Source organism: Candidatus Ichthyocystis sparus, from assembly GCF_900078745.1.
Classification (GTDB): Bacteria; Pseudomonadota; Gammaproteobacteria; order Burkholderiales; family 2013Ark19i; genus Ichthyocystis; species Ichthyocystis sparus.
The window spans coordinates 115,344-156,825 of record NZ_FKII01000079.1; the positions used below are offsets into that span (position 1 = coordinate 115,344).

Consider the following 41,482-nt stretch of genomic DNA (forward strand, 5'->3'; position numbering starts at 1 on the left):
CGAATCTATTTTCGAAGCTATAACCGGTTTTTTTGTGTCAAGGTGGTGCGGACTTATTGATCGCCTTTTCGTTATGTCAGGCCCTGAAGAGGGATCATCTGCTCTTTGTGGGGGAGATTTTGTTAGTGCTTGTGCCAAGTCTGATACTTCTTCGTCATCAGTTTCAATATTTGATTCAGCTTCTGAAGGAATGAGAGTGCGAGTAGCACCTCATGGTGGTGATTCTGTAGATTTGTTTGGATTTGAAGTACCTCCTGGGGTTCAAGAAATGGTTAATGTTCTTACCCGTGAGGTTAGTGAATTGGCTAAACGTACTTACTCGTCTGTGGTAGCAGTTCCAGTGTCTCGTACCATGATGGAACTTTCATCTTCCGAACAATGTGCCTGGCTTATAACTAATATGACGCTCTATAAAACCAGCTTTCTGTACAGATTCTTTCTCGATTATTGTGGTGGACTTTGTTCTGAATTTATTTGCTCTCTTTTTAGAGTCATACCTGGGGATACTTATGGTCGTAGCTTGTTGTCATTAACGGGAAATAGCTTAAGAGGTTTTTGGTTGTCTCTGAGCGAGACTATTATGAGAATTGTACAAGATATTTTTGCATCGGAGTGGCAAGCACTAATTAGTCAGTTTTCTGTTATATCAGGCCCTGGAGAGGAATCATCATCTACTGTTCTTTGTGTGAGAGATTTTATTAATGCTCGTGATAAGGCTGGTGTTCCTAACTTGGCAACTTCGGGGTCTGGTTTATCGATAAGAGTAAGAGGAGCAGCAAGGAGAAGGGCGGTATCTCATGTTACTGAAGTAACTAGTGGTAGTTCTGTTCTTGGTTTTACTACTACTACTACTACTGCTTCTACTTCTACTTCTACTGCTACTTCTGCTTCTGCTTCTGCTGTTTCTCCTCCCCTAGAGTCGCCGCCGTTATTTTTTATGGAAGACGAAATTGGATTATCTTTTGGTGTTGTAGAGTCCGAAGTCTTAGTAGTTACTGAGGGGTCTGGTGAGGGTGTTATGTTTGTCGACGATGGTTCTTCGGTATCGGAGGGAGAATTAGTAGGTAGGACTTCTTTATCTGAGGAAGAGGCATTGGCTGTTGATTCTGCTCCTTCTACTTCTACTTCAGAAATGCTAGTGTTGGCTGGAGAGGAAGAAGTTGAAGTGTCTGTTGTTGTTATTGCTTCTTCGTCACCGGTATTGGCTAGAGAAGAAGAAGTTGAAGTGTCAGAAGTTGTATTGCCTATGGTCGGTGCTGCAGTTCCTGATTTGGGAGTTTTAGAAGGTGAATTATCTGAGTTGACAGTAGTGCCAGCAACTAGTGCTTTTTCAGTTACCACTTCTTCAGCTACTAGTTCTTCTGTTGTTGAGGTAGAAGAATATTCTACTACTATACCTACAATAGGTTCTCCTGCTCTTAGAATAGGTTCTTCTGGTGGTCGTCCCGTTGCACCTAAGAAATTATTTATGAGTATGTACCGTTCTGGTATGACTTCTTCTTCCGGTATGTCTTTTTCTTCCACGTCCTCCGGTAGTATTGTATCTTCTGGACCTCTATCTTCTGTACCCGTGGCGACGACGGGTAGCGTTTCACCATTAGCTACTACTACTGGTACTGCTCCTGGGGAGGTTGATATAGGAGAGAGGTTGGCATCGTTGCTGAATCGAGGTTTACCATCTCCACCACCTGTTAGTGAATCAGCTCCTACGGGAGGTGAAGCTTCTTCTTCAACTCGTGGAAGTGGTAGAGGTAGGAGGAAGAGGAAGAGGAGAAGTTAAGTGATTAGTATTGGTCTTATTTGTAGCACGGTATGTTGATTAAGTGGGTTGCTTGTGTTCATTTTATGTTGTGATTGAGATGTTGCTCATTGGCAATGATTTTGTAATGTGGTGTTGCATTGCAATAGGTTAGTATTGGATTGTTACTAGTACGTCTGCGTTGATATGGGTTTTGTCTAGTTTTTTGGCACTAATTGTGATTTATTTTACTATATGTATTGATATTAGTTGATGTATGTGTTCGGCTATTTTACATAGGTAAGTTTTGTTGTTAGCGTAACATTGAATTGTTTAGTTTTTGTGTGCGATGCGTAATAAGGAGAAGAATAAGCTCGTGCGAGTTGTTGTTCATGTTGACCTATATTTGATCTGCTTACTCCAAAGTCCTGCATTTTCCTGGTCATATGGGTAGCTGAGTAGTGTGAGGCGTTTTTTCTATGTGCCCTGCATTTTGCTGTATTTGAGGGTGAGTGCCTAGAGTATACGTCTAGGTTGTGCCTCTGATGTAAGCGTGGAGCGTTCTAGGGTATATGGTAATGATAACGGTGATAAAAAATCAACAATAATAGATGAAAAAGGAATTTGATTGTGAATCCTGTAACTGGAGTAGGTGGTGCTAGTCCTAGTGATGACGGTGCTGATCAAGCTGACAGTGGTGTCCTACAGCAGGTTCATACTTTACCTGGTGGTGGATTGGATGTAGCTACCTCCGTTACTGCTACCTCCACTATTGCTGCTGCTTCCTCTGTTGTTACTACTTCTAGTGTACTTGCTGCTTCTGCTACTACCTCCACTGTTGCTACTACCTCTGTGGGTAAGGGTAGCAGTGGCGGTAGGAGTGACAAGGGCAAGGGACCTGCTCCCAAGCGTCATGCTACTGGTTCTGTACTTACTACCACTTCTGTTCATTCTGCTACCGCCAGCGCAAATCCAGAATTATCTGTTACCACTTCTTCTGTAACTACTGCCGCTCATACTCCTGCCGATTTCAATTTTGATATCATTCTTAATAGCGTTATTGAAACCGCTCGTGCTCGTCGTGTTGCTGCTGCTGCTGCTGATGCTCGCGTTAGCTCCGCTGCTGCTGTTGCTGCTCGTGCTCATGATCGTGCTGACGCCATTCCCGATCCTGATCCAACCCGTGCCCGTGTCCGTGCTCGTGCTCGTGCCAGTGCTATGGATAAACACGCTCTCTATATTTCTGCTCGCGCTGCCGATGCTCACGCTGCTGTTGCCGCTGCCGATCTTGTTGTTTCTCGTGCCCGTGCTTTTGCTGCTAGTCTTATTGCTGCTCGAGATCGAGGTGCTGATATTCTAGTTCCTGGTCTAGGAGGTGCCGATTTCGATATTATTCTCAGTAGTGTTGTTGCCAGTGCTCGTGATTGCCACGCTACTGCTGATGTTGATGCTGCTCGCGCCAGCTCCGCTGCTGCTGCTGCTGCTCGCGCCGACTGTGCTGCTGTTGATGCTGCTCGTGCTCGTGATGTTGCTTTTGCTGACCCTTCTACCACAGATGCCGATCTTAGTGCCGTTCGTACCTGTGCTCTCCGTGACCGTAAGCGTGCCAACTCTGCGGATAGGTATTATCGCTTTCTTGCCACTCGCGCTGCCGATGCTCGCGCTGCCGCTGCCGCTGCCGATATTGTTGTTGCTCAAGCTCGTGCTTTTGCTGCCTGTCTTGTTGTTGCTCAAGATAGAGCTGCGGATAGTCTCGTTCCTAGTACAGGTCCCGATTCCGATCCCATTTCCAGTAGCTCTTGTACTGCCGATGTTGCCGGTTCTTCTACATCTTCATTGCTTACTTTTGTAGATTTGTTTGGGTTTGAAGTATCTCTTGAGTTTAGTGAAGTGGTTGACAAACTCATATCTGAGGTTTGCGCATTTGCTAAAAATATCATTTACCATTACATAACGAAAACAGTTTTAAATGTTCTCCGTAATCTTTCAAGTTCTGAACGGCGTGCTTGGTGTTTAACTAATGGGAAGCTTTATGAGCTCAAATTTGTGGCCAAGTGCTTTGCTGAATATTCTTCTAAGTTACTTCCTACTTTCATTAATGCTCTTTGCAGTGTCAAAGTATGGGATTCTTCTAGTCGTAGCTTGGTGCTATTAACGGGAAACAGGTTAGCAAATTTTTGGGCATCTTTGGACAGAGCTATTTTCAAAGCTGTAGCGGGTTTTTTTATGTCAAAGTGGTACGAAATTATTGATCGCTTTTCTGATCCGTCAGGCGCTGTAGAGGAATCATATGATCTTTGTGGAGGAGATTTTGTTAACGCTTGTTCTAGGGCTGGTACTTCTTCGTCATCAGTTTCAAGATTTGATTTGGCTTCTGAAGGAATGAGAGTGCGAGTAGCATCTCATGATGGTGGTTCTTTAGCTGGCGGTGGTTCTGTAGATTTGTTTGGATTTGAAGTATCTCCTGAGGTTGAAGGAATGGTTAAAGCTCTTATCAGTGAGGCTAGTGCATTGGCTAGACGTACTTACTCGTCTGTAGTGGCAGTTCCAGTGTCGTATGTCCTGAGAAGGCTTTCATTTTCTGAACAATGTGCTTGGCTTATAACTAATATGATGCTTTATAAAACTAGCTTTGTGTATAGATTCTTTCTCGATTATTGTGGGGGGCTTTGTTCTGAATTTATTTGCTCTCTTTTTAGAGTCATGCCTGGGGATGATTCTGATTGCAGATTGTTGTCATTGAAGGGAGATAGTTTAAGAGGTTTTTGGATATCTCTGAGTGAATATATTATGAGAATTGTACAAAATACTTTTGCATCGGAGTGGAGTTTACTAACTAGTAGGTTTTCTGTTCTATTAGGCCCTGGAGATGAATCATCTTCTACTGTTCTTTGTGTGGGAGATTTTATTAGTGCTCGTGATAAGACTGGTGTTCCTGCGTTGGCAATTTCAGCGGTGAGTAGAGCACGAGTAGTAGCACAGAGAGATGTATCTCACTTTGATGAAGTAGCTAGTGGTGGTTCTGTGGCTGCTGGTGTATCTATAAGTGCTACTTCTGTTCTTGATCCTCCTCCTCCTCCTCCTCTTCCTCTTCCTACTCCTACTTCTTCGGAGTCGCCGCCGTTATTTTTTACGGAAGAAGAAGCTGGATTATCGCTTGATGTTGTAGAGTCCGAAGTCTTAGTGATTACTGAGGGGTCTAATGACGATGTTATATTTATCGATGACCATTCTTCGGTATCGGAGGGAGAATTAGGAGGCAGGCCTTCTTCATCTTTATCTGATGAAGAGGCATTGGTTGTTGAAGTTTCTACTCCTTCTCCTTCTGAGATGCTAGTGTCTGCTGGAGAAGAAGAAGTTGAAGTGTCAGAAGTTGTATTGCCTATGGTCGGTGCTGCTGTTTCTGCTTTGGGAGTTTTGGAAGGTGAATCATCTAAGAGGACAGTAGTGCCAACAACTGGTGCTTCTTCAATTACTAGTTCTTCTGTTGTTGAGGTAGGAGGATCTTCTACTACTATGCCTACAATAGGTTCTCCTGCTCTTAGAATAGGCTCTTCTGGTGGTCACGTTGCACCTAAGAAATTATTTATGAGTATGTATCGTTCTGGTATGACTTCTTCTTCCGGTATGTCTTCTGCTTCGACGTCCTCCGGTAGTATTGTATCTTCTGGACCTCTATCTTCTGTACCCGTGGCGACGACGGGTAGCGTTTTACCATTAGCCGCTACTACGAGTACTGCTCCTGGGGAGGGTGATATAGGAGAGAGGTTGGCATCGTTGCTGAATCGAGGTTTACCATCTCCACCACCTGTTAGTGAATCAGCTCCTACGGGAGGTGAAGCTTCTTCTTCAACTCGTGGAAGTGGTAGAGGTGGGAGGAAGAGGAAGAGGAGAAGTTAAGTGGTTAGTATTGGTCTTATTTGTAGCACGGTATGTTGATTGAGTAGGTTGCTTGTGTTTATTTTATATTGTGAGTGATTTTTGAGATGTTGCTTATTGGTAGTGATTTTGTAATGTGGTGTTGCATTGCAATAGATTAGTATTGGATTGTTACTAGTACGCCTGCGTTGATATGGGTTTTGTGTAGATTTGTCTAGTTTTTTGGCACTGATTGTGATTTATTTTACTATATGTATTGATATTAGTTGATGTATGTGTTTGACTATTTTACATAGGTAAGTTTTGTTGTTAGCGTAACATTGAATTGTTTAGTTTTTGTGTGCGATGCGTAATAAGGAAGGAAAAGAATAAGCTCGTGTGAGTTGCTGTTCATGTTGATCTATATTTGATCCGCTTACTCCAAAGTCTCGCACTTCCCTGGTCATATGGGTAGTTGAGTAGTGTGAGGCGTTTTTCCTATGCACCCTGCATTTTACCGTATTTGAGGGTGAACGCCTAGGATATATGTCCAGGTTGTGCTTCTGATGTAAGAGTGGAGCGTGTTAGGATATATAATAACGATAACGGTGATAAAAAATCAACAATAATAAATGAAAAAGGAATTTGACTGTGAATCCTGTAACTGGAGTAGGTGGTGCTAGTCCTAGTGATGACGGTGCTGATCAAGCTGACAGTGGTGTCCTACAGCAGGTTCATACTTCTGGTGGTGGATTGGATGTAGCTACCTCCGTTACTGCTATCTCCACTATTGCTGCTGCTTCCTCTGTTGTTACTACTTCTAGTGTACTTGCTGCTTCTGCTACTACCTCCACTGTTGCTACTACCTCTGTGGGTAAGGGTAGCAGTGGCGGTAGGAGTGACAAGGGCAAGGGACCTGCCCCCAAGCGTTATGCTACTGGTTCTGTACTTACTACCACTTCTGTTCATTCTGCTCCCGCCAGCGCAAATCCAGAATTATCTGTTACCACTTCTTCTGTAACTACTGCCGTTCATACTACCACTGCCGATTTAGATTTTAATATCATTCTCGATAGCCTTATTGAAACCGCTCGTACTCGTCGCGCTGCTTCTGATGCTGCTGATGCTCGCGCCAGCTCTGCTGCTGCTGCTGCTATTTGTGCTCGTAATCGTGCTGACGCCATCCCCGATACTGATCCTAATCTAACCCGTGCCCGTGCTTGTGCCCTTGCCAGTGCCCATGCTATGGATAGACATGCTCTCTATACTTCTGCTAGCGCTGCTGATGCTCGCACTGCCGCTGCCGCTGCCGATCTTGTTGTTTCTCGTGCCCGTGCTTTTGCTGCCAATCTTATTGCTGCTCGAGATCAAGGTGCGGATAGTCTAGTTTCTGGTCTAGGAAGTGCCGATTTCGATGTTATTCTCAGTAGTGTTGTTGCCAGCGCTCGTGATTGCCACGCTGATGCTGATGTTGTTGCTGCTCGCGCCAGCGCTGCTGCTGCTGCTGCTGATATTGCTAACCGTGCTGCTGCTGATGCTGTTCGTGCTCGTGATGTTGCTGTTGATTGTGCTGACCCTTTTACCACAGATGCCGATCTTGGTGCCGTTCGTGCCTGCGCCCGCCGTGCCCGTAACCGTGCCAGCGCTGCGAACAGTTATTCTCGCTCTATTGCCGCTCGTGCTGCCGATGCTCGCGCTGCCGCTGCCGCTGCCGATATTGTTGTTGCTCAAGCTCGTGCTTTTGCTGCCTGTCTTGTTGTTGCTCAAGATCGAGCTGCTGATGATAGTCGCGTTCCTAGTCCGGGCCTCGATTCTGATCCCATTTCCAATAGCTCTTGTACTGCCGATGTTGCCGGTTCTTCTACATCTTCACTGCTTCCTGATTCCTCTCTTATGCCAACAGGTTTTGTAGATTTGTTTGGGTTTGCAGTATCTCTTGAGTTTAGTGAAGTGGTTGACAAACTCATATCTGAGATTTGTGCATTGGCTAAAAATGTCATTTACTATTACATAACGAAAACAGTTTTAAATGTTATCTGTAATCTTTCAAATTCTGAACGTCGTGCTTGGTGTTTAACTAATGGGAAGCTTTATGAGCTCAAATTTGTGTCCAAGTGCTTTGCTGAGTATTCTTCTAAGTTACTTCCTACTTTCATTAACGCTCTTTGCAGTGTCAAAGTATGGGATTCTTCTAGTCGTAGCTTGGTGCTATTAACGGGAAACAGGTTAGCAAATTTTTGGGCATCTTTGGACAGGGCTATTTTCAAAGCTGTAGTGGGTTTTTTTATGTCAAAATGGTACAAACTTATTGGGCGCTTTTCTGCTCCGTCAGGCTCTGTAGAGGAATCATATGATCTTTGTGGAGGAGATTTTGTTAATGCTTGTGCTAGGGCTGGTACTTCTTCTTCATCAGTTTCAAGATTTGATTTGGCTTCTGAAGTAATGAGAGCGCGAGTAGCATCTTATGATGGTGGTTCTGTAGATTTGTTTGGGTTTGCAGTATCTCCTGAGGTTGAAGGAATGGTTAATGTTCTTATCAGTGAGGTTAGTGTATTGGCTAGACGTACTTACTCGTCTGTAGTGGCAGTTCCAGTGTCGCGTGTCCTTAGAAGGCTTTCATTTTCTGAACAATGTGCTTGGCTCATAACTAATATGATGCTTTATAAAACTAGCTTTGCGTATAGATTCTTTCTCGATTATTGTGGTGGGCTTTGTTCTGAATTTATTTGCTCTCTTTTTAGAGTCATACCTGGGGATGATTCTGATCGCAGATTGTTGTCATTGACAGGAGATAGTTTAAGATGTTTTTGGATATCCCTGAGTGGTACTATTATGAGAGTTTTACAAGATATTTTTTTAGAGGAGTGGAGTGCACTAACTAGTCAGTTTTCTGTTCTATTAGGCCCTGGAGAGGAATCATCGTCTACTGTTCTCTGTGTGGGAGATTTTGTTAGTGCTCGTGATAATACTGGTGTTCCTGTGTTGGCAATTTCAGCTATGAGTAGATCACGAGTAGTAGCACGGAGAGATTTATCTCACTTTGCTGAAGTAGCTAGTGGTAGCTCTGTGGCTGCTGGTGTGTCTGTAGCTGGTGGTGTATCTGTAAGTGCTACTTCTGTTATTGATCCTCCTCCTCCTACTTCTTCGGAGTCACCGCCGTTATTTTTTACGGCAGAAGAATCTGGATTATCGCTTGATGTTGTAGAGTCCGAAGTCTTAGTGATTACTGAGGGGGCTAATGACGATGTTGTATTTATCGATGACCATTCTTCGGTATCGGAGGGAGAATTAGGAGGCAGGCCTTCTTCATCTTTATCTGATGAAGAGGCATTGGTTGTTGAGGTTTCTACTCCTTCTCCTTCTGAGATGCTAGTGTCGGCTGGAGAAGAAGAAGTTGAAGTGTCAGAAGTTGTATTGCCTATTGTTGGCGCTGCTGCTGATCTGGGAGTTTTAGAAGGTGAATCATCTGAGAGGACAGTAATGCCAACAACTGGTGCTTCTTTAGTTACTAGTTCTTCTGTTGTTGAGGTAGGAGGATCTTCTACTACTATGCCTAGAATAGGTTCCCCTGCTCTTAGAATAGGTTCTTCTGCTGGTCCTGTTGCACCTAAGAAATCATTTATGAGTAGATATAGAGCTGGTGTGACTTCTTCTTCCGGTATGTCTTCTGCTTCGATGTCCTCCAGTAGTATTGTATCTTCTGGACCTCTATCTTCTGTACCCGTGGCGATGACGGGTAGCGTTCCACCATTAGCTACTACTACTGGTACTGCTCCTGTGGAGGTTGATATAGGAGAGAGGTTGGCAGCGTTGCTAAATCGAGGTTTACCACCTTCACCACCACCTGCTAGTGAGTTAGCTCCTACGGGAGGTGAAGCTTCTTCTTCAACTCGTGGAAGTGGTAGAGGTGGGAGGAAGAGGAAGAGGAAGAGGAGAAGTTAAGTGGTTAGTATTGGTCTTTTTTATGTTGCACTATGTGTTGATTGAGTGAGTTGTTTGCGTTCATTTTATGTTGTGAGAGTTATTTTTGAGGTATTTCTTATTAGCAATATTTTTGTAGTAAAGTGTTGCATTGTAATAGCTTAGATTGTTTTGTGTCTGCGTTGAGGTTTTGTGTATATTTGTCAGGTTTTGTTACAGATTGTGATTTGTTTGACTATATAAGTATGACTAGTTGGTATATGTATTTTACTGTTTCCTACATGTGAGTTTTGTTGTTCAGCATAGTATTAAATTTGTGTCTTTGTGTGATGCGTAAGACATAATAAGCTCGTGTAGATTTACAATATTTGGTTTGTTTAGTTTCTTTCAGTTGGTGCGTTGTTTTTTCTATTGTGCTTGTGTTACCCCAAAGCTTTGCGCATTCCGGGGCATGCAGGTAGCAAGGTGTGTGTTCTTTCCACGCGCTCTGTGTTTTGTTGTAGTCGAGGGTAAGTGTCTAAAGTATCTGCTTATGTTGCGTTTCTGGTGCAAGGGTGGTGTGTATTAGGATGTAAATTGATAATGACGATAACGTAGATAAAAAATAAATAGCGAATGACAAAACTGACAGTAATGAACATGAATAAAAAGGAGGGAGTTTATTGTGAGCCCTGTAACTGGAGCTGGTAGTGCTAGTTCTGATCCTGAGGATAATGGTGGCACTTCTGATAAAATTGTAGGTGTTGCTTTGCAGCAGGTTCAGGGTTAGCCTGGCTCTGTAGGTAAGGGTAGTATGCTGGTAGGAGTAGTAAGGGCAATGGGACTGCTACTAAGCGTTGTGATGTTGGTGTTGTAGTTCCTGCTGCCATTCATTCTGTTTCTGTTGGTGCGAGTTCAGAATTATCTGATTCCACTCATTCTATAACTACAAATTATTGCTGTTTCGATGTTTGTACTTCGGATTGGTAAGAATTACGTAGAATGGAAGATAGTTTTTTACATGACCTTGAAGGAAAGGCCGCTACATTTTTTAGATCTCATATTCGAGAGTTCTCTTTATCATGTGTTGATTTTGTAATGTAATAACATATTTTTTCTGGTTACATGATGAATTGTTTTATATTTTAGAAGTAGATATAGGTAATCTTTTTAGGGATTATCTTGCTAAAGTTCATAGTATGGTTGTTTATTCTCATAATCTCTTTGCTGGAGAGATTAAGAAATTTAGTACTGAGGAAGTAGATAGATTTAGAGAATTATTTTTTGCTGATATAGTTGTTAAGCTCAAGGAATGTTTGTTACTTGTGTGGAGTTCAGAGATTTCCGAAGCTTTGGGAGCTCCGGGTGTTTCCGATTGTGTTTAGGCTGAAGCTAGTGTTGTTGTTACCATTCCCGATAACGATCCTGATAGTGTTTGCACTGCTAACTCTCGCGCTCGCCGCACTGCAGCTGACCGTACCCTACTGATTCCAATAGCATTCGTGCTTGTGTTGCCGCTGCCATTGCCGGTTCTCCTACATCTTCATTGTTTACTGATTCTTCCTCTGTTGTGCCACTAGGTTTTGCACATTTGTTCGGTTTTGTAGTGCCTTTTGAGCTTAGCGAAGTGGTTAGCAATTTCATGTATCAGATTTGTACATCGGCCAAAAATATTTACCCGCATGTGGTAAGATCTCCGGTGTCAAATGTTCTTCGTGAGCTTTCAAATTCTGAATTGCAATGTGCTGTGCTTAATTAATATGAAGCTTTATGAGACCAAATTTATGGCCAGGTGCGTTGCTGGGCATTCTTCTACGATCCTTCCTGAATTTATTAACCCTCTTGGCAGTGTAGGAGCATGAGATTCTTCTAGTCGTAGCTTGGTGCCATTAGCGGGAAGTAGATTAAGAGATTTTTGGGCATCTTTAGATCAAGGCATTTTAAGTTTTTTAAGGGATCTTTTTGTAAAGTGGACTATAGTTACTACGCGCTTTTCTGTTCCCTCTTTTTTTTCATTAGTCCCTGGAGAGGTATCATCTGCTCTTTGTGGAGGAAATTTTTTTGATGCTTGTGCTAAGGATGCTACTTCTTTGCCATCAGTTTCAAGATTTGCTTCAATTGCTGGAGGGATGATAGTGCAGGCAGCACCTCATGGTAGTGATTATGTAGATTTGTTTGGGTCTGAAGTACTTCCCGAGGTTAAGCATTGGGTAGATCTATTTACTCCTCTTTGGTAAGAATTCAGGTGTTGAATTCCATGAGCAGCCTTTCATATTCTGAAAAAACGTGCTTGGCTTACAAGCAACATGATTCTTTATAAAATTGGCTTTGTGGCTAGGTGCCTTGCCGATTATTATGATGAGCTTTGTCCTGATTTTATTTGCTCTCTTTTTAGTGTTAGATCTGGGGATGTTTCTGATCATAGCTTATTGTCATTAACGGGAAATAGTTTAAGAGATTTTTGGTTATCTTTGGGTAATGCTATTTTAGAAGCTGTGGAGGGTGTTTTTGTAGAAGAGTTGGATGAATTCATTAGGCAATTTTTTGTTCCATCAGAACCTGGAGAGGAATCATCATCCACTGTTGTTTGTGGGAGAGATTTTGTTAATGCTCGTCTGGTGCCCCTCCGTTGGCAATTTCAAGGACGAAGAGAGTAAGTAGCAGCACTGAGAGCTGTATCTCATGTTGCTGAAGTATCTAGTGGTAGTTCTGCTTCTGTGATTGCTAGTAGTTCTGTAGATGTTTCACCTGTTCCTGGAATAGCACCAGAATTATCGGGTGGATTACTAGATAGTACTTCTTTACCTTATTTAAGAAAGAGGTATTTGTTGTTGATCTTTCTACTCCTTCTTCTTCATAATCTCCAATGTTGGTTAGGAAAGAAGTTGGATTGTCTATGTTCGGTACCATTGCTGCTTTGGGAGTTTTAGGAGATGGATCATCTCCTTCTCCACTTGAGCGGATAGTGGTGCTAACAACTAATTCTTCTTTCGTTACTTCTGTTGAGGTAAAGTAATATCCTACAGTTATTAAGAAGTGGTCCTCTTGGTGGACCTAGGAAATTATTTATGAGTAGATGCAGTTATGATGGAGCTTCTTCTTCGGGTATGACTTCTTCTTCTATGCCATCCAGTAGCACTGTATCTGTTGAACCTTTATCTTCGACGTCTGTAGGTATGGGCAGTGTTTCATCGGTAGTAACTACTACTACTGCTTATACTTACCCTGGGGAGGAATATATAGGAGGGAGATTGACATCATTGGTGCGTGGTTTGCCACCTTCACTGCCACCTGCCAGCGAATCGGCTCCTACTGAAAGCGAAGCTTCTTCTTCAAGTTGGGAAAGTGTTGGGGGGCAGAAGGAAAAGGAAGAGGAGAATTTAAGTGATTGGTATTGTCCTATTTGTAGCACGTATGTTAATTGAGTGGGTTGCTTGTGTTTTTTATGTTGTGAGTGATTTGGATGTTGCTTGTTAACGATGATTTTGTAATGTAGTGTTGCATTGTAACAGATTAGTCTTAGATTGTTACTAGTGTGTCTGCGTTTGTATGGGTTTTGTCTATTTTTTTGGCACTGGTTGTGATTTATTTTGCTATATGTATGGGTGTTAGTTGAGGTATGTGTTTGGCTATTTTCCATAGGTGAGTTTTGTTGTTCAGCATAGTATTGAATTGTTTAGTTTTCGTGTGCGATGCATAATAAGGAATAAGCTCGTGTGTGTTGCTGTTCGTATGTTGACCTATATTTGGTCTGCTTGATTTCTTTCACTTGGTGTGCAGTTTTACGGTGTGTTTCCCTGTTTGCTCCAAGTCTTGCATTTCCCTGGTCATGTGGGTAGTTGTGTAGTGTAATGTTTTTCTTCTATGCGCTCTGTATTTTGCTGTAGTTGAGGGTGGTTGCCTAGAGTATATGTCTATGTTGTGCCTCTGATGTAAGCGGGGATTGTATTAGGATATATAATAATAACGATAATGATGATAAAAAATCAATAATAGCTATCAACAATAATAAATGAAAAAGGAATTTGATTGTGAATCCTATAACTGGAGCAAGTGGTGCTGGTCCTGATGATGATGATGATGATCAAGCTGACAGTGGTGGCTTGCAGCAGGTTCAGATTTTGCCTGGTAGCGGATTGGGTGTAGCTGCTGCTGTTGCTGCTGTGTCTACTGCTGCTGCTACTTCCTCGGTTGTTACTACTTCTATTGTGCTTACTTCTTCTACTGTGCTTACTACTTCTGCTACTACCTCCACTAGTAGTGCTACTACCTCTGTAGGTAAGGGTAGCAGTGGAGGTAGGAGTGACAAGGGCAAGGGGCCTGCCCCCAAGCGTTGTGCTGCTTCTGGTTCTGTGATTTCTGCTACTACTGTTCATCCTGATCCCGCTGACGCAAGTCCAGAATTATCTGACCCCACTTCTTCTGTAACTACTGCCGCTCGTACTTGTACTGTCTATTCAGATTTTAAGGCCATTCTCGATAGTGTTGTTGCCGCTGCTCGTAGTTGCCACGCTGTTTCTGATGTTGCTGATGCTCGCGCTAGCTCTACTGCTGCTGCTGCTGCTAGTGCTCATGTCAGTGTTGATGCTTCTATCCCTGATGCCGATCCTGATCCAGACCGTACCCGTGCCCTTGCCTGTGCTCGCGCTATGGATAAATGTGTTCGCGATGTTGCTGCTCGCGCTGCCGCTGCTCGCGCTGCCGCTGCCTCTGCCGACAGTGTTGTTGCTCTAGCTAGAGCTGTCGCTGCCGATCTAGTTGCTGCTCTAGCTCGGTCTGCAGATAGTCGAGTTTGCATTACATGCCCCAATTTCGGGATTATTATCAATAGTGTTGTTGCCTCCGCTCGTAGTTACCGCGCTGTTGCTGATGCTGCTTATGCCCGCGCCAACTCTGCTGCTGCTGCTGCTGCTCGTGCTACTGCTGATCTTGCCAACCTTGATGCCGCTGCTCGTGTTGGCGCTTCCGATACCGATAATGACGCTCGTGTCCGTGCCCGTCGTGCTCGTGCTCGTGCTCGTGATCGTTTTTGTGCTCGCGCTGCAGATATTCAAGATCGCGCTGCTGCTGCTCGCGCTGCAGCTGACTCTGCCGATCGTGTCGTTGCTCTAGCTCGTGCTTTTGCTGCCGATCATATTGTTGCTCAAGATCGAGCTGCAGATAGTCTCGTTCCTAGTCAAGGTCCCGATTCCGATCCCGTTTCCAATAGCGGCGCTCGTACCGCTGCTGTTGCTGGTTCCTCTATATCTTCATTGCTTCCTAATTCCTCTCTTATGCCACCAGGTTTTGTAGATTTGTTTGGGTTTGCAGTATCTCTTGAGTTTAGTGAAGTAGTTAACAGACTCATATCTGCGGTTAGTGCATTGGCTAAAAATATTATTTACCACTATATAACAAGAGCAGCGACAGATACTGTCCGTAATCTTTCAAGTTCTGAACGGAGTGCTTGGTATTTAACTAATGGGAAGCTTTGTGAGATCAAATTTGTGGCCAGGTGCTTTGCTGAGTATTCTTATAAGTTACTTCCTACTTTCATTAGCAATCTTTGCAGTGTCAAAGTATGGGATTCTTCTAGTCGTAGCTTGGTGCCATTAACGGGAAAAAGGTTAGCAGATTTTTGGTTATCGTTGGATAAAGCTATTTTAAAATCTGTAGTGGTTTTTTTTATGTCAAAGTGGTACGAACTTATTGGTCGCTTTCCTGATGCGTCAGGCACTGTAGGGAGATCATCTGGTCTTTGTGGAGAAGATTTTGTTAATGCTTGTGCTAGTGTTGGTACTTCTTCGTCATCAGTTTCAAGATTTTATTTAGCTTCTGAAGGAGTGAGAGCGCGAGTAGCATCTCATGATGGTGGTTCTTCAGCTGGTGATAATTCTGTAGATTTGTTTGGATTTGAAGTATCTCCTGAGGTTGAAGAAATGGTTAATGTTCTTACCTGTGAGGTTAGTGCATTGGCTAGACAGACTTACTCACGTGTAGTAGCAGTTCCAGTGTCGCGTGCCCTGGAAAGGCTTTCATTTTCTGAACAATATGCTTGGCTTATAACTAATATGATGGTTTACAAAACTGGCTTTGTTTATAAGTTCCTTCTCGATTATTGTGATGGACTTTGTTCTGAATTTATTTGCTCTCTTTTTAGAGTCATACCTGGGGATGCTTCTGGTCGTAGCTTTTTGCCATTGACGGGAGATAGTTTAAGAGGTTTTTGGGTGTCTCTGAGTGTGACTGTTATGAGAATTGTACAAGATATTTTTAGAACGAAGTGGGGGGAACTAATTAGTCAGTTTTCTGTTCTATTAGGCCCTGGAGAGGAGTCATCGTCTACTGTTCTTCGTGTGGGAGATTTTATTAGTGCTAGTGATAAGTCTGGTGTTCCTAACTTGGCAGCTTCAGGGATTAGAGTACGGGGAGCAGCGGGGAGAGGGTCAGTATCTCGTGTTGCTGAGGTAGTTAGTGGTAGTTATGTGGCTGCTGGTGTATCCGTAGCTGGTGGTAGTTGTTCTGTAGCAGCTGGTGATAATTCTGTAGTTGCTACTTCTGTTTTTGATATTCCTCCTCCTCCTCCTCCTCCTTATTTGGATCCGCCGCCGTTATTTTTTACGGCAGAAGAAACTGGATTACCGGTTGGTGTTGTATCGTCCGAAGTCTTAGTGGTTACTGAGGGGGATGTTGGGGATGTCATATTTGTCGACGATTATTCTTTAGTATCGGGAGAATTAGGAGATAGGACTCCCTTATCTGGGGAGGCATTGGCTATTGATTCTGCTCCTTCTACTTCAGAGATGCTAGTGTTGGCTGGAGAAGAAGTGGAAGTGTCAGAAGTTGGATTGCCTATTGTTGGCGCTGCTGCTGATCTGGGAGTTTTAGAAGGTGAATCATCTGAGAGGACAGTAATGCCAACAACTGGTGCTTCTTTAGTTACTAGTTCTTCTGTTGTTGAGGTAGGAGGATCTTCTACTACTATGCCTAGAATAGGTTCCCCTGCTCTTAGAATAGGTTCTTCTGCTGGTCCTGTTGCACCTAAGAAATCATTTATGAGTAGATATAGAGCTGGTGTGACTTCTTCTTCCGGTATGTCTTCTGCTTCGATGTCCTCCAGTAGTATTGTATCTTCTGGACCTCTATCTTCTGTACCCGTGGCGATGACGGGTAGCGTTCCACCATTAGCTACTACTACTGGTACTGCTCCTGTGGAGGTTGATATAGGAGAGAGGTTGGCAGCGTTGCTAAATCGAGGTTTACCACCTTCACCACCACCTGCTAGTGAGTTAGCTCCTACGGGAGGTGAAGCTTCTTCTTCAACTCGTGGAAGTGGTAGAGGTGGGAGGAAGAGGAAGAGGAAGAGGAGAAGTTAAGTGGTTAGTATTGGTCTTTTTTATGTTGCACTATGTGTTGATTGAGTGAGTTGTTTGCGTTCATTTTATGTTGTGAGAGTTATTTTTGAGGTATTTCTTATTAGCAATATTTTTGTAGTAAAGTGTTGCATTGTAATAGCTTAGATTGTTTTGTGTCTGCGTTGAGGTTTTGTGTATATTTGTCAGGTTTTGTTACAGATTGTGATTTGTTTGACGATATAAGTATGACTAGTTGGTATATGTATTTTACTGTTTCCTACATGTGAGTTTTGTTGTTCAGCATAGTATTAAATTTGTGTCTTTGTGTGATGCGTAAGACATAATAAACTCGTGTAGATTTACAATATTTGGTTTGTTTGGTTTCTTTCAGTTGGTGCGTTGTTTTTTCTATTGTGCTTGTGTTACCCCAAAGCTTTGCGCATTCCGTGGCATGCAGGTAGCAAGGTGTGTGTTCTTTCCACGCGCTCTGTGTTTTGTTGTAGTCGAGGGTAAGTGCCTAAAGTATCTGCTTATGTTGCGTTTCTGGTGCAAGGGTGGCGTGTATTAGGATGTAAATTGATAATGACGATAACGTAGATAAAAAATCAATAGCGACTGACAAAACTGACAGTGATGAACATGAATAAAAAGGAGGGAGTTTGTTGTGAGCCCTGTAACTGGAGCTGGTGCTGCTAGCTCTGATCCTGAGGGTAATGGTGGCACTTCTGATCAAACTGCAGGTATTGCTTTGCAGCAGGTTCAGATTTTGCCTGGTGGTGAATTTGGTGTAGCTACCGTTGCTGCTGTTTCTACTACTGCTACTACTTCCTCTGCTCTTACTACTTATGTTGCTGCTACCTTCACTGCTACTACTACTTCCACTAGTGCTATTGCCTCTGTGGGTAAGGGTGATAGTGGCGGTAGGAGTGACAAGGGCAAGGGACCTGCTTCCAAGCATTGTGCTACTGGCTCTATACTTACTGCCACTTCTGTTCATTCTGCTTCCGCCAGCTCAAATCCAGAATTGTCTGCTACCACTTCTTCTATAACTACTGCCGCTCGCACTGAAGATTTAGATTTTGGTATCATTCTCAATAGTGTTGTTGCCGCCGCTCGTAGTTATCACGCTGCTGCTAGAGTTGCTGATGCTCGCGTCAGCTCTGCTGCTGCTGCTGCTGCTCGTGCTCATGATCGTGCTGCCTCTACCACTGATCCTGATCCAGCCCGTGCCCGTGCTAGTGCTCGCTCTATGGATAGCTATGCTCGCTCTGTTGCCGCTCGTGCTGCCGACGCTCACGCTGCAGCTGCCGCTGCCGATTATGTTGTTGCTCAAGCTCGCGCTTTTGCTGCCAGTCTTGTTGTTGATCAAGATCGAGCTGCGGATAGTTCTGTTACTAGTCTAGATATCGATTTCGTTGTCATTCTCAATAGTGTTGTTACCACCGCTCGTAATTGCCACGCTGCTGCTGCTGCTGCTGCTGCTCGTGCCAACTTTGCTGCTGATGCTCGTGCCAACTTTGATGCCTCTGCTCGCGCTGCCGTTTTTACCCCAGATACCGATTCTAATGCCACCCGTGCTCGTGCCCGTGCTCGTGCTCGTTCTCGTGCTCGCGATGTTGCTGATCGTGTTGCCGCTGCTCGCGTTGCCGCTGCTCGCGCTGCCGCTGTCGCTGCCGATCATGTTGTTGCTCAAGCCCATGCTTTTGCTGCCGATCTTGGTATTGTTCAAGATCGAGCTGCTGATAGTTGCGTTCCTATTACAGGTCCCGATTCCGATCCCATTTCCAATAGTGCTGCTCGTGCTGCAGCTGTTGCTATTGCTGCGTCTTCACTGCGTCCTGATCCTTCTTTTCTTTTACCACCAGGTTGTGTAGATTTGTTTGGGTTTGTAGTGCATTCTGAGTTTAGAGAAGTGGTTAGCAAACTCATATCAGATGTTTGTGCATTGGCTGAAAGTTTTTACCTGTGTATGGTAGAAATTCCAGCGTCAGATGCTCTGCGTGGACTTTCAAATACTGTACGATGTGCTTGGTGCTTAATTAACAAGAAGTTTTATGAGGCCAAATTTGTGGCTAAGTGCTTTGCTGCGTGTTGTGCTAATCTCCTTCCCGAATTTATTAAACATCTTTGTAGTGTCAAAGTATGGGATTCTTCTAGTCGTTGCTTTTTTCCACTAATGGGAAACAGCTTAAGAGATTTTTGGACATTTTTAGATCAAGCCATTTTTAGAGCTGTTGGTAGTTTTTTTGTTGCAAAGTGGTCTGAACTTGCTATGAACTTTTCTGTTTCCTTTTTTTCCCAATTAGAACCTGGAGAAGGATTATCTGCTCTTTGTGGAGGAGATTTTGTTGATGCTTGTGCTAAGGCTGGTACTTCTTCGTCGTCATGTTTTGATTCAATTACTGGAGGAATGGGAGTGCATGTGTCACCTCATGGTGGTGATTCTGTGGATTTGTTTGGGCTTGAAGTGCTTCCTGAGGTTAAAGGAATGTTTGATATTCTTATCTGTGAGATTAGTACATTGGCTAGGCGTACTTACTCGTCTGTGATAAGAGCTCAAGTGATGGATGCCCTGAGTAGGCTTTCAGGGTATGAGCAGTGTGCTTGGCTTACAACTAATATGATGCTTTATAAAACTAGCTTTGTGGCTAATTGCCTTGCCGAGTATTATGGTAGTCTCTGTCCCGGTTTTATTTACTCTCTTTTTAGTGTCAGGCCAGGTGGTACTTCTGGCCGTGGCTTGTTGTCATTAATAGGAAAAGATTTAGGAAATTTTTGGTTACGTTTGAGTGATGCTATTGTAGAAGCTGTGGAAAGTATTTTTGTAGAAGATTGGGGTAGACTCACTAGTTTGTTTTCTGTTTCATTAGGACCTGTAGAGGGATCATCATCTACTGTTCTTTCTGGGGAAGATTTTATTAATGCCCGTAGGAGGGTTGGTCTTCCTGCTGTGGCAGTTTCAGGGATGAAAGGACGAGTAGCACAGATAGCGGTATCTCATGCTGATGAAGCAGCTAATGGCAGTTCTGCAGCTGGTTTATCTGGGGAAGAGGCACTGGTCGTTGATGTTTCTGCCCATCCTACTCCAGAGGTGTCAGCGTTGGCTAGAGAGGAAGTCGGATTGTCTATGGTCGGTACTTCTTCTCCTTTGGGAGTTTTAGGAGATGGATCGTCTTCTTCTACATCTGAGAGGATGGTGGTGCTCACAACTAGTGCTTCTTCCTTTACTTCCGTTGAGATAAAAGAATCTCCTACACTTCCTGTCAGTGCTTCTCTTTATGGACCTAAGAAATCATTTATGAGTAGGCATAGTGCTGGTGAGACTTCTTCCATTATGCTTTCTTCTATGTCATCCAGTAATAGTGTAGCTGCTGCTGGGTCTTTATCTTCGGCATCTGTAGGTATGGGCAGTGTTTCATCGGTAGTAACTACTACTACTACTACTACTACTGCTGCTGCTGCTGCTGCTTATACTTATTCTGGAGAGGGGGATATAGGGGTGAGATTGGCAGCATTGATGAACCGTGGTTTGCCACCTTCACCACCACCTGCTAGCGAATCAACTCCTACTGAAGACGAAGCTTCTTCTTCAAGTCGTGGAAGTGGTAGAGGTAGGAGGAAAAGGAAGAGGAAAAGTTAAGTGATGAGTGTTTGTATTGCACTTTTAAGTAGAGAGCTTGTGTTCATTTTATGCAATAGATCAGTCTAGTTTTTCAGCACCGGTTGTGATTTATTTTACTATATGTGTGGATGTTAGTTGGTATGTGTATTCGGCTATTTTCCATAGGTAGGTTTTATTATTAAGCATAATATAAAATTACTTATGCTTTGTGTTTTATGTGTGGTGCTTGGTACTCATGTGTGACGCGTAATGCGTAATAGTCTCGCGTATATTGCCGTTAGTATGTTGATATATATATATATATATATATATTTGGTATACCTGATATTTTATTTGTTGTGCAGTTTTGCGGTGTCTTTCCCTGTTTACTCCAAAGTCTTGCACCTTCCTGGTCGTGTAGGTGATTGTGTGGTGTAAGACTTTTCCTCTATGCACTCTGTGTTTTGTTGTAGTTGAGGCTGAGTTCCTAAAGCGTGTGCCTGTGGGTTGTGTCTCTGATATAAGCGGGGATTGTATTAGGGTATATAATAATAACGATGATGATGATAAAAAATCAACAATAACCATCAACAATAATAAATGAAAAAAGGAATTTGACTGTGAATCCTGTGACAGGAGTAAGTGTTGCTGGTCCTAGTGGTGATGATGATCAAGCTGACAGTGGTGACTTGCAGCAGGTTCAGGTTTTGCCTGGTGGTGTATTAGATGTAGTCACCACCGCTACTGCTGTCTCCACTATTGTTGCTACTTCCACTGTTGCTACTACCTCTGTGGGTAAGGGTAGCAGTGGCGGTAGGAGTGACAAGGGCAAGGGACCTGCTCCCAAGCGTTGTGCTGCTGGTTCTGTGGTTTCTGCCACTTCTGTTAATCCTACTCACGCTAGCACAAATCCAGAATTATCTGCCCCCACTTCTTCTGTAACTACTGCTGCTTGCACTCGCGCTGCCGATTTCGATATTATTCTCGATAGCGTTATTGAAGCCGCTCGTACTCGCCGCGCTGCTGCTGATGCTGCTGATTCTCGCGCCAGCGCTGCTGCTGCTGCTGCTGCTCGTGTTCATAATCGTGCTGACACCATCCCCAATACTTATCCTAATCCAACTCTTGCTCGTGCTAGTGCTTGCTCTATGGATAGCTGTGCTCGATCTGTTGCCGTTCATGCTGCCGACGCTGCCGCTGCCGCTGCCGCTGCCGACCGTGTTGTTGCTCTAGCTCGTGCTATCGCTGCCGGTCTAGTTGCTGCTCAAGATAGAGCTGCAGATAGTCGAGTTTCTATTGTATGTCCCGATTTCTGGATCATTATCGATAGTGTTGTTGCCTCCGCTCGTAGTTACCACGCTGTTGCTGATGCTGCTGATGCCAGCGCCAACTCTGCTGCCGTTGCTGCTGCTCGTGCTACTGATGCTTTTTTCAACTTTGATGCCGCTGCTCGTGCTGGCGCTTCCATTTCCGATACCGATAGTGCCGCCCTTGCTCGTAGTGCCCGTGCCCATGCTAGTGCCCGTACCCGTCTTTGTGCTCGCGCTGCAGATAGTAAAGATCGCGCTGTTGCTGCTCGCGCTGCTGCTGTCGCTGCCGATCGAGTTGTTGCTCTAGCTCGTGCTTTTGCTGCTGATCATATTGTTGCTCAAGATCGAGCTGCGGATAGTCGCGTTCCTAGTATAGGTACCGATTCCGATCCCATTTCCGATAGCGGCGCTTGTTCTTCTTTTATGCCACCAGGTTTTGTAGATTTGCTTGGGTTTGTAGTATCTATTGAGTTTAGTGAAATGGTTAACAAACTCATATCTGAGGTTTGTGCATTGGCTGAAAATATTATTTCCCATTATATAACAAGAGCAGTGTCAGATATTCTGCGTAATCTTTCAAGTTCTGAACGAAGTGCTTGGTGTTTAATTAATGGGAAGCTTTATGAGCTCAAATTTGTGGCCAAGTGCTTTGTTGAGTATTCTTCTCAGTTACTCTCTACTTTCATTAACAATCTTTGCGGTGTCAGAGTATGGGATTCTTCTAGTCGTAGCTTGGTGCTATTAACGGGAAACAGGTTAGCAGATTTTTGGTTATCCTTGGATGAAGCTATTTTAAAAGCTATAGCGGGTTTTTTTATGCCAAAGTGGTACGAACTTATTGGTCGCTCTTCTGCTTCGTCAGGCACTGTAGAGGGATTATCTGATCTTTGTGGAGGAGATTTTGTTAGTGCTTGTGCTAGGGCTGGTACTTCTTCGTCATCAGTTTCAATATTTGATTCGGCTTCTGAAGGAATGAGAGCGCGAGTAGCATCTCATGATGGTGATTCTTTAGCTAGTGTTGATTTTGTAGATTTGTTTGGATTTGAAGCACCTCCTGTGGAAGAAATGGTTAATGTTCTTATCTGTGAGGTTAGTGTATTGGCTAGACGTACTTACTCGTCTGTGGTAGCAGTTCCAGTGTCGAGTGCCCTAAGAGAGCTTTCATTTTCTGAACAATGCGCTTGGCTTATAACTAATATGATGCTTTACAAAACTAGCTTTGTGTATAACTTCTTTCTCGAGTATTGTGGTGGACTTTGTTCTGAATTTATTTGCTCTCTTTTTAGAGTCATACCTGAGGATGCTTCTGGTCGTAGCTTGTTGTCATTAACGGGAGATAGTTTAAGAGGTTTTTGGATGTCTCTGAGTGAGACTGTTATGAAGATTGTACAAGATATTTTTAAAGCGGAGTGGGAGGTACTAATTAGTCAGTTTTCTGTTCTATTAAGCCCTGGAGAGGAATCATCATCTTCTGTTCTTTGTGTGAGAGATTTTATTGATGCTCGTGATAAGGCTGGTATGCATGCTTTGACAGCTTCAAGGACTAGTTCTTCTGTTGTTGTTGAGGTAGAAGAATCTTCTACTACTATACCTACAATGGGTTCTCCTGCTCTTAGAATAGGTTCTTCTGGTGGTCCTGTTGCACCTAAGAAATTATTTATTAGTATGTATCGTTCTGGTGTGGCTTCTTCTTCCGGTATGTCTTCTTCTTCGACGTCCTCCGGTAGTATTGTATCTTCTGGACCTCTATCCTCTGTACCTGCGGTGACGACTGGTAGCGTTTCGCCATTAGCTATTACTACTGGTATTGCTCCTGGGGAGGGTGATATAGGAGAGAGATTGGCAGCATTGATGAATCGAGGTTTACCACCTTCACCACCACCTGCTAGTGAGTCAGCTCCTACGGGAGGTGAAGCTTCTTCTTCAACTCGTGGAAGTGGTAGAGGTAGGAGGAAAAGGAAGAGGAGAAGTTAAGTGATTAGTGTTTGTATTGCACTATATGTTGGTTGAGTAGGAGGATTGTGTTCGTTTTATGTTGTGAGTGATTTTTGAGATGTTGCTTGTTAACAGTATTTTTGTGGTGTAGTGCTACATTATTATTGTAATAGATAGACTGGTCCTAGATTGTTGGGGTTTGCTTGGCTACATAAATATGACATTTAGTTGGTATATACGGTATGTATTTGTCTGTCTTTCATAGGTAAGTTTTGTTATTAAACATGGTATTACGTAATGAACTAGCGTACTTTGACCTATAGCATTTGGTCTGCTTAGATTCTTTAAGCTGGTGTGCTGCTTTGTATACATACGCAGCTCTCTGTATTGTTGCAGTTGATGGTAAGTACGAAGTGTATGTACTCAAATAGTGTTTCTGGTGTAGGGGCGGTGTGTATTAGTTATGAGTTGAATAACTATGACAAAATAAAAAATTAACAACGACCATCAATAATAATAAATGAAAAATGGGGTTTGATGTGGGTCCTATGTCTGGGGTAGGTGGTGCTAGTTCTGATTCTGAGGTTATTGCTGATCAAGTTGGAGATGTTGCTTTGCAGCAGGTTCAAGTTCGTCTGGTGGTGGATTGGGTAGAGTTATGTGGATTGGGTAGAGTTATGTGGAATGGAACATAATTTTCTATGTACTGTTAGAGAAGTGGCTGCTACATTTTTTAGATCTCAGATTGGAGAACACGTTTCATCAGGTGGTGCTTTTGTATTAGAAGATATTTCTGTATTACGTGATAGTTCTTTTTCTGTTTTTGAAGTGGGTGCTACGAGAGGTTTTTAGGAGCATTACTTTGCGGAAGTTAATGGTAGAGTTGCTTCTTCTTTTCATTTATTTGGTGGAGAGATTGTGAGATTTAGTGATGAGGAAGCAAGTAAGTTTGTAGGATCGTTTTTTGCCGCTGCAGTTGCCAGGATCAGAGAATGCTTGTCGCTTGCGTGGAGTTCTGAATTTTCCCAAGCTTTGGATAAATTTCTGGGTGCTTCTGATCGTGTGCGAGCTGCCGTTGCCGCTGCTGATCGTGCTCATGTTAGTATTGCAACTCTTGTCTTCAATGACGATCTTGTTCGTGCTCGTGCTGCTGATTCTCGCGTCCGCGCTACCGCCGATCTTGCTGCTGACGTTGCTGTTTGCTGTTCCTACTTCTTCTGCAGCTACATTGACTCCTAGTCCTTATTTACTTGATCCAGAACCTGTTGGTTATGTAAGTTTGTTTGGGTTTGTAGTATCTCCTGAGCTTAGTGAAGTTGTTAATAGTCTCATGTCTGAGGCTTGTGTTTTTACTAGAAATAGTATTTGCCTGTATATGTCAAGAAGAGTGTCGAATTATAGTATTTCAAATTCTGAGCAACAGCTTGGTTTTTAAACACTAAGAAGTTTTATGAGGTTAAATGTGTGGCCAGATGTGTTGCTGAGTATTGTGCTAAATTACTTCCTAAATTTATTGACCATCTTTGCAGTATCAAGGTATGGGATTCTTCTGTTCGTTGCTTGTCGTCATTAATTGGAAGCAAGTTAGTAGATTTTTGGTCATCTTCGGATAAAGCCATTTTAAAGGCTATACTTAGTATTTTTATGGAAAAGTGGGACTTACTTGCCGCTCGTTTTTATGTTTCCTTTTTTGTTCTGTTATTTACTGAAGAGGAATCAACTACTCTTCGTGGGGGAAGATTTTGTTGGAGCTTGATTTAAGACCGGCACTTCTTAGTCATCATGTTTTGGTTCAGTTACTGGAGGAACAGGAGTGCAGGTGGTACCTCATAGTAGTGATTACGTATATTTGTTTGGGCTTAGAGTACTTCCCGCGGTTAAAGAAATGCTTAATATTCTTATTCATGAGATCAAGTGTATTAGTTAGATGTACTTACTCGTCTATGTATAGTAGAGGGGCAAGTGTTGAGTGCACTGGAGAGGCTTAGAGATTCTGAAAAGTATGCTTGTCTTACATCTAATGTGATGCTTTATAGAACTGGCTTTGTATCTAGGTGCCTTGCCGAGTACCATGCTGGGCTCTGTGCTGATTTTATTTGCTCTCTTTTTAGTGTCAAGTCCAGGGGATGTTTCTGGTCATGGGTTGTTGTCATTAGTAGGAAATAGTTTGAGGGATTTTTGATTATTATTGGATAATACTATTTTAAAAACTGTAGAGGATATTTTTGTAGCAGCGTGAAGTGTACTTACTAGTCGGTTTTCTGTTTCATTGGGATCTGGAGAGTAATCGTCATCTACTGTTCTTTGTGGGAGAGATTTTATTGGAGCTCATAGTGTTGTTGGTGTTCCTGTGTTGACAACTTCAGGAACGATGAGAGGGCGATTAGCTCGGATGGCGGTACCTTCTTCTCGTGTTGTTCAAGAATAGTTAGTGGTAGTTCTGCAGCTGATAGTGGTTCTGTAGTTGGTAGTAGTTCTGCTTTTGTAGCTGGAGGTAGTTCCGCTGGTACTCCTTTTGTCGTTACTCCTGTTGAGGCAAAAGAATCTCCTACAATTATTAGAAGTGGCCATCTTGGTGGACTTAATCCTCTTGGTAGACCTAAGAATATGAGTATGTGTATAGTGCTGGTGAGACTTTCTCCAGTATGCCTTCTTCTTCTATGCCATCCCAGTAGTAGTGTATCTGCTGGACCTTTGTCTTCGACGTCTGTAGGTATGGGTAGTGTTTCATCGGTAGTAACTACTACTACTGCTTATACTTATTCTGGGGAGTAGGATATGGGAGGTAGATTTACAGCATTGATGAACCGTGCTCTGCCACCTTCACCACCGCCTGTTAGCGAATCGGCTCCTAATGAAGGCGAAGCTTCTTCTTCAAGTCAGGTAAGTGTTGTTGGAGGCAGAAGGAAAAGGAAGAGGAAAAGTTCAATGATGAGAGCAGGTCTTGTTTATATTATATTGCAGGGTATGTCGGTTGAGTAGGAGGCTTGTGTTCGTTTTATGTTGAGAGAGGTGTGAGTGATTTGGGTGTTGCTTTTTAATGATGATTTTGTAATGTGGTGTTACATTGCGATAGGTTGGTCTAAGATTGTTATTAGTGTAACTGCGTTGGACGGGCTTTGTGCGGATTTGTCTAGTTTTTTAGCACTGGTTGTGATTTATTTTACTATATGCATCGATATTAGTTGGTATATGTATTTGGCTATTTTCCATGGGTAAGTTTTGTTGTTCAGCATAGTATTAAGATTGTCTAGTTTTGTGTGCGGTGCATTGATGCTTAATGAGGGATAAGCTCGTGTATGTCGCTGTTCGTATGTTGGTCTATATTTGATCTGCTTAATTTTTTCACTTGGTGTGCAGTTTTGCGTTGTGTTTCTCTGTTTGCTACAAAGTTTTGCACTTCCCTGGTCATGTTGGCAGTTGTGTAGTGTGTGGTATTTTTTCTACGCGCTCTGTGTTTTGCTGTAGTCGAGGGTGAGTGCCTGGAGTGTATGTCTAGGTTGTGCTTTTGATGTAAGCATGGAGCATCCTAAGGTATATAATAATAACGATAACAGTGATAAAAAATCGACAATAATAAATGAAAAAAGGAATTTGATTGTGAATCCTGTAACTGGAGTAGGTGGTGCTAGTCCTAGTGATGATGGTGCTGATCAAGCTGACAGTGGTGACTTGCAGCAGGTTCAGATTTTGCCTGGTAGTGTATTGGGTGTAGTCACCACCGTTGCTGCTGTCTCCACTATTGCTGCTACTTCCTCTGTTGTTACTACTTCTACTGTGCTTACTGCTTCTGCTACTACTTCCACTGTTGCTACTACCTCCGTGGGTAAGGGTAGCAGTGGCGGTAGGAGTGACAAGGGCAAGGGACCTGCTTCCAAGCGTCGTGCTGCTGCTTCTGTACTTACTACCACTCATCCTGTTCCAGCTAGTACAAATCCAGAATTATCTGGCCCCACTTCTTCTGTAACTACTGCTGTTTGCACTACCATTGCCCATTTAAACTTTGATGTCATTCTCGATAGTGTTATTGAAACCGCTCGTGTTCGCCTCGCTGCTGCTGATGATGCTGATGCTCGCGCCAGCTCTGCTGCTGCTGCTGCTGTTAGTGCTCATAGTCATGCTGACTCCATCCCTGATACTGATCCTGAGCTAACCCGTGCTCGTGCTCGTGCTCGTGCCAGTGCTCGTGCTATGGATAGACATGCTTGCGATGCTGCTGTTCGCGCTGCCGATGCTCGTGCTGCCGCTGCCGCTGCCAATCTTGTTGTTTCTCATGCTAGTGCTTTCGCTGTTTCTCATGCTAGTGCTTTCGCTGCTGATCTTGCTCAAGATCTAGTTGCGGATAGTCTAGTTCCTGGTCCAGGAAGTGCCGATTTCAATATTGTTCTCGATGGTGTTGTTGCCAACGCTCGTGATTGCCATGCCGCTGCTGTTGCTGCTGCTGCTCGCGCCAACTCTGCTGCTACTGCTGCTGCTCGCGCCAACTCTTCTGCTGATGCTGCTGCTCGTGCTCGTGATATTGCTGTCGCCGCTGACTCTCTTACCTCAGATACTGATTCTGATGCCGCTCGTGTTTGTGCCCGCCGTGCTCGTGCCCGTGCCCGCGCTGCGGGCAGCTACTTCCGCGCTCTTGCCACTCTTGCTGCCACTGCCCGCGATGCCGCTGTTGCTGCCGATGTTGTTGTTGCTCAAGCTCGTGCTTTTGCTGCCGGTCTTGTTGTTGCTCAAGATCTCGCTGCGGATAGTCGCGTTCCTAGTCCAGGCCCCGATTCCAATCCCATTTCCGATAGCCCTTGTACTACCGCTGTTGCTGGTTCTCCTACATCTTCATTGCTTCCTGATTCTTCTCTTATACCACCAGGTTTTGTAGATTTGTTTGGGTTTGTAGTATCTCTTAAGCTTAGTGATGTGGTTGACGATCTCATATCTGGGGTTTGTACATTGGCTAAAGATATTATTTCCTATTATATACTAAGAACAGTGTCAAATATTCTCCGTAATCTTTCAGTTTCTGAACGACGTGCTTGGTGTTTAACTAATGGGAAGTTTTATGAGCTCAAATTTGTGGCTAGGTGCTTTGCTGGGTATTCTACTGAACTACTCCCTACTTTCCTTAACTCTCTTCGCAGTGTCAGAACATGGGATTCTTCTAGTCGCAGCTTGGTGCTATTAACGGGGGACAGGTTAGCAGATTTTTGGGCATCTTTGGACAAAGCTATTTTCAAAGCTATAACTAGTTTTTTTATGTCAAGGTGGTGCGGACTTATTAATCGCTTTTCCGTTATGTCAGGCCCTGAAGAGGGATCATCTGCTCTTTGTGGAGGAGATTTTGTTAATGCTTGTGCTAGGTCTGATACTTCTTTGCCATTAGTTTCAAGATTTGATTCAGCTTCTGAAGGAATGAGAGTGCGAGTAGCATCTCAAGATGGTGGTTCTTTAGATGGTGGTGATTTTGTATATTTGTTTGGATTTGAAGTACCTCCTAGGGTTGAAGAAATGGTTAATGTTCTTATCTGTGAGGTTAGTGCATTGGCTAGGAGTACTTACTCGTCTGTGGTAGCAGTTCCAGTGTCTAGTAACATGAGAGGACTTTCATCTTCTGAACAATGTGCTTGTCTTATAACTAATATGATGCTCTATAAAACTAGCTTTATGCACAAATTCTTTCTCGATTATTGTGGTGGACTTTGTTCTGAATTTATTTGCTCCCTTTTTAGTGTAATACCTGGGGACGCTTCTGGTCGCAGATTGTTGTCATTAACGGGAAATAGATTAAGAGGTTTTTGGGTGTCTCTGAGCGGGACTATTATGAGAGTTTTGCAAGATATTTTTGCAGCGGAGTGGAGTTTACTAACTAATCGGTTTTCTGTTCTATCATGCCCTGAGGAATCATCATCTACTGTTCTTTGTGTGGGAGATTTTATTAGTGCTCATGGTAAGGTTGGTGTTCCTAACGTGTCAGCTTCAGGGTCTGGTTTATTGATAAGAGTAAGAGGAGCAGCAGCAAGGGGAAGGGCATTATCTCATGTTACTGAAGTAGCTAGTGGTAGTTCTACTTCTACTTCTTCTACTTCTTCTACTTCTTCTACTTCTTCTACTTCTTCTACTTCTACTTCTATTTCTTCTTCTGCTTCTTCTCCTGCTTCTTCTCCTGCTTCTTCTCCTGCTTCTGCTTCTTCTCCTGCTTCTGCTTCTTCTACTTCTTCTTCTTCTCCTGCTTCTGCTCCTCCAGAGTTGCCGCCGTTATTTATCATGGGAGACGAAATTGGATTGTCTATGGTTGGTGCTGTAGATTCCGAAATTTTAGTAACTACAGAGGGGTCTGGTGATGGAGTTGTACTTATCGATGACCATTCTTCGCAATCTGAGGAAGAGGCATTGGTTGTTGATGTTTCTGCTCCTTCTACTTCAGAAATGCTAGTGTTGGCTGAAGAAGAAGGAGTTGAAGTGTCAGAAGTAGGATTGCCTATGGTAGGTGCTTCTGTTTCTGATTTGGGAGTTTTAGAAGGTGAATCATCTGAGGGGAGAGTAATGCCAACAACTAGTGCTTCTTCAGTTACTAGTTCTTCTGTTATTGAGGTAGAAGGATCTTCTACTATACCTAGAATAGTTTCTTCTGCTGGTCCCGTTGCACCTAAGAAATTATTTATGAAAATGTATAGTGCCGGTATGTCTTCTTCTTCGATGTCCTCCGGTAGTATTGTATCTTCTGGGCCTTTATCTTCTTTACCTGTGGCGACGGGTATCGGTTCAACATTAGCTACTACTACTGGTACTGCCTCTGGAGGGGGTGATATAGGGGATAGATTGGCAGCATTGCTGAATCGAGGTTTACCACCTTCACCACCACCTGCTAGTGAGTCGGTTCCTACGGGAGGTGTAGCTTCTTCTTCAACTCGTGGAAGTGGTAGAGGTAGGAGGAAAAGGAAGAGGAGAAATTAAGTGATTAGCATTTATATTGCACTATATGTTGGTTGAGTAGGAGGCTTGTGTTCGTTTTATGTTGAGAGTGATTTTTGAGATGTTGCTTATTAGCGATAATTTTGTAATGTGAGATTGTCACCGGTCTATCTGCGTGGGATTTATTTTACCATAGGTATGTATGTTAGTTGGTATATGCATTTGGCTATTTTACATGGGTAAAATTTGTCGTCCAACATAACACTAAATTCGTAGTTTTGTGTGTGGCGCGTAAGACAGAATAAGCCTGTGTATGTTGTTGGTTTATATCTGATCTGATTAATTTCCTTCATTTGGTGTGTTGTTTTGCTGTTTGCTCCAAGCTTCGTGCTTTCCTGGTTGTGTGGGTAATGTTGTAGTGTGTTTTTTCTACTCGTTTCGTGTTTTGTTGTAGTTGAGGGTAAGTACCTCATATTGTGTTTCTTATGCAAGAGTGGTGTTCATTAGGATGTAAATTAATAATGTCGATGCTGGTTCTGATCCTAGAGACAGTGGTGATGATGCTGTTCAAGCTGCCAGTCGTGACTTGCAGCAGGTTAAAGATTCTACTGGTGACGGATTGGTAGCTACCACCGTTGCTGCTGTTTCCACTATTACTACTACTTCTCTGCTGTTGCTGTTTCTACTACGCTTACTGCTTCTGCTATTACCTCCACTGGTGCTATTACCTCTGTGGATAAGGGCGGTAGTAGCGGTAGGAGAGTGGCTGGTTCTGTGCTTATTGATACTTCTGTTCATCCTACTCACGCTAGCGCAAATACAGAATTGTCTGTTACTATTTCTTCTGTAACTACTGCCGCTCGCGCTCGCACTGACGATTTAGATTTTGGTATCATCCTCGATAGTGTTGTCGCCGCCGCTCGTAGTTGCCACGCTGCTGCTAGAGTTGCTGATGTTAGCGCCAGCTCTGCTGGTGCTGTTCGTGCTCATGCTGTCTCTATTCCTGATCCTTATTAACATGAAGTTTTATGAGCTCAAATTTGTGGCCAGGTGCTTTGTTGAGTATTCTTCTCAGTTACTCCCTACTTTCGTTAACAATCTTTGCGGTGTCAGAGTGTGGGATTCTTCTAGTCGTAGCTTAGTGTTATTAACGGGGAACGGGTTAGCAGATTTTTGGTTATCTTTGGATAAAGCTATTTTCAAAGCTGTAGCGGGTTTTTTTATGTCAAAGTGGTACGAACTTGCTATGAACTTTTCTGTTTCCTTTTTTTCCCAATTAGAACCTGGAGAAGGATTATCTGCTCTTTGTGGAGGAGATTTTGTTGATGCTTGTGCTAAGGCTGGTACTTCTTCGTCGTCATGTTTTGATTCAATTACTGGAGGAATGGGAGTGCATGTGTCACCTCATGGTGGTGATTCTGTGGATTTGTTTGGGCTTGAAGTGCTTCCTGAGGTTAGAGGAATGTTTGATGTTCTTATCTGTGAGATTAGTACATTGGCTAGGCGTACTTACTCTTCTGTGATAAGAGCTCAAGTGATGGATGCCCTGAGTAGGCTTTCAGGGTATGAGCAGTGTGCTTGGCTTACAACTAATACGATGCTTTATAAAACTAGCTTTGTGGCTAATTGCCTTGCCGAGTATTATGATAGTCTTTGTCCCGGATTTATTTACTCTCTTTTTAGCGTCAGACCAGGCTGTACTTCTGGCCGTGGCTTGTTGTCATTAATAGGAAAAGATTTAGGAAATTTTGGGTTACATTTGAGTGGCGCTATTGTAAGAGCTGTAAAAGGTATTTTTGTAGCAGATTGGGGTAGATTTACTAGTTTGTTTTCTGTTTCATTAGGACCTGGAGAGGGATCATCATCTACTACTGTTGGAGATTTTATTAATGCTTGTAGGAGGGTTGGTCTTCCTGCTTTGGCAATTTCAGGGACGAGAGGACGAGTAGCACAGATATCGGTATCCCAATGCTGATGAAGTGCTAGTGGCAGTTCCGCAGCTGGTTTATCTGTGGAAGAGGCACTGGTCGTTGATGCTTCTGCTCATTCTACTTCAGAGGTGCCAATGTTGGCTAGAGAAGAAGTTGGATTGTCTATGGTCGGTACTTCTTCTCCTTTAGGAGTTTTAGGAGATGGATTATCTTCTTCTACATCTGAGAGGATGGTGGTGCTCACAACTAGTGTTTCTTCCTTTACTTCCGCTGGGATAAAAGAATTTCCTACATTTCCTGTAAGTGCTTCTCTTTATGGAACTAAGAAATCATTTATGAGTAGTCATAGTGCTGATGAGATTTCCTCCATTATGCCTTCTTCTTCTATGTCATCCAGTAGTAATGTAGCTGCTGGGTCGTTATCTTCGGCATCTGTGGATATAGGTAGTGTTTCATCTGTAGTAACTACTACTATTTATACTTATTCTGGGGAGGGGGATATAGGGGTGAGATTGGCAGCATTGATGAACTGTGGTTTGTCACCTTCACTACTACCTGCTAGCGAATCAACTCCTACTGAAGGCGAAGCTTCCTCTTCAAATCGAGGAAGTGTTGGAGGCAGAAGGAAAAGGAAGAGGAAAAGTTAAGTGATGAGTGTTTGTTTTTTGGGTAGAGGGCTTGCGTTCATTTTATGTTGTGGGTGATGTGAGTGATTTTTGAGCGTTGCTTGTTGGCGATGATTTTGTAACAAGATGTTGCATTGCCGTAGATTAGTCTCAGATTGTTACTAATATGTACGTGTTTTGTGTGGATTTGTCTAGTTTTTCAGCGCCGATTATGATTTATTTTACTATATGTGTGGATGTTAGTTGGTATGTGTATTAGGATATTTTCCATGGGTAAGTTTTGTTGTTCAGCATAGACTTGGTGTGCAGTTTTGTGGCATGGCATGTTTCGCGCCTGTTTACTCCAAAGTCTTGCATCTCCCCGGTCATGCAGGTAGTCGTGTAAGGTGCTTTTTCTACGCGCCATGTACTTTGATGTAGCTGAGGACGAGTGCCTAGAGTACGCACCTAGGCTGTGTCTTTGGCGTAAGCGTGGAGCGTGTTAGAACGTACGATGATAATGATAAAAGTGATAAAAATCAACAATAATAAATGAAAAAAGGAATTTGATTGTGAATCCTGTAACTGGAGTAGGTGGTGCTAGTCCTAGTGATGATGGTGCTGATCAAGCTGACAGTGGTGTCTTACAGCAGGTTCAGATTTTGCCTGGTAGTGGATTGGATGTAGCTACCCCCGTTACTGCTGTCTCTACTATTGCTGCTATTTCCTCGGTTATTACCGCTTCTACTGTTCTTACTGCTTCTGCTACTACTTCTACTGTCGCTACTACCTCCACTGTTGCTACTACCTCTGTGGGTAAGGGTAGTAGTGGCGGTAGGAGTGACAAGGGCAAGGGACCTGCTCCCAAGAGTCATGCTGCTGCTTCTGTACTTACTACCACTCATCCTGTTTCCGCTGGCGCAAACCTAGAATTATCTGGTCCCACTTCTTCTGTAACTACTGCTGCTTGCACTCGCACTGCCGATTTCAATTTTGATATCATTCTCGATAGCGTTATTGAAACAGCTCGTACTCGCCGCGCTGCTGCCGATGCTGCTGATGCTCGCGCCAGCTCTGCTGCTGCTGCTGCTGTTCGTGTTCATAATCGTGCTGACGCCATCCCCGGTACTGATCCTGATCTAACCCTTGCTCGTGCCAGTGCTTGCGCTATGGATAGCTGTGCTCGATCTACTGCCGTTTATGCTGCCGACGCTAACGCTGCTGCTGCTGCTGCCGATCGTGTTGTTGCTTTAGCCCGTGCTGTCGCTGCCGATCTAGTTGCTGCTCAAGATCGAGCTGCAGATAGTCGAGTTTTTATTGTATGTCCCGATTTCGGTATCATTATCGATAGTGTTGTTGCCTCCGCTCGTAGTTGCCACGCCGTTGCTGATGCTGCTGATGCCAGCGCCAAATCTGCTGCCTTTGCTGCTGCTCGTGCTACTGATGCTCTTTACAACTTTGATGCCGCTGCTCGTGCTGGCGCTCCCATTTCCGATACCGATAATGCTGCCCGTGCCCGCAGTGCTCGCGCCCGTGTCCGTGCTCGTCTTTGTGCTCGCGCTGCAGATAGTAAATATTGCGCTGTTGCTGCTCGCGCTGCAGCTGACGCTGCCGATCGTGTTGTTGTTCTAGCTCGCACTTTTGCTGCCGATCATGTTGTTTCTCAAGATCGAGCTGCTGATAGTCGGGTTCCTAGTCAAGGTCCCGATTCCGATCCCATTTCCAATAGCGGCGCTCGTTCTTCTTTTGTACCACCAGGTTTTGTAGATTTGTTTGGGTTTGTAGTATCTCTTGAGTTTAGTGAAGTGGTTAGCAAGCTCATATCTGCGGTTAGTGCATTGGCTAAAGATATTATTTACAATTATATAACAAGATCAGTGTCAGATATTCTGCGTAATCTTTCAAGTTCTGAACGAAGTGCTTGGTGTTTAACTAATGGGAAGCTTTATGAGATCAAATTTGTGGCCAGGTGCTTTGTTGAGTATTCTTCTCAGTTACTCCCTACTTTCGTTAACAATCTTTGCGGTGTCAGAGTATGGGATTCTTCTAGTCGTAGCTTAGTGCTATTAACGGGGAACGGGTTAGCAGATTTTTGGTTATCTTTGGATAAAGCTATTTTCAAAGCTGTAGCGGGTTTTTTTATGTCAAAGTGGTACGAACTTATTGGTCGCTTTTCTGCTCCGTCAGACACTGTAGAGGGATCATCTGATCTTTGTGGAGGAGATTTTGTTAATGCTTGTGCTAGGGCTGGTACTTCTTCGTCATCAGTTTCAAGATTTGATTCAGCTTCTGAAGGAATGAGAGCGCGAGTAGCATCTCATGATGGTGGTTCTTTAGATGGTGGTAATTTTGTAGATTTGTTTGGATTTGAAGTATCTCCTAGGGTTGAAGAAATGGTTAATATTCTTATCTGTGAGGTTAGTGCGTTGGCTAGGCGTACTTACTCGTCTGTGGTAGCAGTTCCAGTGTCTAGTAACATGAGAGGACTTTCATCTTCTGAACAATGTGCTTGGCTTATAACTAATATGATGCTTTACAAAACTAGCTTTGTGTATAAGTTCTTTCTCGATTATTGCGGTGGACTTTGTTCTGAATTTATTTGCTCTCTTTTTAGAGTTATACCTGGGGATGCTTCTGTTCGTAGCTTGTTGCCATTGACGGGAGATAATTTAAGAGGTTTTTGGGTGTCTCTGAGTGCGACTATTATGGGAATTGTACAAGATATTTTTGCAGCGGAGTGGGAGACACTAATTAGTCAGTTTTCTGTTCTATTAGGCCCTGGAGAGGAATCATCGTCTGCTGTTCTTTGTGTGGGAGATTTTATTAGTGCTCGTGATAAGGCTGGTGTTCCCGACTTGGCAGCTTCAGGGATGAGAGTACGAGGAACAGCGAGGAGAAGTGCAGTATCTCATGTTACTGAAGTAACTAGTGGTAGTTCTGTGGCTGGTGTTGTATCTGTAGCTGGTGGCAGTTGTTCTGTAGCAGCTGGTGATAGTTCTGTAGTTACTATTGATGTTCCTCCTCCTCCTCCTCCTCCTCCTACTACTACTACTACTACTACTACTTCTTCTTCTTCTTTGGAGCCGCTGCCGTTATTTGTTATGGGAGACGAAGTTGTATTGTTTACGGTTGATGTTGTAGAGTCCGAAGTCTTAGTAGCTACAGAGGGGTCTAGTGAGAATGTTATATTTATCGATGACCATTCTTCGTTATCGGAGGGAGAATTAGGAGTCAGGCTTTCTTCATCCTTATCTGAGGAAGAGGCATTGGCTGTTGAGGTTTCTGCTCCTTCTACTTCAGAGACGCTAGTGTTAGTTGAAGTGTCAGAAGTTGGATTGCCTATGGTAGGTGCTGCTGTTTCTGATTTGGGAGTTTTAGAAAGTGAATCATCTGAGCGAACAGTAGTGCCAACAACTAGTGCTTCTTCAGTTACTAGTTCTTCTGTTGTTGAGGTAGAAGAATCTTCTACTATGCCTAGAATAGATTCTCCTGCTCTTAGAATAGGTTCTTCTGCTGTTCCTGTTGCACCTAAGAAATTATTTATGAGTAGGTACAGAGCTGGTGTGACTTCTTCTTCCGGTATGTCTTTTTCTTCGACGTCCTCCTGTAGTATTGTATCTTCTGGGCCTTTATCTTCTTTACCTGTGGCGACGGGTAGTGTTTCGCCATTAGCTACTACTACTGGTACTGCTCCTGGTACTGCTCCTGGGGGGAGTGATATAGGAGAGAGATTGGCAGCATTGATGAATCGAGGTTTACCGCCTTCACCACCACCTGCTCGTGAGTCAGCTCCTACGGGAGGTGAAGCTTCTTCTTCAACTCGTAGAAGTGGTAGAGGTAGGGGAAAAGGAAGAGGAGAAATTAAGTGATTAGCGTTTGTATTGCACTATATGTTGTTCGAGTAGGAGACTTGTGTTCGTTTTATGTTGAGAGTGATGTGAGTGATTTGGGTGTTGCTTGTTAATGATGATTTTGTAATGTGGTGTTACATTGCGATAGGTTGGTCTGGGATTGTTATTGGTGTAACCGCGTTGGTACGGGTTTTGTGCAGATTTGTCTAGTTTTTAGCACTGGCTGTGATTTATTTTACTATATGTATCGATATTAGTTGGTATATATATTTGGCTATTTTCCATGGGTAAGTTTTATTGTTAAGCATAGCATTAGATTGTTTGGTCTTGTGTGCGATGCGTCGATGCTTAATAAGGAGTAAGCTCGTGCACATCGATGTCGTATGTTGACCTATATGATCTGCTTAGTTTCTTTCACTTGTCATGCAGTTTTACGGTGTTTTTCGATGTTTACTCCAGAGTCTTGCACTTTTCTGGCCGTGTGGGTATTTGTGTAGTGCGAGGTGTTTCTTCTATGCGCCATGTATTTTGCCGTAGTTGAGTGCCCAGAGTACGTGTCTGGGTTGAGTCTCTGATGTAAGCGTGGAGCGTGTTGGGATATGTAATAGCAACGATGGCAGTGATAAAAAATCAACAATAATAAATGAAAAAAGGAATTTGATTGTGAATCCTGTAACTGGAGTAGGTGGTGCTAGTCCTAGTGATGATAGTGCTGATCAAGCTGACAGTGGTGTCTTACAACAGGTTCATAATATTTTACCTGGTGGTGTATTGGATGTGGCTACTGCTGTTACTGCTGCCTCTATTGTTGTTGCTACTTCCTCTGTTGTTACTACTTCTACTGCTCTTACTGTTTCTGCCACTACTTCCACTGTTGCTACTACCTCTGTGGGTAAGGGTGGTAGTGGCGGTAGGAGTGACAAGGGCAAGGGACCTGCTCCCAAGCGTCATGCTGCTGGCTCTGTACCTACTACCACTTCTGTTCATCCTGTTCCCGCTAGCGCAAATCCAGAATTATCTGTTCCCACTTCTTCTGTAACTACTGCTGCTTGCACTACCACTGCCGATTTAAATTTTGATGTTATTCTCGATAGCCTTATTGAAACTGCCCGTACTCGCCGCGCTGCTGCTGATGCTGCTGATGCTCGCGCCAGCTCTGCTGCCGTTGCTGCTGTTCGTGCTCATAATCGTGCTGATGCCATTCCCGATACTGATCCTAATCTAACCCGTGCTCGTGCCCGTGCCAGTGCTCGTGGTATGGATAAATATGCTCGTGATGTTGCTGTTCGCGCTGCCGCCGCTGCCGCTTCTGCTGCCGCTGCCGATCATGTTGTTGCTCAAGCTCGTGTTTTTGCTACCGGTCTTGTTGTTGTTCAAGATCGAGTTTCGGATAGTACTGCTACTGCTCTAGGTGTTGATTTCGGGACCATCATAGATAGTGTTGTTGCCACCGCTCGTAATTGCCACGCTGCTGCTGCTGCTGCTGATGCTCGCGCCAACTCTGCTGCCACTTCTGCTGCTCTTGCTGCTGCTGCTCTTGCTGCTTCCGTCATCGATACCGATTCTGCTGCTGCCCGCCGTGCCCGTGCCAGTGTTATCAATGCGGATAGATATGCTCGTTTTACTGCCTCTGTTGCTGCCTCTGGCGCTGCTGATGCTCATGCTGCCGCTGCCGCTGCCGATCATGTTGTTGCTCAGGCTCGTGCTTTTGCTCCCGGTCGTGTTGTTGCTCAAGATAGAGTTGCTGATAGTACTGATTTTGATCTAGCCAGTAATACTCGCGATCTGGATAAATACCATGCTTGTGCTGCCGATGTTCGCTCTGCTGCTCCTCGTGCTGCCGATGCTCGTGCTGCCGCTGCCGTTGCCGATGCTCGTGCTGCCGCTGCCGATCATGTTGTTGCTCAGGCTCGTGCTTTTGCCGCCTATCTTTCGGATAGTAGCGTTACTACTCTAGGTGTTGATTTCGGGATCATCATCGATAGTATTGTTGCCACCGCTCGTAATTGCCACGCTGCTGCTGCTGTTGCTGATGCTCGCGCCAGCTATGCTGCTGCTGCTGCTCGTGCTGCCGCCATTCCTGATACTGATCCTGATCTAGCCCGTGCCCGCGATATTGATAAATATGCTCGCGATACTTCTGCTCGAGCTGCCGATGCTCGAGCTGCCGCTACTGCTGCCGATCATGTTGTTGCTCTGGCTTATGCTTTTGCTGCCGATCATGGTGTTGCTCAAGATCGACTTGCAGATAGATCTGCAGATAGTCGAGTTCCTATTACATGTCGCGATTTCGATATTATTCTCGATAGTGTTGTTACTTCCGCTCTTGCTTTTCACGATGCTGCTCGTGATGCTAACGCTCGCGCCAACTCTGCCGCCGCCGCCGTTGCTCGTTCCTCTGCTCATGCTGCCGCTCCCATTCCCGATACCGATAATGCCGCCCGTGCCCACCGTGCTCGTCCCCGTGCCCGTGCTAGTGCCCGTGCTAGTGCCCGTGCTAGTGCCCGTGCTAGTGCCCGTGCTAGTGCCCGTGCTAGTGCCCGTGCTAGTGCCCGTGCTCGTTTTTGTGCTCGCGCTGCGGATAGTGAAGATCGAGCCGCGGATAGTCTCGTTCCTAGTCCAGGTCCCGATTCTTCTCTTGTGCCACCAGGTTTTGTAGATTCACTTGGGTTTGTAGTATCTCTTGAATTTAGTGAAGTGGTTAGCAAACTCATATCTGCGGTTAGTGCATTGGCTAAAGATATTAGCCGCTATCATATAGCAAGAACAGTGTCAAGTATTCTCCGTAATCTTTCAAGTTCTGAACGAAGTGCTTGGTGTTTAACTAATGTGAAGCTTTATGAGATCAAATTTTTGGCCAGGTGCTTTGCTGAGTATTCTTCTAAGTTACTTCCTACTTTCATTAACAATCTTTGCGGTGTCAGAGTATGGGATTCTTCTAGTCGTAGCTTGGTGCTATTAACGGGAAACAGGTTAGCAGATTTTTGGTTATCCTTGGATGAAGCTATTTTAAAAGCTATAGCGGGTTTTTTTATGCCAAAGTGGTACGAACTTATTGGTCGCTCTTCTGCTTCGTCAGGCACTGTAGAGGGATTATCTGATCTTTGTGGAGGAGATTTTGTTAGTGCTTGTGCTAGGGCTGGTACTTCTTCGTCATCAGTTTCAATATTTGATTCGGCTTCTGAAGGAATGAGAGCGCGAGTAGCATCTCATGATGGTGGTTCTTTAGCTGGTGGTGATTCTGTAGATTTGTTTGGATTTGAAGTACCTCCTGAGGTTGAAGGAATGGTTAAAGTTCTTACCAGTGAGGTTAGTGCATTGGCTAGACGTATTTACTCGTCTGTGGTAGCAGTTTCAGTGTCGCATACACTGAGAGAACTTTCATTTTCTGAGCAATGTGCTTGGCTTATAGCTAATATGATGTCCTATAGGACCAGTTTTATGCACAGATTCTTTCTCGAGTATTGTGGTGGACTTTGTTCTGAATTTATTTGCTCTCTTTTTAGAGTTGTACCTGGGGATGCTTCTGATAGTAGCTTGTTGCCATTAACGGGAGATAGTTTAAGAGGTTTTTGGATGTCTCTGAGTGAGACTGTTATGAATATTGTACAAGATATTTTTAAAGCGGAGTGGAGTTTACTAACTAATCAATTTTCTGTTCTATTAGGCCCTGGAGAGGAATCATCGTCTGCTGTTCTTTGTGTGGGAGATTTTATTAGTGCTCGTGATAAGGCTGGTGTTTCCGACTTGGCAGCTTCAGGGATGAGAGTGCGAGGAACAGCGAGGAGAAGGGCAGTATCTCATGTTACTGAAGTAACTAGTGGTAGTTCTGTGGCTGATGTTGTATCTGTAGCTGGTGGTAGTTGTTCTGTAGCAGCTGGTGATAGTTCTGTAGTTACTATTGATGTTCCTCCTCCTCCTCCTCCTCCTCCTCCTACTACTACTTCTTCTTCTTCTTTAGAGCCCCCGTCGTTATTTTTTACTGTAGAAGAAACTGGATTATCGGCTGGTGTTGTAGCATCCGAAGTCTTAGTGGTTACTGAGGAGACTGTTGAGGATGTTATATTTATCGATGATCATTCTTCGTTATCGGAGGGAGAATTAGGAGGCAAGCTTTCTTCATCTTTATCTGAGGAAGAGGCATTGGTTGTTGAGGTTTCTGCTCCTTCTCTTTCAGAGACGCCGGTGTTAATTGGAGAAGAAGAAGTTGAAGTGTCAAAAGTTGGATTGCCTATGGTAGGTGCTTCTGTTTCTGATTTGGGAGTTTTAGAAGGTGAATCATCTGAGGGGAGAGTAATGCCAACAACTAGTGCTTCTTCAGTTACTAGTTCTTCTGTTATTGAGGTAGAAGGATCTTCTACTATACCTAGAATAGTTTCTTCTGCTGGTCCCGTTGCACCTAAGAAATTATTTATGAAAATGTATAGTGCCGGTATGTCTTCTTCTTCGATGTCCTCCGGTAGTATTGTATCTTCTGGGCCTTTATCTTCTTTACCTGTGGCGACGGGTATCGGTTCAA

The 41,482-nt window shown here is 43.8% G+C and carries 26 protein-coding genes (1 of these 26 running past the window's edge); 25 read left to right on the forward strand and 1 reads right to left on the reverse strand.

Features of this window, described 5'->3' with window-relative positions; genetic code table 11:
• The 4 genes from A6733_RS10255 to A6733_RS10270 all read left to right on the forward strand — a co-directional run.
• On the forward strand, positions 1–1,780 hold the 3' portion of the coding sequence (locus A6733_RS10255; protein WP_141663490.1) for a hypothetical protein. 1,592 nt of this gene lie to the left of the window's left edge; only the last 1,780 of its 3,372 coding nucleotides appear in the window; its start codon lies off the left edge, out of view; its stop codon occupies positions 1,778–1,780.
• Positions 1,781–2,368: 588 nt separating this feature from the next.
• Complete coding sequence (locus tag A6733_RS10260; protein ID WP_141663491.1) at positions 2,369–5,638, forward strand: hypothetical protein; 3,270 nt, start codon at positions 2,369–2,371, stop codon at positions 5,636–5,638.
• A 609-nt stretch (positions 5,639–6,247) separates the two neighbouring features.
• A complete protein-coding gene (locus tag A6733_RS10265) occupies positions 6,248–9,538 on the forward strand; it encodes a hypothetical protein (RefSeq protein ID WP_141663492.1) in 3,291 nt (1,096 codons plus the stop codon).
• Positions 9,539–10,629: 1,091 nt separating this feature from the next.
• On the forward strand, positions 10,630–10,881 hold the full coding sequence (locus A6733_RS10270) for a hypothetical protein (protein ID WP_141663493.1): 252 nt from the start codon (positions 10,630–10,632) through the stop codon (positions 10,879–10,881).
• Between the two features lie 58 nt (positions 10,882–10,939).
• Here A6733_RS10270 and A6733_RS10275 read toward each other — a convergent pair whose 3' ends face one another.
• Positions 10,940–11,140: a hypothetical protein gene (locus A6733_RS10275; RefSeq protein ID WP_092403462.1), complete on the reverse strand. Its 201-nt coding sequence runs from the start codon at positions 11,138–11,140 to the stop codon at positions 10,940–10,942.
• Positions 11,141–11,379: 239 nt separating this feature from the next.
• Here A6733_RS10275 and A6733_RS10280 point away from each other — a divergent pair, with 239 nt between their 5' ends.
• The 21 genes from A6733_RS10280 to A6733_RS10380 all read left to right on the forward strand — a co-directional run.
• Positions 11,380–11,733 (forward strand): hypothetical protein, encoded by a 354-nt coding sequence (locus A6733_RS10280; protein ID WP_092411442.1) that lies wholly within the window; start codon positions 11,380–11,382, stop codon positions 11,731–11,733.
• Positions 11,734–11,802: 69 nt separating this feature from the next.
• On the forward strand, positions 11,803–12,153 hold the full coding sequence (locus A6733_RS10285) for a hypothetical protein (protein WP_092460748.1): 351 nt from the start codon (positions 11,803–11,805) through the stop codon (positions 12,151–12,153).
• A gap of 209 nt (positions 12,154–12,362) precedes the next feature.
• Positions 12,363–12,512: a hypothetical protein gene (locus A6733_RS10290; RefSeq protein ID WP_242641610.1), complete on the forward strand. Its 150-nt coding sequence runs from the start codon at positions 12,363–12,365 to the stop codon at positions 12,510–12,512.
• Between the two features lie 52 nt (positions 12,513–12,564).
• On the forward strand, positions 12,565–12,921 hold the full coding sequence (locus A6733_RS10295; protein ID WP_092460750.1) for a hypothetical protein: 357 nt from the start codon (positions 12,565–12,567) through the stop codon (positions 12,919–12,921).
• 606 nt (positions 12,922–13,527) lie between these two features.
• Complete coding sequence (locus tag A6733_RS10300; protein WP_092460752.1) at positions 13,528–16,851, forward strand: hypothetical protein; 3,324 nt, start codon at positions 13,528–13,530, stop codon at positions 16,849–16,851.
• A gap of 643 nt (positions 16,852–17,494) precedes the next feature.
• The gene (locus tag A6733_RS10305; RefSeq protein WP_176696797.1) at positions 17,495–20,470 is read left to right on the forward strand and encodes a hypothetical protein; all 2,976 of its coding nucleotides are present in this window, start codon (positions 17,495–17,497) and stop codon (positions 20,468–20,470) included.
• 388 nt (positions 20,471–20,858) lie between these two features.
• Positions 20,859–21,035 carry a hypothetical protein gene (locus A6733_RS10310; protein WP_176695573.1) on the forward strand — a complete coding sequence of 59 codons (177 nt, stop codon included), beginning with the start codon at positions 20,859–20,861 and terminating at the stop codon, positions 21,033–21,035.
• Positions 21,036–21,051: 16 nt separating this feature from the next.
• Complete coding sequence (locus tag A6733_RS10315; protein WP_092460754.1) at positions 21,052–23,715, forward strand: hypothetical protein; 2,664 nt, start codon at positions 21,052–21,054, stop codon at positions 23,713–23,715.
• 500 nt (positions 23,716–24,215) lie between these two features.
• The gene (locus A6733_RS10320) at positions 24,216–24,371 is read left to right on the forward strand and encodes a hypothetical protein (protein ID WP_175330648.1); all 156 of its coding nucleotides are present in this window, start codon (positions 24,216–24,218) and stop codon (positions 24,369–24,371) included.
• A complete protein-coding gene (locus A6733_RS10325; RefSeq protein WP_176696798.1) occupies positions 24,361–24,528 on the forward strand; it encodes a hypothetical protein in 168 nt (55 codons plus the stop codon). Before A6733_RS10320 ends, A6733_RS10325 begins: the two co-directional genes overlap by 11 nt.
• Positions 24,529–24,594: 66 nt before the next feature.
• Positions 24,595–24,915 (forward strand): hypothetical protein, encoded by a 321-nt coding sequence (locus A6733_RS10330; protein WP_092460757.1) that lies wholly within the window; start codon positions 24,595–24,597, stop codon positions 24,913–24,915.
• Positions 24,905–25,111, forward strand: a complete 207-nt coding sequence (locus tag A6733_RS10335) for a hypothetical protein (protein ID WP_092403448.1) — start codon at positions 24,905–24,907, stop codon at positions 25,109–25,111. Before A6733_RS10330 ends, A6733_RS10335 begins: the two co-directional genes overlap by 11 nt.
• Positions 25,112–25,140: 29 nt before the next feature.
• Complete coding sequence (locus tag A6733_RS10340) at positions 25,141–25,437, forward strand: hypothetical protein (RefSeq protein ID WP_092403446.1); 297 nt, start codon at positions 25,141–25,143, stop codon at positions 25,435–25,437.
• 846 nt (positions 25,438–26,283) lie between these two features.
• A complete protein-coding gene (locus tag A6733_RS10345) occupies positions 26,284–26,451 on the forward strand; it encodes a hypothetical protein (RefSeq protein ID WP_176696111.1) in 168 nt (55 codons plus the stop codon).
• Between the two features lie 3 nt (positions 26,452–26,454).
• A complete protein-coding gene (locus A6733_RS10350; RefSeq protein WP_092403442.1) occupies positions 26,455–26,658 on the forward strand; it encodes a hypothetical protein in 204 nt (67 codons plus the stop codon).
• A 618-nt stretch (positions 26,659–27,276) separates the two neighbouring features.
• Positions 27,277–30,618 (forward strand): hypothetical protein, encoded by a 3,342-nt coding sequence (locus tag A6733_RS10355; protein ID WP_176696799.1) that lies wholly within the window; start codon positions 27,277–27,279, stop codon positions 30,616–30,618.
• Between the two features lie 690 nt (positions 30,619–31,308).
• Positions 31,309–31,593, forward strand: coding sequence for a hypothetical protein (locus A6733_RS10360; RefSeq protein ID WP_092403609.1), 285 nt, complete (start codon positions 31,309–31,311; stop codon positions 31,591–31,593).
• Between the two features lies 1 nt (position 31,594).
• The gene (locus A6733_RS10365) at positions 31,595–32,551 is read left to right on the forward strand and encodes a hypothetical protein (RefSeq protein WP_141663494.1); all 957 of its coding nucleotides are present in this window, start codon (positions 31,595–31,597) and stop codon (positions 32,549–32,551) included.
• 36 nt (positions 32,552–32,587) lie between these two features.
• Positions 32,588–33,154, forward strand: a complete 567-nt coding sequence (locus A6733_RS10370; protein ID WP_092411424.1) for a hypothetical protein — start codon at positions 32,588–32,590, stop codon at positions 33,152–33,154.
• A gap of 530 nt (positions 33,155–33,684) precedes the next feature.
• Positions 33,685–36,981: a hypothetical protein gene (locus tag A6733_RS10375; RefSeq protein WP_092460762.1), complete on the forward strand. Its 3,297-nt coding sequence runs from the start codon at positions 33,685–33,687 to the stop codon at positions 36,979–36,981.
• Positions 36,982–37,626: 645 nt separating this feature from the next.
• Positions 37,627–41,482 (forward strand): hypothetical protein (locus A6733_RS10380; protein WP_176696800.1); only part of this gene is annotated, 3,856 nt, incomplete at its 3' end.

Coding starts and splice junctions, on each gene's coding strand:
- A6733_RS10275 (WP_092403462.1), bottom strand. CDS start 11,140: ATGAAATTGCTAACCACTTCGCTAAGCTCAAAAGGCACTACAAAACCG.
- A6733_RS10285 (WP_092460748.1), top strand. CDS start 11,803: ATGATTCTTTATAAAATTGGCTTTGTGGCTAGGTGCCTTGCCGATTAT.
- A6733_RS10290 (WP_242641610.1), top strand. CDS start 12,363: ATGTTGGTTAGGAAAGAAGTTGGATTGTCTATGTTCGGTACCATTGCT.
- A6733_RS10295 (WP_092460750.1), top strand. CDS start 12,565: ATGAGTAGATGCAGTTATGATGGAGCTTCTTCTTCGGGTATGACTTCT.
- A6733_RS10325 (WP_176696798.1), top strand. CDS start 24,361: ATGGAACATAATTTTCTATGTACTGTTAGAGAAGTGGCTGCTACATTT.
- A6733_RS10345 (WP_176696111.1), top strand. CDS start 26,284: ATGAGTATGTGTATAGTGCTGGTGAGACTTTCTCCAGTATGCCTTCTT.
- A6733_RS10350 (WP_092403442.1), top strand. CDS start 26,455: ATGGGAGGTAGATTTACAGCATTGATGAACCGTGCTCTGCCACCTTCA.
- A6733_RS10365 (WP_141663494.1), top strand. CDS start 31,595: ATGAAGTTTTATGAGCTCAAATTTGTGGCCAGGTGCTTTGTTGAGTAT.